Source organism: Salipiger sp. ABF4_146 (assembly GCF_056161345.1).
Genome location: NZ_JBSWYX010000006.1, coordinates 224,694 through 280,954, shown reverse-complemented (window position 1 = coordinate 280,954; position 56,261 = coordinate 224,694). Strand labels below are relative to the sequence as shown.

49 protein-coding genes and 4 pseudogenes (2 of these 53 cut by a window edge) are annotated in these 56,261 nt (G+C 65.7%); 31 read left to right on the top strand and 22 right to left on the bottom strand.

What is annotated here, in order from left to right:
• Positions 1–332 carry the beginning of an IclR family transcriptional regulator gene (locus tag ACXAJT_RS11260; protein WP_475235318.1) on the bottom strand. It extends 487 nt beyond the left edge of the window, so only the first 332 of its 819 coding nucleotides appear in the window; it begins with the start codon at positions 330–332; its stop codon lies off the left edge, out of view.
• A gap of 194 nt (positions 333–526) precedes the next feature.
• Here ACXAJT_RS11260 and ACXAJT_RS11255 point away from each other — a divergent pair, with 194 nt between their 5' ends.
• The 4 genes from ACXAJT_RS11255 to ACXAJT_RS11240 all read left to right on the top strand — a co-directional run bounded on the left by ACXAJT_RS11255 (position 527) and on the right by ACXAJT_RS11240 (position 4,182).
• Complete coding sequence (locus tag ACXAJT_RS11255) at positions 527–1,531, top strand: DctP family TRAP transporter solute-binding subunit (protein WP_475235316.1); 1,005 nt, start codon at positions 527–529, stop codon at positions 1,529–1,531.
• Between the two features lie 78 nt (positions 1,532–1,609).
• Entirely contained in the window at positions 1,610–2,098 is a 489-nt protein-coding gene (locus ACXAJT_RS11250; protein WP_475235314.1) for a TRAP transporter small permease, read from the top strand.
• A complete protein-coding gene (locus ACXAJT_RS11245) occupies positions 2,091–3,419 on the top strand; it encodes a TRAP transporter large permease (RefSeq protein ID WP_475235311.1) in 1,329 nt (442 codons plus the stop codon). The genes ACXAJT_RS11250 and ACXAJT_RS11245 overlap by 8 nt, the downstream gene beginning before the upstream one ends.
• Before the next feature lie 10 nt (positions 3,420–3,429).
• Positions 3,430–4,182, top strand: a complete 753-nt coding sequence (locus tag ACXAJT_RS11240; protein ID WP_475235309.1) for an SDR family NAD(P)-dependent oxidoreductase — start codon at positions 3,430–3,432, stop codon at positions 4,180–4,182.
• A gap of 359 nt (positions 4,183–4,541) precedes the next feature.
• On the opposite strand, the gene ACXAJT_RS11235 is transcribed toward ACXAJT_RS11240, so the two are convergent.
• On the bottom strand, positions 4,542–4,865 hold the full coding sequence (locus ACXAJT_RS11235) for a PRC-barrel domain-containing protein (RefSeq protein ID WP_475235308.1): 324 nt from the start codon (positions 4,863–4,865) through the stop codon (positions 4,542–4,544).
• A gap of 608 nt (positions 4,866–5,473) precedes the next feature.
• Between ACXAJT_RS11235 and ACXAJT_RS11230 the strand changes: the two genes are divergently transcribed.
• From ACXAJT_RS11230 to ACXAJT_RS11215, 4 genes and pseudogenes are all read left to right on the top strand, one after another.
• On the top strand, positions 5,474–5,644 hold the full coding sequence (locus ACXAJT_RS11230) for a hypothetical protein (RefSeq protein ID WP_475235305.1): 171 nt from the start codon (positions 5,474–5,476) through the stop codon (positions 5,642–5,644).
• 219 nt (positions 5,645–5,863) lie between these two features.
• A pseudogene (locus tag ACXAJT_RS11225) lies at positions 5,864–6,016 on the top strand (hypothetical protein); the annotation flags it as partial.
• A 149-nt stretch (positions 6,017–6,165) separates the two neighbouring features.
• Positions 6,166–7,089, top strand: coding sequence for a hypothetical protein (locus ACXAJT_RS11220; RefSeq protein WP_475235303.1), 924 nt, complete (start codon positions 6,166–6,168; stop codon positions 7,087–7,089).
• 77 nt (positions 7,090–7,166) lie between these two features.
• Entirely contained in the window at positions 7,167–8,150 is a 984-nt protein-coding gene (locus tag ACXAJT_RS11215) for a LysR family transcriptional regulator (protein WP_475235301.1), read from the top strand.
• Here ACXAJT_RS11215 and ACXAJT_RS11210 read toward each other — a convergent pair.
• Genes ACXAJT_RS11210 through ACXAJT_RS11185 form a run of 6 tightly spaced genes read right to left on the bottom strand, consistent with a single transcriptional unit; the run spans position 8,144 to position 13,670 of the window.
• On the bottom strand, positions 8,144–9,400 hold the full coding sequence (locus ACXAJT_RS11210; RefSeq protein ID WP_475235298.1) for a TRAP transporter large permease: 1,257 nt from the start codon (positions 9,398–9,400) through the stop codon (positions 8,144–8,146). The genes ACXAJT_RS11215 and ACXAJT_RS11210 overlap by 7 nt on opposite strands.
• A gap of 24 nt (positions 9,401–9,424) precedes the next feature.
• The gene (locus ACXAJT_RS11205; protein WP_475235295.1) at positions 9,425–9,976 is read right to left on the bottom strand and encodes a TRAP transporter small permease; all 552 of its coding nucleotides are present in this window, start codon (positions 9,974–9,976) and stop codon (positions 9,425–9,427) included.
• Entirely contained in the window at positions 9,973–10,932 is a 960-nt protein-coding gene (locus ACXAJT_RS11200) for a TRAP transporter substrate-binding protein (protein WP_475235294.1), read from the bottom strand. The genes ACXAJT_RS11205 and ACXAJT_RS11200 overlap by 4 nt, the downstream gene beginning before the upstream one ends.
• A 58-nt stretch (positions 10,933–10,990) precedes the next feature.
• Positions 10,991–11,746, bottom strand: coding sequence for an SDR family NAD(P)-dependent oxidoreductase (locus tag ACXAJT_RS11195; RefSeq protein WP_475235293.1), 756 nt, complete (start codon positions 11,744–11,746; stop codon positions 10,991–10,993).
• Positions 11,747–11,787: 41 nt separating this feature from the next.
• Positions 11,788–12,819 carry a transketolase family protein gene (locus tag ACXAJT_RS11190; protein WP_475235292.1) on the bottom strand — a complete coding sequence of 344 codons (1,032 nt, stop codon included), beginning with the start codon at positions 12,817–12,819 and terminating at the stop codon, positions 11,788–11,790.
• Positions 12,816–13,670 (bottom strand): transketolase, encoded by an 855-nt coding sequence (locus ACXAJT_RS11185; RefSeq protein WP_475235290.1) that lies wholly within the window; start codon positions 13,668–13,670, stop codon positions 12,816–12,818. Before ACXAJT_RS11185 ends, ACXAJT_RS11190 begins: the two co-directional genes overlap by 4 nt.
• Positions 13,671–13,838: 168 nt before the next feature.
• Here ACXAJT_RS11185 and ACXAJT_RS11180 point away from each other — a divergent pair, with 168 nt between their 5' ends.
• Positions 13,839–15,797, top strand: coding sequence for a transketolase family protein (locus tag ACXAJT_RS11180; RefSeq protein WP_475235289.1), 1,959 nt, complete (start codon positions 13,839–13,841; stop codon positions 15,795–15,797).
• A gap of 345 nt (positions 15,798–16,142) precedes the next feature.
• Here the strand turns inward: ACXAJT_RS11180 and ACXAJT_RS11175 are convergent, their stop codons facing one another.
• Together ACXAJT_RS11175 and ACXAJT_RS11170 are read right to left on the bottom strand one after the other, a co-directional pair.
• Positions 16,143–17,285 carry a Gfo/Idh/MocA family protein gene (locus ACXAJT_RS11175; RefSeq protein ID WP_475235287.1) on the bottom strand — a complete coding sequence of 381 codons (1,143 nt, stop codon included), beginning with the start codon at positions 17,283–17,285 and terminating at the stop codon, positions 16,143–16,145.
• Positions 17,286–17,303: 18 nt separating this feature from the next.
• Positions 17,304–18,029 (bottom strand): GntR family transcriptional regulator, encoded by a 726-nt coding sequence (locus ACXAJT_RS11170; RefSeq protein WP_475235285.1) that lies wholly within the window; start codon positions 18,027–18,029, stop codon positions 17,304–17,306.
• A 112-nt stretch (positions 18,030–18,141) separates the two neighbouring features.
• Between ACXAJT_RS11170 and ACXAJT_RS11165 the strand changes: the two genes are divergently transcribed.
• The 7 genes from ACXAJT_RS11165 to ACXAJT_RS11135 all read left to right on the top strand — a co-directional run bounded on the left by ACXAJT_RS11165 (position 18,142) and on the right by ACXAJT_RS11135 (position 24,853).
• The gene (locus ACXAJT_RS11165) at positions 18,142–19,296 is read left to right on the top strand and encodes an LLM class flavin-dependent oxidoreductase (RefSeq protein WP_475235283.1); all 1,155 of its coding nucleotides are present in this window, start codon (positions 18,142–18,144) and stop codon (positions 19,294–19,296) included.
• The gene (locus ACXAJT_RS11160; RefSeq protein ID WP_475235281.1) at positions 19,296–20,210 is read left to right on the top strand and encodes an aldo/keto reductase; all 915 of its coding nucleotides are present in this window, start codon (positions 19,296–19,298) and stop codon (positions 20,208–20,210) included. Before ACXAJT_RS11165 ends, ACXAJT_RS11160 begins: the two co-directional genes overlap by 1 nt.
• 5 nt (positions 20,211–20,215) lie before the next feature.
• Positions 20,216–20,716, top strand: a complete 501-nt coding sequence (locus ACXAJT_RS11155) for a flavin reductase family protein (protein WP_475235279.1) — start codon at positions 20,216–20,218, stop codon at positions 20,714–20,716.
• Between the two features lie 49 nt (positions 20,717–20,765).
• Complete coding sequence (locus ACXAJT_RS11150) at positions 20,766–21,353, top strand: TRAP transporter small permease (protein ID WP_475235277.1); 588 nt, start codon at positions 20,766–20,768, stop codon at positions 21,351–21,353.
• Position 21,354: 1 nt separating this feature from the next.
• The gene (locus tag ACXAJT_RS11145) at positions 21,355–22,644 is read left to right on the top strand and encodes a TRAP transporter large permease (RefSeq protein WP_475235275.1); all 1,290 of its coding nucleotides are present in this window, start codon (positions 21,355–21,357) and stop codon (positions 22,642–22,644) included.
• Between the two features lie 29 nt (positions 22,645–22,673).
• A complete protein-coding gene (locus ACXAJT_RS11140; RefSeq protein WP_475235273.1) occupies positions 22,674–23,732 on the top strand; it encodes a TRAP transporter substrate-binding protein in 1,059 nt (352 codons plus the stop codon).
• Positions 23,733–23,827: 95 nt separating this feature from the next.
• Positions 23,828–24,853, top strand: coding sequence for a YeiH family protein (locus ACXAJT_RS11135; RefSeq protein WP_475235272.1), 1,026 nt, complete (start codon positions 23,828–23,830; stop codon positions 24,851–24,853).
• Positions 24,854–24,954: 101 nt separating this feature from the next.
• Here ACXAJT_RS11135 and ACXAJT_RS11130 read toward each other — a convergent pair whose 3' ends face one another.
• From ACXAJT_RS11130 to ACXAJT_RS11080, 11 genes are all read right to left on the bottom strand, one after another.
• Complete coding sequence (locus tag ACXAJT_RS11130; RefSeq protein ID WP_475235270.1) at positions 24,955–25,785, bottom strand: SDR family oxidoreductase; 831 nt, start codon at positions 25,783–25,785, stop codon at positions 24,955–24,957.
• A gap of 173 nt (positions 25,786–25,958) precedes the next feature.
• Positions 25,959–27,749 carry an acyl-CoA dehydrogenase C-terminal domain-containing protein gene (locus ACXAJT_RS11125; RefSeq protein WP_475235268.1) on the bottom strand — a complete coding sequence of 597 codons (1,791 nt, stop codon included), beginning with the start codon at positions 27,747–27,749 and terminating at the stop codon, positions 25,959–25,961.
• A gap of 40 nt (positions 27,750–27,789) precedes the next feature.
• Positions 27,790–30,114 (bottom strand): 3-hydroxyacyl-CoA dehydrogenase NAD-binding domain-containing protein, encoded by a 2,325-nt coding sequence (locus ACXAJT_RS11120; RefSeq protein ID WP_475235267.1) that lies wholly within the window; start codon positions 30,112–30,114, stop codon positions 27,790–27,792.
• Complete coding sequence (locus ACXAJT_RS11115) at positions 30,114–31,250, bottom strand: thiolase family protein (RefSeq protein WP_475235265.1); 1,137 nt, start codon at positions 31,248–31,250, stop codon at positions 30,114–30,116. The genes ACXAJT_RS11120 and ACXAJT_RS11115 overlap by 1 nt, the downstream gene beginning before the upstream one ends.
• Before the next feature lie 64 nt (positions 31,251–31,314).
• Entirely contained in the window at positions 31,315–31,713 is a 399-nt protein-coding gene (locus tag ACXAJT_RS11110; RefSeq protein ID WP_475235263.1) for a MerR family transcriptional regulator, read from the bottom strand.
• Between the two features lie 120 nt (positions 31,714–31,833).
• The gene (locus ACXAJT_RS11105) at positions 31,834–33,507 is read right to left on the bottom strand and encodes a long-chain-fatty-acid--CoA ligase (protein ID WP_475235359.1); all 1,674 of its coding nucleotides are present in this window, start codon (positions 33,505–33,507) and stop codon (positions 31,834–31,836) included.
• A gap of 235 nt (positions 33,508–33,742) precedes the next feature.
• Complete coding sequence (locus ACXAJT_RS11100) at positions 33,743–35,020, bottom strand: OmpP1/FadL family transporter (protein ID WP_475235262.1); 1,278 nt, start codon at positions 35,018–35,020, stop codon at positions 33,743–33,745.
• Between the two features lie 575 nt (positions 35,021–35,595).
• Positions 35,596–36,648 carry a 2,3-butanediol dehydrogenase gene (locus ACXAJT_RS11095; RefSeq protein ID WP_475235260.1) on the bottom strand — a complete coding sequence of 351 codons (1,053 nt, stop codon included), beginning with the start codon at positions 36,646–36,648 and terminating at the stop codon, positions 35,596–35,598.
• A gap of 66 nt (positions 36,649–36,714) precedes the next feature.
• Positions 36,715–38,514 carry an NAD(P)/FAD-dependent oxidoreductase gene (locus ACXAJT_RS11090; protein WP_475235259.1) on the bottom strand — a complete coding sequence of 600 codons (1,800 nt, stop codon included), beginning with the start codon at positions 38,512–38,514 and terminating at the stop codon, positions 36,715–36,717.
• 139 nt (positions 38,515–38,653) lie between these two features.
• On the bottom strand, positions 38,654–40,384 hold the full coding sequence (locus tag ACXAJT_RS11085) for a sigma-54-dependent Fis family transcriptional regulator (protein WP_475235258.1): 1,731 nt from the start codon (positions 40,382–40,384) through the stop codon (positions 38,654–38,656).
• Positions 40,385–40,659: 275 nt separating this feature from the next.
• Positions 40,660–41,109 (bottom strand): MarR family winged helix-turn-helix transcriptional regulator, encoded by a 450-nt coding sequence (locus tag ACXAJT_RS11080; protein WP_475235257.1) that lies wholly within the window; start codon positions 41,107–41,109, stop codon positions 40,660–40,662.
• An 86-nt stretch (positions 41,110–41,195) separates the two neighbouring features.
• Between ACXAJT_RS11080 and hmgA the strand changes: the two genes are divergently transcribed.
• The 15 genes and pseudogenes from hmgA to ACXAJT_RS11005 all read left to right on the top strand — a co-directional run bounded on the left by hmgA (position 41,196) and on the right by ACXAJT_RS11005 (position 55,115).
• On the top strand, positions 41,196–42,563 hold the full coding sequence (gene hmgA / locus ACXAJT_RS11075) for a homogentisate 1,2-dioxygenase (RefSeq protein WP_475235256.1): 1,368 nt from the start codon (positions 41,196–41,198) through the stop codon (positions 42,561–42,563).
• A 108-nt stretch (positions 42,564–42,671) separates the two neighbouring features.
• Positions 42,672–43,931 (top strand): fumarylacetoacetase, encoded by a 1,260-nt coding sequence (gene fahA, locus ACXAJT_RS11070; RefSeq protein ID WP_475235254.1) that lies wholly within the window; start codon positions 42,672–42,674, stop codon positions 43,929–43,931.
• A 17-nt stretch (positions 43,932–43,948) separates the two neighbouring features.
• The gene (locus ACXAJT_RS11065; RefSeq protein ID WP_475235251.1) at positions 43,949–44,923 is read left to right on the top strand and encodes an MBL fold metallo-hydrolase; all 975 of its coding nucleotides are present in this window, start codon (positions 43,949–43,951) and stop codon (positions 44,921–44,923) included.
• A gap of 93 nt (positions 44,924–45,016) precedes the next feature.
• A complete protein-coding gene (locus tag ACXAJT_RS11060) occupies positions 45,017–46,627 on the top strand; it encodes an FAD-dependent oxidoreductase (RefSeq protein WP_475235249.1) in 1,611 nt (536 codons plus the stop codon).
• On the top strand, positions 46,627–46,821 hold the full coding sequence (locus tag ACXAJT_RS11055; RefSeq protein WP_475235248.1) for a DUF2783 domain-containing protein: 195 nt from the start codon (positions 46,627–46,629) through the stop codon (positions 46,819–46,821). The genes ACXAJT_RS11060 and ACXAJT_RS11055 overlap by 1 nt, the downstream gene beginning before the upstream one ends.
• Positions 46,814–47,449 carry a maleylacetoacetate isomerase gene (gene maiA, locus ACXAJT_RS11050; RefSeq protein ID WP_475235247.1) on the top strand — a complete coding sequence of 212 codons (636 nt, stop codon included), beginning with the start codon at positions 46,814–46,816 and terminating at the stop codon, positions 47,447–47,449. Before ACXAJT_RS11055 ends, maiA begins: the two co-directional genes overlap by 8 nt.
• Before the next feature lie 65 nt (positions 47,450–47,514).
• Positions 47,515–48,555 (top strand): TRAP transporter substrate-binding protein, encoded by a 1,041-nt coding sequence (locus ACXAJT_RS11045; protein ID WP_475235246.1) that lies wholly within the window; start codon positions 47,515–47,517, stop codon positions 48,553–48,555.
• Complete coding sequence (locus ACXAJT_RS11040) at positions 48,552–49,007, top strand: TRAP transporter small permease (protein WP_475235244.1); 456 nt, start codon at positions 48,552–48,554, stop codon at positions 49,005–49,007. The genes ACXAJT_RS11045 and ACXAJT_RS11040 overlap by 4 nt, the downstream gene beginning before the upstream one ends.
• On the top strand, positions 49,000–50,307 hold the full coding sequence (locus tag ACXAJT_RS11035) for a TRAP transporter large permease (RefSeq protein ID WP_475235242.1): 1,308 nt from the start codon (positions 49,000–49,002) through the stop codon (positions 50,305–50,307). Before ACXAJT_RS11040 ends, ACXAJT_RS11035 begins: the two co-directional genes overlap by 8 nt.
• Entirely contained in the window at positions 50,295–50,807 is a 513-nt protein-coding gene (locus ACXAJT_RS11030) for a MarR family transcriptional regulator (protein ID WP_475235241.1), read from the top strand. The genes ACXAJT_RS11035 and ACXAJT_RS11030 overlap by 13 nt, the downstream gene beginning before the upstream one ends.
• A gap of 588 nt (positions 50,808–51,395) precedes the next feature.
• Positions 51,396–51,800, top strand: a complete 405-nt coding sequence (locus ACXAJT_RS11025) for a YitT family protein (protein WP_475235357.1) — start codon at positions 51,396–51,398, stop codon at positions 51,798–51,800.
• A gap of 357 nt (positions 51,801–52,157) precedes the next feature.
• Positions 52,158–52,313: pseudogene (locus ACXAJT_RS11020) on the top strand (helix-turn-helix domain-containing protein); the annotation flags it as partial.
• Positions 52,240–53,440 (top strand): annotated as a pseudogene (locus ACXAJT_RS11015) (ISNCY family transposase); the annotation flags it as partial. The pseudogenes ACXAJT_RS11020 and ACXAJT_RS11015, both read left to right, overlap by 74 nt.
• 98 nt (positions 53,441–53,538) lie before the next feature.
• Positions 53,539–53,811, top strand: coding sequence for a hypothetical protein (locus tag ACXAJT_RS11010; RefSeq protein WP_206895879.1), 273 nt, complete (start codon positions 53,539–53,541; stop codon positions 53,809–53,811).
• Positions 53,812–54,012: 201 nt separating this feature from the next.
• Positions 54,013–55,115 (top strand): annotated as a pseudogene (locus ACXAJT_RS11005) (IS30 family transposase).
• A 364-nt stretch (positions 55,116–55,479) separates the two neighbouring features.
• Here the strand turns inward: ACXAJT_RS11005 and ACXAJT_RS11000 are convergent.
• On the bottom strand, positions 55,480–56,261 hold the 3' portion of the coding sequence (locus ACXAJT_RS11000) for a 2-hydroxyacid dehydrogenase (RefSeq protein ID WP_475235239.1). It continues 139 nt past the right edge of the window; 782 of the gene's 921 nt are visible here — the last part of the coding sequence; its start codon lies off the right edge, out of view; its stop codon occupies positions 55,480–55,482.

The following is a 56,261-nucleotide window of genomic DNA, read 5'->3' as shown; positions in this document are numbered from 1 at the left end:
TCCCCGGTGTCCTGCGCCAGCCGCGCGAGGGTCTCGAACGACAGTTCCAGCAGCCCGTGCCGATGCGCCGCGAAGGTCCCGAGAATGTAGGATTCCTCGCCGAGAAAATAGCGCCGGCTGTCCGCGTTCTGCTCGACCATCCCGTTGCGGATCAGCGCCAGCATCAGCCGCCGCACGGTCGCTTTGTTGAGCCCCGAGTCGGCCACCAGCTCGCCAAGGCTCGCGCCCTCAAGCGGGCGCCGCCCGACCATGCCGAGCAGCGCCAGCGCGCGGTCGACGCTCTGGCTGCCGGCCAACGTGCCGGGGCTGCTGTCTGGCTGTGATTGTTCCATATTATGGACCGATGAGGTCCACCTCCTCCTGCGGGACTTCGGAAAGTTGCCCTGCAATATTTTGTGCCTTTCGCAATATTGCAAGTTCTTCTTGCTCGTGGCAATGAAGCTGTTCCATGATATGGATCGCATCGCGGGGCAGGGAGGCCGCGCGAGGCGAGGGCCGGTGCCGGTCCTGGACTTGGGAGGACAGAATGACTTTTGCGAAACTGGGCAGCACTGCCCTGGCAACCGTGCTTGCGGGCGCGATGATGGTCGGCGCCGCTGCCGCCGAGACCCTGCGCCTGTCGCACAACACCGGTGACACCACCACGTGGCAGAAGGGCGCCGACAAGTTCGCCGAACTGCTCTCGGAGGCGACCGATGGTGATCTGACCGTGCGCGTCTTCCCCAACGCCCAGCTGGCTGGCGGCGATCAGATGCGTCAGGCCGAGATGGTTGGCCGCGGTGCGCTCGATCTGGTGGTGACCTCGGCGATCAACGTGACCCCGCTGGTGCCGCAGATGGCGGCCTTCTCGCTGCCCTATCTCTATGCCGATTACGATCAGGTCGACGCCACCACCCAAGGCGCGCCGGGCGAGCAGCTTGCCGCGATCCTCGCCGAGAAGGGCATCATCGTTCTGGCGTGGGGCGAGAACGGCTTCCGCGAAGTGACCAACAACACCCGCCCGGTGAAGAGCCCTGAGGACATGAAGGGCCTCAACATGCGCGTCGCCGGCCCGATGTACATCGACGTGATGAACGCGCTCGGCGCGAACCCGCAGCAGATGCAATGGGGCGAGACCCTGACCGCGCTGCAGCAGGGCGTGGTCGACGGGCAGGAAAATCCGATCGGCGCGGTGATCATCCCGCAGCAGGTCTACGAGGTGCAGAAGTACCTGACGACGTGGCACTATTCCTACGATCCGATCTTCATCGGCATCAGCCAGAAGAAATGGGACAGCTATGACGCCGAGACGCAGGACAAGCTGAAGACCGCGGCGACCGAGGCGATGACCTACCAGCGCGAGATCAGCCGCGAGGCCACCGCCACCGGCATCGAGTTCCTGCGGGAGCAGGGCATGGAGGTCTACGAGCCGTCGGCCGACGAGCTTGCCGCCTTCAAGGAGGCCACCCAGCCCGCCTTCGACGAATGGGCCGAAAAGGTCGGTCCCGAGCTGGTGCAGAGCTTCCAGACCGCGATCGACGGCGCGAAGTAACCCCGAAAATACGCGTGTCCCCGCGGGGACACGCCTTTCGCCCGTCTGACCCGTGCCTGCTGATCCAACGGAGGGGCAATGGCCTTCATCCTGCGCGAGGCCGAGAAGATCATCTGCGCGGTGCTCTTCCTGGCCATGACCTTTCTCGGCTTTGCCAATGTGGTGGTGCGCTACGGCACGCATTACTCGCTGGCCGCCACCGAAGAGTTGCTGACCAACGGCTTTTTGCTGCTGACCATCTTTGGCGCCGCGATCGCCGCGCGCCGCGGTGAACATCTGGCGGTGGGTCTGCTGCACGACCTGCTGCCGCGCCCGGCGCGGCGGGTGGTCTTTGTGCTGTCTGTGCTGGCCTCGGCGCTGCTGCTGGTGCTCTCGGCGTGGTTTTCGTGGCAGGCGATGACCAACATGATGAGCAACGGCATGCGCTCTTATGGGCTGCAGATCCCCGCGTGGTACTATCAGGCCGCCGTGCCCTTCGGCTTCGCGCTGGTGCTGATCCGCTACCTGCAGCACGCTTGGGTGGTCTGGCGCACCGGCGAAGACGACGAGGTCATCCCCGATGTATGATCTGATCCCCGGCCTGCCCGCCGGCACCGAAATGGTGATCTTGTTCTTCGTGCTGCTGGCGCTGCGCGTGCCGGTGGCCTTCTCGCTTGGCCTGTCGGCGATCTACGCCATGTGGCAGATCGGCTTCGGCCTTGAACTGGCGGGCGATCTTATCGCCACGGGCATCACCAAGTTCTCGCTGCTGGCCATTCCGTTCTTCATTCTTGCGGGCACCTTGATGGGCTCGCTGGGCATCGCCGAGCGGATGATCCGTTTCTTCCGCGTGCTGATCGGCGGCACCCCCGGAGGCATGGGCGTGGTCGGCACCACCGTGTGCCTGTTCTGGGGCGCGGTGAGCGGCTCCGGTCCGGCCTCGGTTGCCGCCATCGGTCCGATGATCATCAAGGGCATGGAAGAGGACGGCTACCCCAAGGCCTATGCCGCCGGCCTCGTCTGCACCGGCGCGGCGCTGTCGATCGTCATCCCGCCGTCGATCGGGCTGGTGATCTATGGGGTGATCGCCGAGACCTCGATCTCTAACCTCTTCCTCGCCGCCATCCTGCCCGGCCTTTTCATGGGCGGGATGATGCTGCTGACGCTGCCCTTCGCGAAGCCGAAAGCAGGGCGTGCCGCCTCGCTGGAGCGGCTGAGCCCGACGCCGCATGCCGACAAAGCCTACGCAGCGCGGCTTTGGCTGTCGTTCAAAGAGAGCTTCTGGGGGCTGATGACCCCGGTGGTCATCTTGGGCGGCATCTATTCGGGCATCTTCACCCCCACCGAGGCGGCGCTGGTCGCCACGGTCTACGCGCTGCTGGTTGGCGGGCTGATCTACCGCACGCTGACCCTTGCGGGGCTCTACAAATCGCTCTCGGACGCCGCCGCCTCTTCGGCCACGGTGATGCTGGTGGTCGCCTATGCCAGCCTCTTTGGCTGGGTGGTGACGGTGGAGGACCTTGTCGGCAGCTATTCCGGCGCGCTGCTTGGCCTGTCGGGCAACGAGGCGGTGATCCTGCTGGTCATCATGTTGATCCTGCTGATCGCCGGCATGTTCATGGATGCAGTGACGGTGATGTTCATCTGCCTTCCGATCTTCTTGCCGGTGGTGCGTGAGCTTGGGTGGGACCCGGTGTGGTTCGGCGTGCTGGTCATGGTCAACCTCGCCATCGGCCTGATCACCCCGCCGGTCGGCATCAACCTCTACGTCGCCGCCAATGTCACCCGCCTGCCCATTGAGCGCGTCGCCCGCGGCGCGCTGCCCTTCCTGCTGGTCTGCGCGATCGGGCTGGCGGTGATCGGCGCCTTCCCGCAACTCTCTCTCGGCCTGCTCGGGCCTGCCAACTGAGGACCTTCTCATGACCCAGAAGACAGCGATTGTCACCGGCGCCGCCCGCGGCATCGGTCTTGCGACCACCAAGCAGTTCCTCGCCGAGGGCCGCAAGGTGGCGATGATCGACCGCGACGCCGAAGCGCTGATGACCGAGGCCGGACACCTCGAGAATGTGTTGCCGGTGGTCTGCGACGTCTCGCAGCCCGAGCAGGTGGCGGCGATGATCGACGAGGTGGCGACGAAATTCGGCCGCATCGACGCGCTGGTGAACAACGCCGGGGTGGCCGATTTCGGACCTATCGAGGAGACCAGTTTCGAACGCTGGCGCACCGTCATGGCGACCAACCTCGACGGCGTGTTCCTGTGCTCGCAGGCCGCGATCCCTGAACTGCGAAAGACCTCGGGCGCCATCGTCAATATCGCCTCGATCTCTGGCCTGCGCGCGTCCACGCTGCGGGTGGCCTATGGCACCTCCAAGGCCGGGGTGATCCAGCTGACGCAGCAGCAAGCGGCGGAACTGGGCGAATATGGCATCCGCGCCAACTGCGTGGCCCCCGGCCCAGTGCGCACCAAGCTGGCCATGGCGGTGCACAGTCAGGAGATCATCGACGCCTATCACGACGCGATCCCGCTCAACCGCTATGGATCGGAGGACGAAATCGCCTCGGTGATCGTGTTCCTGTGCTCGGACAAGGCAAGCTACGTGACCGGCCAGACCATCGCCTCGGATGGCGGCTTCCAGTCGACAGGCGTGGGGCTGCCGGCATTGAGGACCTGACCGCCGGGCGGCCTCGGGCGCGGGGCCGCGCCTGCGGTGATGAACCTTGCCGCGATGACCGCTGCCTACGGGCTGTTCGCCGCGCCGAACATCGCCTGCCTCACGGTCAGTGTGCCAGACCGTGGCGCCAAATTCTGCGACCGCGGGCGGTCTTTCGGTGCTGCGTATCCTGCGCGTCCTACATCTGCTGCGGATGACCGCGAGGCCCATCCCTCCGCCGAAGCGCCGGGGCGCGCAGCTGCGCGCACGGCGAAGGCCGCTCCATACCGGTCGCAAGCGGTGGTGTGGCAGGCACAAACGAAGAAGCGACGCGCCATCGGCGCGCCGCTTGCATTGGACCTACGGGCGTAAGCGCCGGATCAGTCGTCCCACTCGGGCAGTTCTTCCATCTCTTCCTCGGTCATCGAGGTCGAGAAGTCGCCGTCTTCATAGGTAAGCTCATCGAGCGAAATCACGATGTCCTCGTCGCCGATATCGAGGATGCCGCCGACTTCGACCACGGCTGCGACGGGCGCGCCGGACTCGTCAACCAGCAGCTCTTCGATCTCACCGATCTTGTCGCCATCTGCGTTGACAACGTCGGCGTCATCGATGCTTTTCAGGGAGGAAATATCCATCGTCTGGGCGGATGCGGCGCCTGCCACGAGGATCAGCGAAAGGGCGGACAGGGTGATGTGACGCATAAGGCCTCCAGTGTCTTTGGTTTGCTCACACCCAATGCCCGGGGCGCCATGATGTTCCATCTCAAATCAGAAACTTGCCCAAAATCTAAAGAGATAGGAAAGCGGACAGGGGGTGATATGCCCGCGTGCTGCAATGCTGCGGCAGGCGCGGCTGTACCGCGTCCTGCCTCTCACGCGCTGATCGCTCGACTCGCCGCGGTGGCGGCCGCCACGCCCGAGGGCTCGGATCGGCGCACAGGTCAATGCAGCGCACCGGCCGTGGTGAACATGGCGCCTCGGCGCGCTCTGGGGAAAGCTGGTAAATAGGCGATGTGCGGGACGGCAGTCAGTCAGGCCCACCGGTTCGCCGCGTGGTCATCGTTGATGGTGCGTCTGCTTGCAGGACATTCCGTGCCAAGGCGATGCTATGGGACAGGTGGCACCAGCGTGGTGCGTATGTGTCGCACGGGCACCACGCAGAGAGGTGTTGGTTGCGTTCCCGTTTCGTGCTATGGAGCATTTCCGCTGGCCGCTTTGCCAGCATCCCACACATGCAAGATGCTTCGCAGGACGGTGTTTTTGTCCCGTTGCGAAGCTTTGCTTGGGCGAAAGATAGGGAGACTACGCATATGGGCATTTTTACCCGCGAACAGGCATTGGCAATCGAGAAACTTCTTGAGTGCGGCATGTCCGATTTTGACATTGCCCGGAAAGTCTCGGGCCGGGGCGAGGACCCAGAACTTTTCATTGATGCCGTGGGCACCGTGCGCGAACGCCGCCAAGCGTCGACCAACCTCTGAGACTTACATTACTTATGCTCAATAGCCCGCCAGGCGTCACCTGGCGGGCTTTTTTGTGCCTGCGAAGCGCCCGGCGTCAGCGCCCTTGGGGTATTTGAACTGAATTCGGAAAGGTGGGTTTCTGGCTCATCGTAACCACCAAGGAGCGCAGATGGGACAAAAACCCGGAACACAAACGCCTTCCGCCGAGGGGGGGGGCGAAGGACATGCGTCGGCGCTGAACGGATGGAACGGGTATATTCCGTTTCCGCGAACTTCTGGACCCTGTGCGCACGTCAGGCGATGGACGCGCCTGCACCTGCGCCTGTACCGGGCGACGGGACGCACAGGATCACGCGCGCTGCCGAAGACGCTGTGACGGCCGCGATATAATGGGCGGGGAAACAGTGTGTTTCCGGTTGCGGCTCGCGATCTTTGTCGGGAATAAGGCAAGACCTGCTAAAACTTGCCAAGTTTCCAGTGCGCCGCGTCCGGCGCGCATCTTTTGTCGATGAACCAGTGACCGTTTTCAGGAGCCGATGATGCCCGAGCAGATCAAGACATTTACCTACCAAGTTGACGGGCTCTCCTACACCGCAACGCTCTATGAGCAAGACGGTGCGGTCTTCGCCGATATCGAGGTGCTCGAAGGCGCGATGGACGTGAATGCCGTTTACTTCGGCGACGACGACTTCTCCGGCCAGAGCGAGAACCTTGGCCGCGCGCTCAATATGAACGGCGCACGGCATGATGGTGACAAGGTCCAGTGGGACGGCGCGGCCGCGCTCAGTGAGCCCGGTCTTGGCCCGGATGGAGAAGACAAGGACACATATATTTCCGCTGGCGATACCTTGACCGTCGAACTGGATATCGAGTCGCTTGACGAGGTCGACATCTTTGGCATCCGCGCGACCTCTACGACGACGAAGGCAGGCTCGATCAAGGCGGTTTCCGGTGATCCGGAGGAGCCCGAGGATCCGGAAGAGCCCGAACAGCCCGAGGACCCGGAAGAGCCGACCTTCGACAAGGTGCTGTTCGCGACAGAGCTTTCAGAGTCTGGCGAGGTTTTGGACGGGGTCGGTATCGCGGCGGAGCCTTCGGATGGTGTCGTTCATGCGCTGCCCGAAGGCACCGAGCCGACGTTCGAGAATTACCTGACCTACTACGAGCAAGAGGTTGACGGCTACGACATCGCCTCGATTTCAGAATTGAAATTCTACACGCTGCACGAGGACGGGTATCCGGTCGAGCAATTCAGCATTGTCGCGCCGGAGGATGGGTTCCAAGACGCCGATGACGTGCTCGCCGCCTATGACGAAGTGATCTCTTCCGGCGCGCTTGAGGACCTCGACGCGCCTGAGGACAGCGCGGTGGATCTGGTCATGGCGCTGAACATGGATGACGAAGACTTGGAAGAGCCGGTGGAGGATGACGCGGCGTTCGAGGATGACCTCGAGCCGATTTGACCCTCGTGTCGCGCACCTCTGATTTGCCGCCTTGTTCCGCGATAGCAGAGCCCGGAGTTTGTCGATAGGCTCCGGGCATGCGCGACATAAACCTCAAGGCCACCGAGTATTTTGAAGCCGTTGCCCGGCTCGGCACCGTCACCAAGGCGGCCGAGGAACTTGGCGTGTCACCCTCGGCGGTGAGCCAGCAGATCCGGCTGCTTGAAGAGCAGTTCGGGGTCCGGCTGTTCCGGCGCGAGAAACGTCGGCTGAGCCTCACCTTGGATGGTGACCGGCTCTTTCAGACAACGACACAGGCCTTCAGCGCGCTGCGCAACGCGCGCCGCGCCATTGGCCGGCAGCACGACATTCGCAGCCTCACCGTGCGGGTGAGCCCGAGCTTTGGCGTGCGCTGGCTGGGGCCGCGGATCGCGGGCTTTGCGGCGGTCAATCCCGACTGGGCGATCCGGGTCGATGCCACGCCAGACTTCTCGGCCTTCGAGACCGAGGCGATCGATTGTGACCTGCGCTACGGGCTCGGCGGTTGGGCCGGGCTGTCGGTCGACTGTGTCATGCACGATCTGGTGCTGCCGCTGTGCAGCCCCGCCTACCTCGAGGGTCTGAAAGAAATGGCGGAGGACACCCCGGGACGGCTGGCCGAGGCGCGGCTGATCGACAGCGTGAAAGCGCTCTACCGTTGGGATATCTGGCTTGCGGCGCAGCGCATCGAGCTGCCGGCGCTGACCTATCCGTTCCGTTTCGACCGCTCGTCCATGTCGATCGAGATGGCGAAACGCGGCGGCGGGGTGGCGCTCGACAGCGCGCTGCTGTGCCTTGGTGATATCCGCAATGGCGACCTTGTGCCGCTTGCCCCGGAACTGCCGGTGATCGAGTTCGCCGCCTATTGGTTCGCCTGTCCGCGCCAGCACCTGAACCGGCGCATCGTCAAGCGGTTCGCCCATTGGATCGCCGAGGAGGCCAGCGCCCATGCCGAGGATGGGCGCCGCGTGCTCGAAGCGGCTGGCTGCCATATCCGGCGCGAGCCGGGGCCGGGGCTGATCGCGGGGCAGCAGGCTCAGTAGATGGTCAACGCCGGCACGAAAGAGACCAGCAGCAGCACCGCCAGCGCCACCGCGTAGAAGGGCAGCAGCGCCTTGACCACCGCGCCGATGCCGACCTGCGCGATGGCGGCGGAGATGAACAAAGTCGTGCCGACCGGCGGCGTGTAGAGCCCGATCGACAGGTTCAGTACCATCACGAGGCCCAGCTGCACCGGGTCCATGCCGATCGCCTGCGCGATGGTGACGAAGATCGGCCCCAGCAGCAGCACCGCCGCCGGCAGATCGAGGAACGCCCCGACCACCAGCATGACGAGGTTCAGCGCAAGGATGATCAGCCACGGCTGGCGGATGGTCTCGGCGACCCAGGCGGCCAACTCCTGCGGCACGCGCTCGGCGGTCAGCACCCATTGGATCGTCGAGGAGGCCATGATGATGATCATCACCGCACCGGTCATCACCGCGGCATCGACGCAGGCCTGCCAGATGCCGCCCCAGGTCAGATCGCGATAGAGCAGCCCGCTGACCAGCAGCGCGTAAGCCACCGCCATGACGCTGACCTCGGTGGGGGTGGCGATGCCAAAGCGCAGCGTGCCGATGACGAAGATCGGCATCAGCAGCGCCGGGATGGCCATGAAAAGCTCGCTTCGGAAGGCCGCGAAGCCGCCGGCGAGCGGCGAGCGCGGCAGGTCGCGGCGGTTGGCGACGATCCAGATCATCGCGAACATGCCGAGCCCCAGCATCACCCCGGGCAGGATGCCCGCGATGAACAGATCGATGATCGACGTGCTCGACACCAGCCCGTAGAGGATCAGCGGGATCGACGGCGGGATCAGCACCGAGACGGTCGAGGAGGCCGAGTTGATCGCCGCGGCGAAGCCGCCGGGATAGCCCTGCGCCTTCTGCACCGGGATCAGCGCGTTGCCGAGCGCCGAGGCATCGGCCACCGCCGAGCCCGAGACGCCGCCGAACATCACCGAGCCGATGATAGAGACCTGTCCCATCCCGCCTTTCATGTGCCCGACGAATAGCCGCGCGATGTTCACCAGAAAGACGCCGAACCGGCCCGACATCATCAGGTTCCCGGCGAGGATGAAGAACGGGATCGCCAGCATAGGGAAGCTCTGCGTCGGCGTGTAGAGCCTCTGGACCATGACCGCGAGCGGTTTGCCGTCGAGCCAGAGCGCCGCCGCGACCCCGCCGAGCATGGCGTGGGCCACCGGTACCGACAGGGCCAGCAAGGCAAAGAAGATCCAGATGAGCGGCGCGGTCATGTGGCGGGCCTCCTTTCGCGGAGTTCAACTGAAGCCGGAGATGTCGGCAGGGTCGACGGATTTGCCGGCCAGCACCGAGAGCAATTCCAGCGCGGCGATCACCGCCATGCCGGCAAAGGCGTAGATCAGGCTCGAATAGCCCCAGACCTGCTTGATGCCGAGCGTGGCGAGGGTCTGGAAGGTCGAGGCCTTGAGGATCGGCGGGCTCGAGGTGAGCACCGAGATGCAGATCACCAGCACTGCGGCATGAACCGCGAGGATGATGACGCGGCGGGCGCCAAGGCTCAGCACGTCGGGCAGGATGGTGATGGCGATATTGACGCCGCGGGCGGCGGCGATCACCACGCCCGCGGCCACCAGCCACGGCAGCAGCAGCGCATGGATCTCATAGGCCCAGGCGATGCCTTCCCCCACCGTGTAGCGCAGGACGACGTTGAGCAGCAGCAGCACGAACATGAAGGCAAGGCACGCCACGGCAATCACCCGACCGCTCCAGTCAAGCAGGTGGATGCTGGCCCCGGAAACGGTGAGGACGAGGCCCGAAGGCCCCTGTCCAATCCGCGACGCGGCGCTCATTCCAGCCCGGCTGCGGACTTCAGCGCCGCCACAAGGTCCGGGTAATCCTCGGCGTAGTCGTCGTAGACCGAGGCGGTCGCCTCTTGGAACGCGGCCTTGTCGGCCTCGGCGAAGGTGGCGCCTTCCTCTTCCATGATCGGGCGCAGTGTCTCGTCGCTTTCCAGCACCATCTGGCGCTGCATCTCGCCGGCTTCGGCGGTGGCGTCGAGCGCGCATTGCTGCGCCTCCTCGCTCAGCCCCGACCACCACGACAGCCCGGCGACCACCGGGGTGGATTCATACTTGTGACCGGTCATGGTGACGTAGGGCGTGATTTCGTGCAGCTTGGCCGAGTGGATGTTGACCAGCGGGTTCTCCTGCCCCTCGAACACCCCCGATTGCAGCGCCGTCGGCAATTCCGACCACGCCAACGGCGCCGGGTTGGCGCCGAGCGCCTCAAAGATCGCCAGCGTCATCGGATCGGGCGGGGTGCGGATCTTCATGCCCTGCACGTCCTCGGGCGCGGTGACGTGCTTGCCGGTGTGGGTGATGTTGCGGATGCCATTGTCCCAGAACCCGAGCACCTTCAGCCCCGAGCTCTGCGCGCGCGCGTCGATCATCTCGCCGACCTCGCCGTCGAGCACCGACCAGGCAGTCGGCAGGTCCTCGAAGAGAAAGGGCAGGCCGAGCAGGCCGACCTCGGGCACCACCTGGCTCATGGCGCCCTGGCTGTTGGCCGAGACCTGGATGACTCCGGCCGCGGCAGAGGTCAGCATCTCGGCGTCGTCGCCCATCGTCGCTGCGGGGGCGTGGTTGACCTCTTCACCGGAGCAGGCGGCGTATAGCTCGGCCCATCTTTCGGCTGCGATATAGCGCGGGTTGCCAGGGTTCGAGCCATGGGCAAAGATCACCTCTGCCGAAGCCGCGCCGGTGAGCGCCGTGGTGGCGACGATTGTCGCAAGAATGGTCGTTTTCATAGTTTCCTCCCTCTCGAAAACGAAGTTGGGCCCGTCTCCCCTCGGGCCGTAGGTTGGTTTAATGGATCAGCGAACCTCCGTTCACGTCGACCTCGGTGCCGGTGCAATAGGCCGACAGGTCGGAGGCCAGAAACAGCGCGCAGCCGGCAACGTCCGACGCTTCGCCGGCGCGGCCCATCGGGATGCCGGCCAGCACTTCGGCGCGCATCTCGTCGGTCAGCTTTCCGGCGGTGATGTCGGTGGCGATAAAGCCCGGGCAGATCGCGTTGGCGCGCACCCCGTCCGGGGCCAGTTCGCGCGCCATTGCCTTGGTCAGCCCCAGCACGCCGGCCTTGGCCGCCGAGTAGTGCGGCCCGCCAAAGATGCCGCCGCCGCGCTGTGCCGAAACCGACGACAGGTTGACGATGGAGCCCGCGCCTTGCGCCCGCATGGCCGGGATCACCGCCTGGCTCATGTAGAGCGTGCCGCGTAGGCTGACGTCGGTGACCGCATCGTAGTTCTCGGGGCCGATCTCCATGAGTTTCAGCGGTTGCGTGATCCCCGCGTTGTTGACCAGAATGTCGATGCGCCCGAGCGTGTCGGTCACGCGCTTCGCCACCCCCGCGCAGGCGGCCTTGTCGGTGACGTTGCCCTCAAGCCCGATATGGCTCGTGCCTAGCAGGTCCGCCGCGGCGGCCTCGGCGGCGGCAAGGTCGAGATCGGTGATCACCACCGTTGCCCCATGCTCGGCAAAAAGCTGTGCGGTGGCCTTGCCCAGCCCGCGTGGGCTGGCCGCACCGGTGATAATCGCGATCTTGCCGTCCAGCAATCCCATTGGTGTCTTCTCCTCCCTCGTCTGGCGTCCGGCCCGCGGGCTCAGAGCCAGCTCTTGACCTGCTCGACGACCCGCTTGGTCGAGAGCCCATACATGTCGTGCAGCGTCGGCAGCGCGCCGGCCTCCAGAAATTCGTCTGGCAGGCCGATCATCCGGAACGGCGCGCTGACCCCGGCCAGCATCAACGTCCGCGCCACGGCCTCGCCCAGCCCACCGTTCACCGAGTGGTTTTCGGCGGTGACCACCAGACGCCCGCCCTTGCGCGCCTCGGCCACGATGGTGTCTACGTCGAGCGGCTTGATCGTCGGCACGTGCAGCACACCAAGGCCGATGCCGTCGGCCTCCAGCGCCTCGGCGGCATCGAGCGCGCGCATGGTCATGATCCCCGAGGAGATCACCAGCGCATCGCCGCCATCGCGGATCAGCTGTGCCTTGCCCAGTTCGAACCGGTAGCCCGGTTTATGCCGGCTCAGCACGCTGGGCACCTTGCCGCGCAGCAGGCGGGCGTAGACCGGGCCGTCGTGGGCCAGCATCGCCGGCACCATCCCGGCAACGTCGCAGGCATCGCAGGGATCGATCAGCACCATGTTCGGCAGGCCGCGGAAGATCGCGAGATCCTCAAAGGCCTGATGGCTCGGGCCGTATCCGGTGGTGAGGCCGGGCAGGGCGCAGGCGATCTTCACTGGAAGGTTCTCTTCGGCGATGGCCATGGCGATGAAGTCATAGGCCCGGCGCGCGGCGAAGACGGCGTAGGTGGTGGCGACGGGCACGCAGCCTTCGCGCGCCATGCCAGAGGCTGCCGACATCAGAAGCTGCTCGGCCATGCCCATCTGGTAAAAGCGGCCCGGCATCGCCTGCGCAAAGACATGCAGGTCGGTGTATTTCGCCAAATCCGCCGAGAGGCCGACGATGCGCGCATCGCGCTGCGCCGCCTCGACCAAGGCGTGACCGAATGGGGCCGAGACGGTGTCGTACCCCTCTGCCGCCAGCGAGGCGATCATTGCCGAGGTCGCGGCCTTTTGCGCGGGGGGCGTGCGGCGCTCGTACTTGCGGGCCATCGAGTCCAAGGTCATGCGGGGCGTCCCTCTTCCAGCTTGTCGAGCGCCTTGGCCCATTCGTCCGGCTCCACCCGCACGAAGTGGGTGATCTCGCGCGCCTCAAGGAAATCCACGCCCTTGCACATGGTGGTGTTGCAGATGATCACCCGCGGCTTCGGCTCGGCCAGATTGCGCGCGGTATCGAAGGCGGCGACCAGCGCGCCGAGGTCATTGCCGTCGACCTCCTGCGCGTGCCAGCCGAAGGCTTCCCATTTCGGGGCCTCGGCCCCCACGGCGAGCGCGTCTCGGGTCGGTCCGTCGGCCTGCTGGTTGTTGAAATCGACGACGCAGATCAGGTTGTCGAGTTTCCATTGGACCGCCGACATCACCGCCTCCCAGGTCGAGCCTTCGCCGAGTTCGCCATCAGACATCAGGTTGTAGACGAAGGCCGGGTTCAGCTTGCGCTTCAGCCCCAGCGCCATGCCCACGGCGATCCCCAGCCCATGCCCCAGCGAGCCGCCGGTGATCTCCATGCCGGGGGTATAGGAGGCCATGCCAGACATCGGCAGGCGGGAGTCGTCCATGCCGTAGGTTTCAAGCTCCTCTTCGGGCAGAATCCCGGCCTCCATCAGCGCAGCGTAAAGTGCGATGGCGTAGTGCCCGATGGACAGCAGAAACCTGTCGCGGCCCTCCCACTCGGGGTCCTCGGGCCGGTAGTCGAGCGCGTGGAAATAGGCCGTCGCAAGAACGTCCGAGATCCCCAGCGCCTGGCCGATATAGCCCTGACCCTGCACCTCGCCCATCAGCAGGGCCTTGCGGCGGATGTTCCAGGCGCGCAATTCCAAGGGCACGTTGGACAACGCGCCGGTTGATGGCTGGACGCTCATGCTCTCCTCCCGATGATCGTCTGATCCCAGAGGTAGCATGCCGGGGCGCGTTCGCAGATTTCGAAATCTGCAATAGCTTGTTAGATTTTCTAAACATACTTGCGGACGATTGCTCGTCTAGCCTCACGCGGGCCGCGCGCTCCACGCGCGGTGCTTGGGAGGACAACTATGGCCGATATCCAGTCGATGGCGCATGCCATCCGGTTTCTTGCGATCGACGCGATCCTGAACGCGGGGGAGGGGCATCAGGGGGTGCCGCTCGGCATGGCCGAGATCGCGGCGACGCTCTATGCCCGCAAGCTGAAGGTCGATCCTGCCGATCCGCTCTGGCCGGACCGCGACCGGGTGGTGCTGTCGAATGGCCATGGCTCGATGCTGCTTTATGCGCTGCTGCACCTGTCGGGCTTTGAGGCGGTGACGACCGAAGCCCTGCGCAGCTTCCGGCGGCTCGGGTCGGTCTGCGCCGGGCATCCCGAGATCGAGCAGCACGCGGGGATCGAGATCACCACCGGGCTGCTTGGGCAGGGCATTGCCAGTGCCGTCGGGATGGCCGTCGCCGAGGCACGGCTTGCGGCGCGCTTCGGCCCCGATTTGGTCGACCACCGCACCTGGGCCTTCGTCGGCGATGGCTGCTTGCAGGAGGGCATCGGGCAGGAGGCGATTTCTCTGGCCGGGCACCTGCGGCTCGGCAAGCTGACCTTCCTCTGGGACGACAATCACATCACCGATGACGGCGACACCGCGCTGTCGATAAGCGAGGATGTTCCCGCTCGTTTCGCCGCCGCCGGCTGGCATGTGCAGAGGCTGGACGGCCACGACATCGACGCGATCTCGGAGGCCCTGGACGCCGCTTGCACCGACCCGCGCCCGTCGCTGCTTGCCTGCCGTACGCGCATTGCCCGCGGCCTGCCACGGCTCGAAGCCACCCGCGGCGGCCATAGCGCGCCGCTGACAGAGCAGGACGCGCAGGAGGCGCGGGCGGCGCTTGGCTGGACCGCACCGCCGTTCGAGGTGCCTTCGGCGGTCTTGGGCGACTGGCACGCCGCGATGCGCCGGGGCGCCGCGGCGCGGGCCGACTGGCAGGCCCGGCTGTCAGGGGCGGACGCGCGCGCCGAGTTCGAGCGCTGGACCTCGGGCGCGCTTCCCGCCGACTGGCCGGAGACCTCTGCCGCGATCCGCGACACTGCGCTTCAAGGTGACCCGCGCCCGACCATCACCGCGTCCGGAGAGACCTGCGACGCGCTTGGCACAACGCTGCCCGAGCTTATGGTGCTCTGCGCTGACCTCGAGGCCCCGACCAACCACAAGCGCGGGCGCACCGCCTTTACCGCCGATGAGCGCGGCGGAAGCTATGTGCATTGCGGCGTACGTGAGCACCTGATGGGCGCGATGATCGGCGGCATCGCCGCGCACGGCGGGCTGCGTCCGGTCAACGTCACCTATCTGGCCTTCGCGGACTACGAGCGCCCGGCGATGCGCATGGCGGCGCTGATGCGGCTGCCCGGGGTTTTCGTGTTCAGCCACGATTCCATCGGTGTCGGCAGCAACGGTCCGACCCATCAGCCGGTGGAGATCCTCGCAAGCTTCCGCGCCATGCCCAATATGCGGGTGTTTCGCCCCGCCGATGCAGTGGAGACCGCCGAGGCCTGGCAGATCGCACTGGAGACCAAGGATGGTCCGAGCCTGCTGGCCCTGTCCAAACAGGCCGCCGCCCCGCTGCGGCGCGAGGCGGGCGAAAACCTCAGCCGCCGCGGCGCCTATCTGTTGTCTCCGACCTATGCCGACCGCGACCTGACGATCCTCGCCACGGGCACCGAGGTCGCGCTCGCCATGGCCGCGCGGACGCAACTCGCCGCAGAAGGGATACGCGCGGCCGTGGTGTCGATGCCCTGCTGGGAACTCTTCGAAACGCAGCCCGAGACCTATCGCGCCGAAGTGCTGGGCACGGCGCCGCGCATCGGCGTCGAGGCGGCGCTCGAGTTCGGCTGGCAGACATGGCTGCGCCCCGGCGACGCTTTCATCGGCATGACGGGCTTTGGCGCCTCGGACCGCGCCGAGCGCCTCTTTGAGCACTTCGGGATCACCGTCGAAAGCATCGTCGCGGCCGGCAAGACTTTGGCCAAGTGAACGGGCGCTACAGGGGTGTCGCGGGCGCCCTGCTGCAGGCGACCCTCCGTCCAGCGCTCGGGCACCGCTGCTTGTCGGACCAGCAGCGCCTGTCCGGCGTGGCCTGCGGTTCGAGAAGATCAGTCATCGCCGCGCCGAAACAGCTATGCAAACCGTCGCCCCAGATGATGCAACCCTCCGAAGGCCGGTCGGTGCGGAAGCTGTTCGGTTGGAGGATGCGGTCGCGGTCGAACATCGCCGAGGCGGTGACGAGACGGCCCATCGCGTTTCGCGGGAACGCCGCAAGGTGATACTTGCTGGCTTGGGGTGATCGGAGGGCACTCCTGTGCCCTCCTGCGCCGCAAGTCAGGTGTTGCCCATCAGTTCGCTGATCTCAACCGCGCGCCCCTCGGTCATCGAACGCTGTGCGGCAAGCCCCATGAGCACCGCCCATTTGCCATCCTGCAAGGAGACCTCAGGCGCCGGTCGCTCGCCGCGCACCAGTTCGAGGAAGCCGCGATGCTGGTAGAAGGTCGAGCCGTTGTGGTCGCCGGCCTCCAAAATGGTCGGATCGACGGGGATCTCGCGCACCTCCGGCCCCTTTGGCTCGCGCGGCGAGACGATCACCTGCGGCACCGGCGCAGCGCCCAGATGCGCCGGCCAGAAGCGGCCCGGCCCCGGCACCAGCGCCTCGATCTTGCCCTTCGGGCCAACCGCCGAGATTTCTTCTTGGTAGCGCGAGCCCTCGGCGAACATGCATAGCTCGAGCATGGCACGGGCGCCGCTCTCGAACTCGACCATCACGTAGCCATGGTCGAAAATGTCGGGCGTCTCGCCGGCGTAGGCCTCGTCGAGATGGTTCGCCGCCTGTCCCCCCATGGCCATCACGCGCACCGGGTCGGACTTCAGCGTGAGCCGCATGAGATCAAAGAAATGGCAGCATTTCTCGACGAACGTGCCGCCGGTGTAACGGTTGAAGCGGTTCCAGTCGCCGACCTTTTCGAGAAACGGGAAGCGGTGCTCGCGGATGGTCAGCATCCTGACGCCGCCGGTGGCTGTTTCGGCCTCTTCCAGCAGTTTGGCGACGGGCGGCATATAGCGGTATTCCATCGCCACCCAGACCGGCGCGGGGTAGCTCTTGGCAAAGGCGTCGATCGCAGCGGCATGGTCCGGGTCGGTGAACAGCGGCTTTTCCACCAGCACGGGCAGGGGGCGTTTGTGGGCGATTTGCTGCAGCTGTTCCACATGGCGAAAGTTCGGGCTGGCGATCAGCAGGCAATCGATCTCGGCCACATCCAGCAGCGCCTCGATGCTGTCCACGAACTGAGCCCTCGGGGCGAACTGCCGGGCATGGGCGCGCATCTCGGCATCGGGCTCGAAGATTGCGCCGATGGCGGTGTTTTCCAGCAGCGCGATGTTGCGCAGATGCTCTTGTCCCATCATGCCGCAGCCGATGATGCCATAGGTGATGGTCCGGGTCTCGCTGCGCGCGAGGGTCTGGGTCGTCATTGGGAATTCCTCCTCCCTTCATATGAGGCGCTGGACGTAGAGCGCCTTTGTCGTGTCGTACCAAGTGCGTGAGAACTCGACCGCCTCGCTGCCCTGCGCCCAGGACAGGCGCTCGATGTACGCGGTGGTGGTGCCGGGGTGCAGCGGAAAGGCCTCGGGCGCCCAATCCGGCACCTGCCCGATGCCCACGCGGTCCTCGGCGCGGGTGATCCAAAGCTGCAGGGCGCGCTTGTAGGTGAGGTAAAGCGAATCCTGCACCATCTCGCGCGGCACCTTTCCGGCGCCGCCGTCGAGCCAGATTTCCTCGACGGCGATGATCACATCGTCGAGGTAGCGCAGGCGGCGGAAGCGCGTGCCGTGGTCAGATGTGCCATATTTGGGTTGCTGGGGGTCCTTGCGAACATAGTCGGCCGAAAGGATGTCGGCAGTGGGCAGGCCGCCGCCGCCCTGCGCCAGTTCAAGCCGGAACATGGAGTAGACCGAATCGACCTCGCCGCCGGCGCGGATGTAGTTGCCAGACCCTTGAAGGCGCTCCAGAAGGCCCTTTTTTTCCAGCTCCAGAAGGGCCTTGCGGAGCGTTCTTACAGTCGTGCCATGGGCTTTGGCGAACTCGCGTTCGGGCGGCAGCTTTTGCCCGTCGACCAGCCGACCGGCGGCGATATCGCGGATCACCAGCTCGCTGATCTGCATGTAGATCGGCAGCGCATCGGGCCTGTGAGCCGAATTCCTGTTTTTTTCCTGCATGTTTCCGCCTCCCCTTGCGGATGCCGCGCGCGAAAAAATTGATACACCATTGATCTACATCAAAGACGCGGGTAGTGAAAGGGAAAGTTCGGAGGTTTTCAGGGAGGAAAACATGACGGTCGTACCCGTTACATCCGCCGATCTCGACGCCGTCGAGGTGGCCTGGTTCTCGGCGCTCTGCTCGGATGACTACCAGTTCCTCGGGGTGCCAGACGGCGATCTGCGCTCGTCTTGGGATCATTGCTCGGAGATTGTGAAGACCGCCGAGGCGCAGGGCTTTGGCAACATCCTGTGCCCCTCGTCCTATCAGGTCGGGCAGGACACGCTGAGCTTCGTGGCGGGCTGTGCGCCGATCACCGAGAGCATCAACCTGCTGGCCGCCGTGCGCTGCGGCGAGATGCAGCCGATCATGCTGGCGCGCACCATCGCGACGCTCGATCACATGCTGCAGGGGCGGCTGACGGTGAACATCATCTCGTCCGACTTCCCCGGCGAGAAGGCGGAAAGCCAGTACCGCTACCAGCGCTCGCGCGAGGTGGTCGAAATTCTCAAGCAGGCGTGGAACCGCGACGAGATCAACTACGAGGGCGAGGTCTATAACTTCACCGGCCTCACCACCGATCCCGCCAAACCCTATCAGCAGGGCGGGCCGATGCTCTACTTCGGCGGCTACTCGCCGGCCGCGCTCGACCTCTGCGGCCAGCATTGCGACGTCTACCTGATGTGGCCCGAAAAGACCGAGGACATCGCAGACCGGATGAAGGCCGCCAATGCCGCCGCCGAACAGTACGGCCGGACGCTGGACTACGGCTTCCGCAGCCACGTTATCGTCCGCGACACCGAGGCCGAGGCCAAAGAATACGCGCGCTACATCGCCAGCAAGCTCGATGACGAACTGGGGCAGGCGATCCGCGAGCGGGCTCTGGACGCCGGCAGCCTCGGCGTCAGCCATCAGGCGCGCAACCGCGATCTGGCCGACCTTGAGGGCTACATCGAGCCGAACCTCTGGACCGGCATCGGCCGGGCGCGCTCGGGATGCGGCGCGGCCATCGTCGGCTCGACCGATCAGGTGCTCAGCAAGCTCGAGGAGTTGCAGAAGATGGGCATCCGCGCCTTCGTGCTCTCGGGCTACCCGCACGTCGAGGAGGCCGAGCATTTCGGCTCGCGCGTGCTGCCGCAGCTCAAGACCTGCCAGTTGAACCAGGCCTGGGGCCGGGTTCCGCAAAACCTTCCGCAGACGCCTCTTGGCGCAGGAGATCGCCGCTGATGGACACCCTCAACGACTTCACTCTCGACCGCGTGACCATGACCGAGGGTCTCAGCTTCTCGCGGCTGGTCTACGGCATGTGGCGCATCGGCGACGACGCCGACACCTCGGCGGCTCACGTGCGCGCCAAGATCGACGCCTGCCTCGCGCAAGGCATCACCACGCTGGACCAGGCCGACATCTACGGCGATTACACCGCCGAGGCGGTGCTGGGGCAGGCGTTCAAGGCGGACCCGGCGCTGCGCCAGAAGGTCGAACTGGTCACCAAATGCGACATCGTCGCGCCCTGCGGCAAATACGCGGACGTGGCCTGCAAACACTACGACACCTCGAAGGCACATCTTGAGGCGTCGGTCGAGAACTCGCTGCGCGATCTCGGCACCGACTACATCGATCTGCTGCTGATCCACCGTCCCGATCCGCTGATGGACCACGAAGAGACCGGCGCGGCGCTCGACGCTTTGGTGAAGGCGGGCAAGATCCGCGCCGCGGGCGTGTCGAACTTCCGGCCGTGGGACGTCGAGTTGCTGCAGAGCGCGATGCAGAGCCCGCTGGTCACCAATCAGATCGAGATCTCGCTGGCGAGGGTCGACCCGTTCACCGATGGCGATCTGGCGTTCCACCAGCGCCGCCGCGATCCGGTTATGGCCTGGTCGCCTCTGGGCGGCGGTAGCCTGATGACCGGCGAGAGCGATCTGGCCCGCCGCATGGACGCGATGGCCGCCGAGTTCGGCGTGGACCGTGCCGCCGTCGCCATCGCCTTTTTGCTGCGCCACCCCGCGACGATCCTGCCGGTGCTGGGCACCAACTCGCTGGAGCGCATCGCGAAGATCTCGGATGCGCGCAAGGTCGCGCTGAGCCGGGTACAATGGTTCCAACTCTACGAGGCGGCACTGGGCCGCGAGGTGGCCTGATGCAGATGGCGCAGCCCCACAGTTTCGTGCCCGATCCGGGCAACGGTCGGGCGCTGCGCGATGCTTTCGGGCTGTTCGCCACGGGGGTGACCATCGTCACCGCCTGCGGCCCCGAGGGCTGCGCCGCGATCACCGCCAACAGTTTCTCGTCGGTTTCGATGGATCCGCCGCTGGTGCTCTGGTCGCCGGCGCGCAGTTCCAGCCGCTTCGACCTGTTCGCCGGTGCCGAGCACTACGCGATCCATGTGCTTGAAGCGGGCCAGCAGGATCTGGCTTGGGCGGTGGCCAAGGATGGCGCGGCGCTGGCCGGGGCCGGGCTGGCGCAGACCGCCGAGGGCGTGCCGGTGCTGGAGCGCTGCCTTGCGCGCTTCGACTGCCGCCGTCACGCGGTGCACGACGCCGGCGATCACGCGATCGTCGTGGGCGAGGTCTTGCGCGCCACCATGCAACAAGGTGATCCGCTGGCCTTCTTTGGCGGGCGGGTCGCGCGGCTCGATATCAACTGACGGCACGCCGCCGCCTTGGAGGAGGGCGCGGCATGACGGGGAGGAGAGAATGGTGCTACTCGACGGGCTGATCAGGCCACTGTCCTGGGTCAACGATCACGTGCTGAAGCTGGGGCGCGGCATCGGGGTCGTGGCCATCGGCGTAATGGTTGCGGTCACGATGGTGCAGGTGTTCTGCCGCTACGTGCTGGGCAATGCGCTGCCGTGGCCGGACGAGGCGGCGCGCTTTTGTATGCTGTGGATGACCGGGCTGATGGCGCCGACCGCCTTCCGCCGTGGCGGTTTCGTCGCGATCGACATACTGCCCTCGATGCTGCCGCGCCGTGCGGCCAGCCTTCTCAATCTCCTGCTGCTGGCGATCAGCCTCATGGTTCTGGCCTTAGCGCTGCAGATCGGCTGGAAAGAGGTCTCCGGGCTTGGCGGGCGTTTCGCCTCGGCTTCGCTCTACGTGCCGATCGCATTCGATCTCAGCGAATGGCACCGGGTGCCGCGCAGCTGGATGATGGCCTCGATCCTCGTCGGCATGGGCTTGCTGGTGCTGGTCAACATCGAGCTGATCCTGCGCAACCTCGCCGAGCTTTGCTCGGTTCGCGACCTGCCCACGATCCCGCAGGCCAACACGCAAGGGGCCGAATGACATGCTGATCTGGTTTCTTCCGCTGTTCCTTGTGTTCCTGATGATCGGCCTGCCGGTGTTCTTTGGTCTTCTGGCTGCACCCGGCATCCTGCTGTTCCTGAACGGGCAGGAGCGCGATCTGACGCTGCTCTATCGCAATCTCTACAACGGCATGGACAGCTTCCCGCTGATGGCGATCCCGTTCTTCATGCTGGCGGGCGAGATCATGAACCGCGGCGGTATCACCCATCGCCTCGTCGAGTTCAGCCAAGCCTTCATGGGCCACCTTCGCGGCGGTCTGGCACATGTGAACGTGATGTCCTCGATGCTCTTTGCCGGGCTCTCGGGCTCGGCGGTGGCGGACACCTCGGCGCTCGGCTCGATGCTGATCCCGGCGATGGAGAAACAGGGCTACACCCGCCGTTTCGCCGCCGCGATCACCGCCGCAAGCTCGGTGATCGGGCCGATCATCCCGCCCTCGGGCATCATGATCATCTATGCCTACGTCATGGGCGAGAGCGTCGCGGCACTGTTCCTTGCCGGGCTGGTGCCGGGCGCGATGGTGGGGATCGGGCTGATGCTGCTGATCAAGGTCTTGGCCAACCGCTATGACTTCCCCGTGGCGTCCCGCAAATACAGCTGGGGCGAGCGGGGCGAGGCGAGCCTGAAGGCGTTTTTCCCGCTGCTGACGCCGGTGATCATTTTGGGCGGTATTCTGGCGGGGGTCTTTACGCCCACGGAAGCGGCTGCGGTGGCGGTGTTCTACGCGCTCTTCATCAGCCTTTTCGTGCTGAAGACCCTGCGCTTTGCCGAACTGCCCGACGTGCTGGGCCGCGCCGGTCTGACCTCGGCGGTGGTGCTTCTGCTGGTCGGCGCGGCGATGGCGTTCAAGACCGTGGTTTCGCTGTCACATGCGCCGCAACAGATGGCCGACTTCATCCTGACGCTGACCGAGAACCCGTTGCTGCTGCTGTTCCTGATCAACCTGCTGCTGTTCGCGGTGGGCATGTTCCTCGACGCGGGGCCGGCGATCATCATCTTGGGGCCGATCCTTGGCCCGGTGTTCACCGGCATGGGCATCGACTCGGTGCATTTCGCCATCATCATGTGCGTGAACCTGACCGTCGGGCTGGCCACGCCGCCTATGGGGCTGGTGCTCTTCGTCGCCTCTGCCGTCTCGGGCGAGCGGGTGACGACCATCGCCCGCGCCATCCTGCCATTCCTCGCGGTCGAGATCGCGGTGATCTTCCTGATCACCTATTTCCCCGCGATTTCCATGACGATCCCGCGGCTGACCGGGTTCGCAAACTAGAAAAATCCAGAGCTATCAGGGAGGATACCATGCTCAGGAAGACAAAGACGCTGGCGGCGACGCTGGCCATGACGGTGGCGCTTGCCATCCCGGCGATGGCGCAGGACTACACGATCCGTGCCGTCGCCAACTCCAATGAGAACGACGAAGACTACGATGGTCTGGAGGTCTTCAAGTCCTACGTCGAGAGCGCCTCGAACGGGGCCATCGCGGTCGAGATCTATATGGGCACGCAGCTCTGTTCCAATGGCGCGGAATGCCTGCAGGGCGTCGCCGACGGGTCGATCGACGTCTATATCTCGACCTCGGGTGGCGCGGCTGGCCTCTTCCCCTACGTGCAGGTGCTGGATCTGCCCTACGTCATGCAAGATGACCGAGTGGCCGAGCGGGTGCTGTCTGGCGAGTTTACCCGCACCATGCGATCGATGGCGCTGGAGGATTCCGGCGGGATGATCCGCCTGATGACCATCGGCAACACCGGTGGCTGGCGCAACTTTGCCAACACGCAAAAGCGCGTGCAGACGCCCGCTGACCTCGAGGGCATGAAGATCCGCACCGTGGTCGCCGATCTGCCGCAGGAACTGGTGCGCGCCGTCGGCGCCGCGCCGACGCCGATCCCGTGGCCCGAGCTCTTCACCTCGCTGCAGACCGGCGTGGTCGAAGGCACCAAGAACGGCATCACCGACATCATGTCGATGAAGTTCCCAGAGGCCGGGTTGCAGTACGTCACGCTTGACGGGCACGCCTACATGGGCGCGCTGTGGTGGATGTCGAACGAGACCTTCATGGCGCTGCCCGAAGATATGCGCCGCGTGGTGGTCGATGGGTTCTATCAGTTGCAGCAGGCGACCTTCGCTTCGCCGAAGCGCAAGTCGATCCCGGCCTATCAGGACTTCGTCGAAGGCGGCGGTGATCTCTACGTGCCGACGCCAGAAGAGAAGCAGGCCTTCGCCGACGCCGCTCAGCCGGTCTATGAGTGGTTCACCGCCAATGTCGAAGGCGGCGAAGAGATTTTCACCGCCATGCAGAGCGCGGTGCAGTCTGCGACCGACGAACTTGACGCCGAGCGCGCGAGCGACATCGAGTAAATCCTAGCGGGCGCGTGTCTTTAAGGGGCGCGCCCGGTTCGGCCGGGCCTTCGGGCCCGGCCCAATACGATCTTAAAAGATACCGAGGACAGGACATGAGCGCCCTTACCGCCACCCTTTCGGACCCCCGCCGCATGGTTGCCCGCGCAAAGATCCTCGCTCCGGGCACGGCGCTGGCGATCGTTCTGGCGATGGCGGCGCAGTTCTTGTCGAACCACTACGGCGCGCCGGTGATGCTGATGGCGATCCTGCTGGGCATTCCGTTCCATTTCCTGTCCGAACACGAGAACACCGGTCCCGGCATAACCTTCGCCGCCAAAGGGCTGCTGCGCATCGGCGTGGCGCTGCTTGGCCTGCGGGTCTCGCTCGACATGGTGCGGCAGATCGGCTGGGGCTTTGTCTTGGTCATTGCGCTGTGCATCGCGGCGGTGATCCTCGGTTCGATCCTCGTTGCGCGCCTTGTGGGCAAGGACCGCGCCTTCGGCTTTCTGACCGGCGGGTCTGTGGCGATCTGCGGCGCCTCGGCGGCGATGGCGATCTCGTCGATCCTGCCGCAACGCGAGACCGCCGAGCGCGACCTGTCGTTCACCGTGATCTCTGTCACCGCCTTTTCGACGCTGGCGATGATCGTCTATCCGATCTTCGCCGAAGCCTTGGGGCTCGACCAGCACCTGACCGGCCTCTTTCTCGGCGGCACGATCCATGACGTCGCGCAGGTGGTGGGGGCGGGCTACTCGGTTTCCGACGAGACCGGGGACATTGCCACTGTGGTGAAGCTGATCCGGGTCACCATGCTGGCGCCGGTGGTGTTGATCGGGGCGCTTGCCCTGCGCAGGCACGCGCCGGCGAGCGAAGCGCGCCCGCCGTTGCTGCCCGCCTTCGTCGCTGCCTTCCTCGTGCTGGCGGCGCTGAATTCCTTCCACCTTGTGCCAGAGGCGGTGACTGCCCCCGCCTCGACGCTGTCGCGCGCCCTGCTGGTGACCGCAGTGGCGGCCGTGGGCATGAAGACCTCGCTGGCCAAGCTCGCCGATGTCGGGGGCACCGCCATCGCAATGCTGGCGGTGCAGTCAGCCGTGCTGGCCGCGCTGGTCTTGGCCCCGCTCTTGATGGGGCTGGTCTGAGCCGTGGCTGTCGCTCCGGCGCCGTCTTGGGGGCGGGCATTCCGGCCACCGCGAAGGCGTGGGCGTTGGAGCCAGGGCAGGCAGGGCCTCAGCGCTTGCGGTCAGCTTTCCGAGGCGACGAAGAGGTCGGGCAGCAGCGGCTCGGAGGGGTCGACGGCATAGCCCGAGAAATCCGCGACGCCCTGCGCGCGCAGGACCTCCTCGTCGATGAAGAAATTGCCGCTGCAGGACCTCGCGGGACGGGTCAGGATCGCATGGGCGGCATCGGCAACGATCTGTGGCGTCCGGCAGTTCTTTGACTGGACCGCGCCGCCAAGCATGGCAAGCGCCGCGGTGTCGATGACAGTGCGGGGCCAGAGCGCGTTGGCGGCGATGCCGAAGCTGCGGAACTCCTCGGCCCAGCCGAGCACGCACAGGCTCATCCCCATCTTCGAGATCGTGTAGGCCACATGCGGGCCGTACCAGGCCGGATCGAGCGAGGGCGGCGGCGAGAGCGTCAGCACATGCGGGTTCGCGGCGTTCTTCAGCGCCGGCAGGCAGGCGCGGGTGACCGCGAAGGTGCCGCGCATGTTGACCTGCATCATCAGGTCGAACCGTTTCATCTCGGTGTCGGGGGTGGGCGTCAGGGAGATCGCGCTGGCGTTGTTGACCACGATGTCGATGCCGCCGAAATGATCCTCGGCCTTGCGCGCGGCCTCGGCCACCGCCGCGTCGTCGCGGATGTCGAGCTGCAGCGGCAGGGCGCGCCCGCCGTGCGCCTCGACCTCCGCCGCGGCCTCCTCGATGGTGCCGGGCAGGCGGGGATGCGGCGTGACCGTCTTGGCCGCCAGCACCACGTTGGCGCCGTCACGCGCGGCGCGCAGCGCGATGGCCCGGCCGATGCCGCGGCTGCCGCCGCTGATGAAGAGTGTCTTGCCGCTCAAGGTGTCCATTTCGCTCACTCCCTTTCGCCCCGTCTCTCAATGGAGGTCATTCTTGCGCCGCTCGGCCCATCAGGCAAAGCCGTGCTGCCGATTTCCTGCGCGCTGCCCGGTGACCGCTGCGCAGGGTCTGAGTGAGACGCGGGAAGGGGGGCCGTCGTCCCTTCCCGCGGTCGGCTCTCCGCTCAGAAAGCCGCCTCGTCCAGCGCCATAAGGCTCTGGCTGCCGGCCATGATCTGGGACAGCAACGCGCCGGTCTGAGGCAGCACCCGTTCCATGTAGAACCGCGCCGTCACCTGCTTGGCGGCATAGAAGCCGTCGGCATCGCCGGTTTCCCGGCTCTTGGTCATCGCGGTCTCGGCCATTCGGGCCCAGAGATAACCAAGCGCCGTCAGGCCGAACAGCCGCATATAGTCTGTCGCCGCCGCCCCGGCCTCGTCCGGGTTGGCAAGCCCCCTCTGGGCAACGGTGCCGGTTGCGGTCTGCAAGCGGCCGAAGGCCTTGGCGAGCGGCGCGATGTAGGGTGCCATCTCGGGGTTCTCGGCGTGGCCTTCGATGTACTCCGCCACCGGGTGGAAGAACCGCCGCAGGTACCGCCCGCCGTTTGCTCCCAGCTTGCGCCCAACGAGGTCGAGCGCCTGAATGCCGTTGGTGCCCTCGTAGATCTGCGTAATGCGGGCATCGCGGACGTATTGCTCCATGCCGTGCTCGCGGATGTAGCCATGCCCGCCCAGCACCTGCATCCCGAGGTTGGCATTCTCGAAGCCGAGGTCGGTGAACAGTGCCTTCACGATCGGCGTCATCAGTGCCACGAAATCCTCGGAGGCCTTGCGCACCTCCGGCTCGGGGTGATGGGTGGATTTGTCGAGTTCCTTGGCCACCCAGACCGCCATCGCCCGGCAACCCTCGGTCGTGGCGCGCTGCAGCAGCAGCATCCGGCGCACGTCAGGATGCACGATGATCGGATCGGCGGGCTTGTCGGGGGCCTTGGTGCCGGTGAGCGAGCGGCCCTGCAGGCGCTCGCGGGCATAGGCGACGGAGCCCTGATAGGCGGCCTCGGCCAGTCCCAGCCCCTGACCGCCCACGGCGAGCCGTTCGTTGTTCATCATGGTGAACATCGCCTGCAGGCCCTTGTGCGGCGCGCCGACGAGCCAGCCCTGCGCGCCGTCGAAGTTCATCACGCAGGTCGACGAGGCCTTGATCCCCATCTTATGCTCGATGCCGGAGCACATCACGCCGTTGCGCTGTCCCGGGGTGCCCTCGGGGGTGGGCAAGAACTTCGGCACAAGAAAGAGGCTGATCCCGCGCGAGCCCTTGGGGGCACCCGGCAGCCGCGCCAGCACGAGGTGGATGATGTTCTCGGTCAGGTCATGCTCGCCGGCGGAGATGAAGATCTTGGTGCCGGTGATGCGGAAGCTGCCATCCTCCTGCGGCTCGGCCTTGGTGCGCAGAAGCCCCAGATCGGTGCCGCAATGCGGCTCGGTCAGGCACATGGTGCCCGACCATGTGCCATCGACCAGCTTTGGCAGGTAGGCCTGCTTCAGTTCGTCCGGGCCGTGGCTGTGCAGCGCCAGATAGGCGCCGTGCGACAGGCCGGGATACATGCCGAACGACAGGTTCGCCGAGCAGATCATCTCGGTCACCAGCACGTCGGCGGCAGCGGGCAGACCCTGCCCGCCATAGGCCGGGTCGCAAGTGATCGCCGTCCAGCCGCCCTCGCGGAACTGGCGGTAGGCCTCGGGGAAGCCGGCGGGGGTGCGGACGATGCCGTTTTCGAGTTGGCAGCCTTCCTCGTCGCCGGAACGGTTGATCGGCTGCAGCACCTCGGCGCAGATCTTGCCGGCCTCTTCGAGGATCGGGTCGATCAGGTCGGCGGTGAACTCCTCGAACCCCGGCAGATCCGCCAGATCTTCGCAGCCCAGCAGCTCGTGGTAGACAAAGCGCATGTCGCGCAGGGGGGGCGTGTAATTGGCCATCGTCGTGACCTCCCTGTTCTTTGCGGCCCAAGGCCGGGGTTCAGTTGCGCAGCGGCTTGCCGGTCATCAGCATGGTCTCGATACGGTCGAGCGTGCCGGGCCGCCTGACCAGCGTGAAGAACCGGTCCCGCTCGAGTTTCAGCAGGTCCGCTTCGGTGAGGGTGTCGATGGGATCCGTGTCGCCGCCCGACAGCACTTCGGCCAGCGCGCCCGAGACGATCTCGTCGTAGGGCGTGGCCTTGCCCATCTTGCGGAATTGCTGCACCGCCATCTCCATCGCGACGAGGCCGGACGGGCCGGGCAGCGTGTAGTCCCGCGGCTCGGGCGGCGCGTAGCCCTCGACCATCGCCAGCGCGCGGGCCTTGGCATCGGCCAGCAGCCGGGCGCGGTTCATGGTGATGCCGTCCTCGGGGCGCAGGAACAGCAGCTCCTTGGCCTCGGCGGCGGATTTCGCCACGGTCGCGGTGCTGAGGATCTCGAAGACCTTCGAGGGCACCGGCATCGGCCCCTTCGGCAGACGCCCGAAGCGCTGCCAGCGGTGCAGCATCTCTGTGCAGCCGCCCCAGCCGGGGATCAGCCCCACGCCGACCTCGACAAGGCCGATGTAGCTTTCGGCATGGGCCTGAACCGCATCGCAATGCAGCAGCACCTCGCAGCCACCGCCAAGCGCCATCCCCGAGGGTGCGCCGATGACGGGGAAGGGGGCGTTGCGCATGTTCTGGAAGGTCTGCTGCCCAAAGGACACCAAGCCCTCGATCTGGTCCCACGCCGCGATGTTGGCGGCAAAGAAGGCAAGGCCGAGATTGGCGCCGACCGAGAAGTTGGTGCCCTCATTATGGATCACCAGCGCCTTATACTCGGCCTCCACCAGCTTCAGCGTCTTCGCCAAAAGCGCCATGATCTGGTCGTCCATCGAGTTCATCTTGGAGGTGAACTCGAAGCACAGTACGCCGTCGCCAATGTCCCAGACCGCGGCGGAGCCGTTCTTCAGCACCGGACCCGCGCCGCGCTTGATGTCGGAAAGCAGCAGCACACCCTCGGGGCGCGTCACCGGATGATATGCGCCGTCGAGGCCCAACTGTTCGAGCTTGCCCTCTTCGACGCGGTAGAAGCTGCGGCCACGGGCCAGATCAAGGATCGGCGGCACCGCCTCGCCCTCGGCCTCGAACCGCTCGGCCAGCCAATCGGGGCCGATCTTGTCCATCAGCGCGAAGGGGCCCTCTTTCCAGCCGTAGCCAAGGCACATGGCCTCGTCGATGTCGGCAATGCTGTCGGCCACCTCGCCGGCGAGCCCGGCGGCGTAGCGCAGCGTCGCGCCCATCACCGCGGCGGCATACCGTCCCTCGTCGCTGTCATGCGCCATGAGCGCGCGCGGACTGCGCCCGGCCTCGTCCATCGCGTCGGACCGGGGTTTGCGGGCGGTGGCGTAGCGTCCGCTCGAAAGGTCGACCGCCTCTTTCACCTTGTTGCCGCCCTCGCGGTTCAAGCGGTAGAAGCCGCCCTTGCCCTTGCGGCCCGTGTAGCCCTCGGAGATCATCTTCTGCACGATCGGCAGCGGACGGTTGGCGGTGTGGAATGCGTCACTCTGCGGCAGCGCGGCGGCGAGGCTCGCATTCACATGCGGCATGAGGTCGAGACCCACCAAATCCAGCAGCCCGAAGACGCCGGTCTTGGGAATGCCGAAGGGCTTGCCGATCAGCGCGTCGGCCTGCTCTACCGGGATGCCGCGCTCGGCCGCCTCGATCACCGCTGTCTGCAGCCAGTAGACGCCAAGCCGGTTGCCAATGAAGCTCGGTGTGTCCTTCGCCCGGATCACCGTCTTGCCGAGCCGCCGATCGGCGAACGCGGTGATCACCTCGGCGGCCTCCGCGCGGGTGGCCGATCCGGTGACCAATTCCATCAGCCGCATATAGCGGGGCGGGTTGAAGAAATGCGTGATCAGGAAGTCCTGCGCAAAGCGCTCGGGCAAGCCGCCGACCAGCGTCGCCAGCGGAATGGTCGAGGTGTTGGACGACACGATGCTGCCGGGCTTCCGCGCGCCCTCGATCTTGCGATAAAGGGCCTGCTTGATGTCGAGGCGCTCGATCACCGCCTCGACGATCCAGTCGGCCTCGGCGAGACGCGCCAGGTCGTCTTCGAGGTTGCCGGTTTCGATCAGGCGCGCCGCCTTGCGGCCCATGAGGGGCGCGGGATCGGCCTTCTGCATCCGCGCCACGGCAGCCTCGGCCAGCGCGTTCCGGTTCGCCGCGCCCTCGGGCACGATGTCGAGCAACAGCACCTTGGTGCCGGAGTTGGCGACGTGGGCGGCAATCGCCGCGCCCATGACGCCGGCGCCGATGACGGCGACTTTTTCGATACCGGCCATCATGCGGCCTCCAGGATGGTGGCGATGCCCTGACCGCCGCCGATGCACTGCGTGGCCAGAGCATAGCGGCCACCCTCGCGCTTCAGCAGGCTCGCCGCTTTGCCAACGATCCGCGCGCCGGTGGCACCGAGCGGATGGCCGAGCGCGATGGCGCCGCCATCGAGGTTGACCCGCGCCGGATCGAGGTCGAGATCGCGGATGCAGGCAATGGACTGGCTGGCGAAGGCCTCGTTGAGTTCGATGACGTCAAGATCCCCGGCGGACAGCTGGGCGCGCTGCAGTGCCGCGCGCGTGGCGGCAACCGGACCGATGCCCATCACATCGGGCGCGCAGCCCTTCACGGCAACGGATTTCACATAGGCCAGCACCGGCAGCCCGGCCTTCTGGGCATAGGTTTCGGAGCAGACGAGGACCGCCGCGCAACCATCGGTCAGCGGCGAGGAGGTCCCCGCGGTCACCACGCCCTCGGCATCGAAGGCAGGCTTGAGATCGGCCAGACCCTCCAGCGTGGTTTCCGGTCGCAGGCAGCCGTCGGTCTCGACCACGCCGTCACGCCCGGCAATGGGCACGATCTCATCGGCAAACAGACCCTTCTGCTGGGCCGCGGCGGCCTTCTCTTGCGAGCGCAGGGCAAACTCTTCCTGCTCGGCACGCGAGATCTGCCAGCGACGTGCGACGTTCTCGGCGGTCTCGCCCATGCCCATGTAGGCCTCGGGATGGCTGCGGGCGAAGTCTGGATGGGGCATCGGGTTGAAGCCCATCATTGGCACCCGGCTCATGTTCTCGACGCCGGCACAGACGAAGGCGTCTCCGGCCCCCATGGCGATCGACCCTGCGGCAACATGGACCGAGGTCATCGACGAGCCGCAGAAGCGGTTGATCGTGGCGGCGCCCACCGACTGCGGCAGCCCGCTCATCAGCCCGACAAGGCGGGCAAGGTTCAGGCCCTGCTCTCCTTCGGGGAAGGCGCAGCCAAGAAGCAGATCCTCAATCGCGTCCGGATCGATTTCCGAACGGTCGACCAGCGCGCGGACAACCTGTGCGGTCAGACCATCGGGCCGGACCTTGGCCAAAGCGCCCTTGCGGGCAAGGGTGAAAGGCGAGCGCATGTAGCCCGCGACGACGATGCGTGTCATCGGTAACTCTCCAGAGTTGCATGAGGAATGTGGTGTGCCCAACCCCTGCGGGTTTCGCGGGCGTTCAGGAATTCCGCGCGGCAGCCTTTTCGTGGCGCTCTAGCGCGTCGAGCGACATTTGCTCGATCTCGCGCAGTTCCTTGAGCGTCACACGCAGCGTCTCTAGCTGTTCGTCGAGGTCTTGGATGCGTTGACGGACCTTGCACAGCAGTGCATCTATCTGCTCGCGCTGGGTCGGATCTGCGTCGTAGAGATCGAGATATTCGCGGATATCTTTCAGCGTAAAGCCAAGCCGCTTGCCGCGCAGGATCAGGATCAGCCGACCGCGATCCCGGGCGGTGTAAATCCGATTGGTGCCAACCCGCTGCGGCAGCACGAGGCCCTGTTCCTCGTAGAAGCGGATGGTGCGCGGCGTTACGCCAAGGTCTTTGGACAGTTCCGAGATCGAGTAGAGCTTGTCCATTTGAAACCTGTCGCAGCAAACGGTTGGGCAAAAGCACTGCACGCAACCCACCATGGTGTGTACCATCGAGGACCGAGCCTTGGGTAGGACTTTCCGAGCGCGTCATGCCGTTTACGTTGTTCATGATGCCACCGCGCCCCCAGATTGGGCGGTTTCGGCGCGCAGACGCTCGGTTTCGATAAGCTCCTTCTTCGAAAGCTTGCCAACAAGCGTCTTGGGCAGGCTCTGACAGATCTCGATCTGCTTGGGCATCTCGATTGGCGAGAGATATTCCTTGAGGAAGCCGTGGAGTTCGTCGTCTGCCGCGTCGAGCGGCGTCTTCAGCACGACGAAGGCCTTGGGCGCGCTGCCGCGATACTCGTCCGGCACGCCGATCACCACCGCCTCGGCCACCGCCGGATGCTGGTAGAGCGCTTCCTCGATGGCGCGAGGATAGACGTTGTAGCCGCTGCAGAGGATCATGTCTTTGATGCGGTCGACGATGAAGTAAAAGCCATCTTCATCGAAATACCCCACATCTCCGGTGCGGAGCGCGCCTTCGATGAACGTATCGCGCGTGGCCTCGGGCCTGTTCCAATAGCCCGGCATGACCTGCGGGCCACGCACGCAAAGCTCGCCCTTCTCATGCGGTCCGCAGATACGGGTTGGATCGTCAAGATCGCGGATTTCCACCTGCGTGTCCGCCAGCGGCTTGCCGATGGACCCATCGCGCGCGCTGCCGTCAAACGGGTTGCAGCAGACCACCGGCGAGCTTTCGGAGAGGCCATAGCCTTCGCTGAGGCGACAACCGCTCAGCGTTTCGAACCTGCGACGCACTTCGCCGGGCAGCGGGGCGCCCCCCGAGATGCAGCAGCGTAGCGAGGATAGGGTTGCAGAGCGTTCTTCCAGAGCATGGTTGATCGCGGTGTAGATGGTCGGCACGCCGGGAAACAGCGTCGGTCGCTCGCGCTCGATCACCTTGATCGTGTCGTTGATGTCGAAGCGTGGCACCAGAATGATCTCGGCAGCGATGCGCACGGCGAGGTTCATCGCCACCGTCATGCCGAAGACATGGAAAAGCGGCAGCACTGCAAGCACGCGCTCCTCGCCAATCTTGGGGTCCGGGAGTCGCTGATAGATCTGCTCGGCATTGGCAACGATATTGGCGTGGGTGAGCATCGCGCCCTTCGACAGACCCGTTGTCCCGCCGGTATATTGCAGCGTTGCCAGATCGGTCTCGGGGGTGATCGGCGCCGGGCGGCTCAGCGGGCGCATACTGCGGATCAGCTGCCGGAACGGGATGTGCCGGTCATCCTTGGGCACCCGCGCGAGGTCCCGGCGCTTCAACAGCGGAAACAACAGTCCCTTGAGCCGCGGCAGCATCTCGGCCATCGGGCAGATGACCAACCGCGTCAGCGACCCGCGCCCCAACTGCGCCGCCACTTTGGGGTAGATTGCGGCCAGATCGGTGGTAACCATGAGCGTGACGCCAGAGTCCTCGACCTGATGCTGCAACTCCCGTGGCGCGTAGAGCGGGTTGAAGTTCACCACCGTCCCGCCGGCCTTCAGCACCGCGAAATAGCAGATGACGAACGCCGGCACGTTCGGCAGGCAAAGCCCGACGCGGACACCGTTGGTGACGCCCTGTTCGCGAAAGCCCGCTGCGGCGCGGTCGACGAGCGTTCCAAGTTCGCGATAGCTGTAGCGGCGCCCGAGAAAATGCATGGCAGGACGGTCGCCATGCAAACGAACGGACTCGTCAAGCAGGGCGGGGATAGACCGGGCATAGTCGCCGGTATGCGTCTTGGCGTGCAAAGAGAAAGCAGGCGCGTCATCTGCCTTTGCGTTCGGCATCAGGTCGGTAGGCGCGATGGCATTTGGACACATGAGCATAGGCTCCGGGTACAGGGCGGCGGGTCCGGCGCTTTCGAAGCGCGGACTGCTGGGCATGCCTTGGGCGTCAAGACACGTCTCGTTCTTGTAGGTCGGCTGGCGCCTCCCGAGCCCCACACCGCGCCTATGGAGCGCGTGCGCGGGGCCCGGCGGTAGCTCAGAACCGGTAGGTCAGACTGGCACTCAGGATATCGGCATGGCCTTCATATCTGCCGTCAAGCGTTCCGACGTCCGTCGTTTCCTCGATATCTGCGTCGTCGAAGAAGATATGCGTGTAGCCGACGTTTATCACCCGATCAGGGGCGAACTCATAGCTATAGCCCAGCGATGCCCAGTAGCGGTCGGCATCCGGGATGCGGGCGGTCCTGTGCGTATCCGGCACCGGGCTCTGATCGAAGGCGACGCCAAAATGGATCGTATGGTTCTCGCGCGGCTTGTAATCGGCGCCCAAGGAGACGAACCAGGAATCGTGCCATTTTTCATCGGTGACGCTGTCGGGCCGGCCATCATCGAACTTCACGCGCAGTTCTTCGAAGGTCGACCAGTTGGTCCACGACACGTCTCCCATAACCGCCCATTGTGGATTGATCTCATGATAGCCGCCGATGGACACGATATCGGGCATCGTGACGTCGGCTTCGGCATCCGAACTGTTCAGCACCGGAACCATGCCCGCGACCGCATCGGGAACGCCGGAAATCTTGGCCGTGCCTTCAAGCGTGTATTTCGCTTGGGAGCGGTAGCTGAGACCCACCCGCGTCGAGGGCGAAACCTCGTAGAGCATTCCGAGCGTAAGGCCGTAGCCCCACCCGTCGCCAGTCAGTTCCGACTTCCCGTCGCCAAGACCGAGCGTGGTCAGATTGAGCGCGTTGGACAGGGTCGCTTCGGCATGGCCGATCTGAATGCCGGCCCCGAGCGATAGCCGGTCGGTGGCCTGCCACGCGATGCTCGGCGTCAGAACGAGGTTCTGAATCTCGCTGTCGATCGCGAAATATCGGCCCTTCCAGTCGTCGTCATACTTGGTGGACAGGCCGAAGGGCACGGTCAGTGAAAGACCCGCCTTGAGGGTCGGGCTGATGTCGAAAAGGCCGTAAAACGCCGGAACGAGCGTACCTTCGCCCGCGTTGCCGCCGCTGCCGCCGGAGTACTGCAAGCTGCCGACCCCGGCATCTCCCGAGAACCGGATCGTCGGCGCGACATAGTTCAGATCGGCCTGAGCCTGCGTCCCGGGGATACGCATCATCCCGGCGGGGTTGGTGTAGATGGTCGAAAGGTCCGTCGCCTTGGCGGTCGATCCGGAAAAGGCCGACCCCACGCCTTCGGCGCTCATTTCACGTAATTGGAACCCGGCAGCATGTGCCCGATCGCTCCATGGCAGTAACGCACATAGCGCTCCCGCCGCCACAATAGCGGAATGCTTCACGCATTCAGACATTGATCGCTCCTCCCTAAAAACGATCGGATTTCTGAAGTCCGTAGCCTTTGGTATCGGCGCATTACGAATGCGTCAACAGGTTTACGTTAACGACACCCTAGGTCACTTTGCGATGAGGGTCTTGTGGCCCTGCAGTCTTCGTGCGCACGAAGAACGGACTTCTGCGGCCATGTCGCGACGAGGTTCGGCGAGCGCATCATGTCACGAGGCTCCAAGCGTCAGACCGCCAAGACCCAACTCCGCATCGCGATCACGAGCCGCAGGTCGGCGCTCGGCAGGGCCGCAACCGTCGTCGTCGCCAGAAGCCAAAGGGAAACGGGAAGCGTCAGTCTGGAAGCCGATTATTGCAACGCACTCGGGAAACGCGCCCAGTTAGGACATGGTCCCACTGCGGGCGCTTGGTCCGAATGCAGCCAAACACCCGAGACATTGAACATGCGGGACCGCGCATTGTGGTCGGTCAATCAGCCCCATGAGCCAGAGCGGAGAGAACACGCGAAGCCTCTCCGATCTCGGCGCGGTAAAGTGTCGATGGAAGGTTGAGGCGGCTGTGCAGCCGCCTCCTGCGTCACGCATCACTCGGGCGCTTCGACCAGAATTTTCACGTGGGATTTTTCGGCCACCAGCGCCTCGAACCCCTCGCTGACGATATCGTCGATGGAGATCCGCTGGGTCACCAGCTTGTCGGCGCTGAAATAGCCCTGTGTCATCAGTTCCATGACCGCCGGATAGACATTGCGATAGGCGATGGTGCCTTGCAACTGGCGTTCCTTGAGGACCGCCGTGTTGGGATGGAACGACGCCTCGCCCTCCCAGATCGAGACGATCAGCGTCTGACCTTCGTGCCGGGTGGCGTCGATGCATTGCGGCAGCACCTGCGGCACGCCGGTGACCTCGAACGCCACATGCACGCCGCCCGTGGCCGCGCGGATCGCCGCGACGGCGTCGTCTGACATCGGGTCGATCGCGCTGGTTGCGCCGAGTTCCAGTGCCTTTTGCCGCCGGACTTCGGACGGTTCGACCACGTGAATTTGCGCCGCGCCGGCGACGCGCAGGGCCTCGACCACCAGCAGCCCGATCGGCCCGGCGCCAAAGACCGCTGCCGTGTCGCCCGCCTTGATTTTCGACAGGCGCACCGCGTGCAGCGCAACGGCAGCGGGCTCGACCAGCGCGCCCTGTTCCATCGACAGACCGTCCGGCATCTTGTGCACCATGCGGGCCGGGATCACCGAATGCGCGGCGAATCCGCCATGGCCGCCGGAGAGACCCACAAAGCCCAGCGACTCGCACAGGTTGTACTTGCCTTCGAGGCAGGCGGGGCAGGTGCCGCAGGCGAAGATCGGTTCGATCGCGACGCGATCGCCCGTCGCCAGCCCGCTGACCCCCGCGCCCAGTTCGGTCACCACGCCGCAGTATTCGTGCCCCATGGTGATCGGCGCTTGATCATGGCTCAGCGGATGGTCTTCCCCCACCGGCACAAAAATCGGCCCGGCCAGATACTCGTGCAGGTCGCTGCCGCAGATGCCGGTCCAAGCGACCTTGACCTTCACCTCGCCGGGGCCCGGCGACGGCTCGGGCACATCCTCGACACGGATATCTTTTACACCATGCCAACGTGCTGCTTTCATTTGTCTTTCTCCGATACTTGATAGGGATATGCGCCCGGCACGGGAGGCGGCCGGGCGCGAGATGCATCACGACAGGTGATGCACCTCCTGCAGGCCGTAGACGGGGGTGTCCAAACCCTCCATCCGGGCCTTCAGCTGCAGGGCGAGGTAAAGCGAGTAGTGCCGCGACTGGTGCAGATTGCCGCCGTGGAACCACAGGTTCTGCTGCTGCGTCGGCTTCCACATATTGCGCTGCTCGCCTTCCCAGGGGCCGGGATCCTTGGTGGTGTCCGATCCGAGCCCCCAGACCTTGCCGACCTTGTCAGCGACCTCTTGGCTGATCAGGTCGGCGGCCCAGCCGTTCATCGAGCCGTAGCCGGTGGCCATGACCACCAGATCGGCTTCGAGCCGCGTGCCGTCGGACAGCACCACCGCGGTTTCGTCGAAATGGTCGACTTGCCCCTTCACCAGCTTGACCTCGCCGTCGATGATCAACTGGCTGGCGCCGACGTCAATATAGTAGCCCGACCCCCGGCGCAGGTATTTCATGAACAGCCCCGAGCCGTCGTCGCCCCAGTCGAGATCGAAGCCCGCCTTCTCCAGCCCGGCATAGAACTCGGCATCGCGCTCACGCATCTGGTCGTAAAGCGGGATCTGGAATTCATGCATGATCTTGTAGGGCAGCGAGGCAAAGATCATGTCGGCCTTTTCGGTGGTCACGCCATTGGCCAGCGCCTCTTCCGAGTAGAGCGCGCCGAGGCCGATCTCCATCAGGCTGTCCGAGCGCACGATATGGGTCGACGATCGCTGCACCATGGTGACGTCGGCCTCGGCTTCCCAGAGCGCGGCGCAGATGTCATGCGCCGAGTTGTTGGATCCCACGACAACCACTTTCTTGCCGCTCCAAGCATCCGGCCCCTCGTGCTGTGAGGAGTGCTGGATGGTGCCCTTGAAGCTGTCCATGCCCGGAAATTGCGGCAGGTTCGGCTTGCCCGACATGCCGGTGGCCAGCACCAGTTGCGTCGGCTGCAGCACCACCTTCTCGCCGTCGCGGTCAACCTCCACCGTCCATGTGCCCGAGGCCTCGTCGAACTGCGCCGTCTCGACGGTCGAGCGGGTCCAGTAGTTGATCTCCATCACCTTGGTGTACATCTCGAGCCAGTCGCCGACCTTGTCCTTGGGGGTGAACACCGGCCAGTTGTCGGGAAACTTGATGTAGGGCAGGTGGTCGTACCAGATCGGATCATGCAGGCAGAGCGACTTGTACCGGCTGCGCCACTGGTCGCCGGGACGGTCGTGCTTGTCGAGCACGATGGTCGGCACGCCGAGCTGCCGCAGCCGCGCGCCGAGGGCAATCCCGCCCTGACCGCCGCCGACGATCACCGTATAGGGCTGGGTGTCGTAGCCGAGCGAGGCCTCCTCCGCCTCGCGCCGCTCCTTCCAACTGGTGCGGTTTTTCTGCGCGCCATGCTCGGCGCCCATGGGCCGACGCTGGCCGCGGTTCTCTTCGAACCCCTTGAGCTCCTGAAGCGCTGTGAGCAGCGTCCAGATCCGGTCGTCCTTGATCCGCATCAGGCCCCAGCCGCGTCCGGCGGCGGTTTCGAAGGTGAGCCACGCGGTGATCACCTCGCCCTCTTCGGTCGGCACTTCGCCCTGCTGAATCTGAAAGCTGCCGGGGCGGGTCTGTGCCAACTGCTGTTCGAGCATGTCGCTCACCCCTGCGGGGCCCTCCACCGTCTTCAGGTTCCAGCTGACCGAGACCAGATCGCGCCAGTAGCTGTCGGTCGCGAACAGATCGGCTGCCGCGGCGGTATCGCCCTCCTCCAGAGCGGCGTTGAGCCGGTCGAGCACCTCCTGCGTGCGGCTCACTGCGGTTGAATCGAGCATCGCGTCTCCTCCTCTGCGCGTTGTTCTGCGCAGAGTATCGAGGGAGGACGCCGCCGCGATCCATCGCGGCCTGTCTCTGATTGCCTGAAAAATGGGCGCTGCGCCGCGGCATGTTGCGCGCGCAACGCCGCGCAACATCTCAGCTTGGCGGTTGGAGTCCGGCTTTGCGCAGGCGCCGCAGGATGGTCGAGCGATTGACCCCAAGGCGGCGCGCGGCGCGTGCCATGTTCCAGCCGCAGGCCTCCATCACCTGCTCAAGCTGCTCCTCGGCATCCGGCGGCGCGGGCGGACTATCGACGGGCGCGGGCAGGTCGGGAAGGTCGATCACCCGCCCGTCACAGAGCGCGATGGCGACGTCGAGCACCTGCTCCAACTCGCGCAGGTTGCCGGGCCACGGACGGCCAAGCAGCGCCGCTCGCGCAGAGGGTGACAGCCGCATGTCCTCGGGTGCGCGCCGGTGCAGCACTCGGTCGAGCAGCCAGCCAAGATCGCGGCGCTGGCGCAGCGAGGGCAGCCGCAGGGTGGCGCCGGCCAGCCGGTGGAACAGCGGGCGGGACAGCGCCAGCGCGGCGGGATCGGCGCAGGTCGTCACGATCGGGCGCAGGCCCTGAGCGCCATCCACAATGGCGGTCAGCGATGGCGCCGTGGCGGCGGGCAGGTCCTCGATGCGGCGCAGGACAAGGGTGGTGGGGCCGGTCAGCGCGGCAGTGGCCTCTCGCAGCGCGTCGGGCGACAGTCCGGCGCAGTCGAGCGACAGGAACCCATTGGCCGTGCCGACCATGTGGATCGCGTGCGCCAGCTTGGTCTTGCCGGTGCCGGTGGCGCCGGTGATCAGCAACGGCACCGAGGTGCGCGCCAGCTTCGCCGCCTGTGCCAGCACCTGTGCCATCGCCGGGTCGTCTCCGGACAGACCGGCGAGCGGGCCGCCACGGCGGCTGCTACGCGGCGCGGTGCGCGGCGTCTGCGGTGCGATGGCGTGGCCGAACAGCGCTCCGCCGTCCCGCATCTCGATGATCCGCTCCTCTGTGGGGCGGTCGCGCATCAGGTCGGGCAGATCATCGACGCTCAGCCCCAGCACCTCGTCGATGCGCCGGCCGATCACCTCGTCGCCCTCGGGAAACAGCCGCCGCGCGGCGCGCGTGTAGCCGAGCACACGGCCCGCGCCATCAAGACGCACCGCCGCCTCGGGATCGACGTCGAGGAACTCGGGACTGGCCGAGAGGCGCAGCACCCAGTCGCGGCGGCTCTCGGCCATGAGGTTGGCCATCTCGACCCGCCGCGCGGCATTGGTCACAAGGCTCATGGCAAGGTTCTGGCTGCGTTTCGGCGCGGGCGAGCGCAGCAGCGAGATGTCGAGCACCGCCGCAAGACCGCCGAGACTGTCGAAGATCGGCGCGGCGGTGCAACTGAGCGTGGTGTGTGCATTGCCGAAGTGGTCGTCCTGATGCACCGTGACCGGCTCTTGCGTCACAATGCAGGCACCGACACCGCAGGTTCCGGCAAGGCTTTCGGACCAGTTCGAGCCTAGGTAGAGTCCGGCGGCCCGCAGGTCGTCGACGAACAGATCATCTCCGAAAAAGTCGACGCAGACTCCCTTGGCATCGGTGAGCAGCAGCACGTAGTTCTGCCCCGCAACCTGCCGGAACAGGCTTTGCAGGCTCGACCGTGCGGCGCCGATCATCCATTCGGCCTGCTTGCGATGATCGCGCAGTTCACTCTCGGTCACGATGTGCGCGGGGTCGCGGCGCATCGGATCCATGCCGTAAAGCTCGACGCACCTCCGCCAAGAGGCCGAGACGAACCCGTCCCGCCCGGTCTGCGAGCCGCCCAAGACCTGCTCGATCTCGTCGACATGTTGCTGGTCACGCATCGCTCCCCCTTTCCGACGCGCCGAGGGTAGCACAGAGCGCGTGGCGGGATAGCTCAGACTTTTGTTGGTTCGTGCGGCGGGTGGTTTTCTGCCCCGCGTGCGGCAGGGTATCCACTCTCACGCCTTTGCATATGTCTTCTGTGCGGCCCCGTCCCGGATGGGGTGCCACGCGCAAGCAGCTCTCAGTCGCCGCGCTCACCTCGTCTCGGTCGGGCAGAGACTGATGAACTTTGCCAGCCACGGGTCCCGCGGAACCATCTGCCATGCTCTCCCACCTATCCAGCTTGGCCCAGCCGCTTGAGCAGGTCCCGCAACTTGTGCGCGTCGCGTTTCCCGAGGCGCTGCTCAAGCGCGGCCTCGTAGTCCTGCGCCGCCCGCGACAGATGCCGGAAGGCCTCCTGGCCGGGCGGGCGCAATGACAGCCGTTCGCTGCGCCGATCATCCGCGCTGGTGACCCGCGAGAGGAACCGCTTCTCTTCCAGCGCTCTGACCGCGCGCGAGACCTTGGTCTTGTGGATAGAGGCGCTTTGCGAGATCTCCTTGGCGCTCATGTCACCGTGCCGGCCAAGGTGGAACAGCACCCGCCATTCGGTGCGCAGCATGCCGTAGCGGTCGCGGTACTTTCTTGAAAACACATCGCTCTGCGCCTCGGCAGCCTGGTTCAGCAGGTAAGGCGTGAAGTTGAAAAGCTCAAAAGAGTCATGGTGTTCGCTGTGCTGTGCCATTTTTTTGATCACGCTGAGAATCCCCCTTGTTAGTTACAAAAGTAACTAACAACATGTCATCAATACGTCGAGGGAGGACTTCGCAGATGAACGAGCTGAGCAAGATCTCGGGCCTGACGCGTGCGGCGGGGATCAGTGCGCTGCACGAGGGCTACATGCCCGGTTTCGGCAATGATTTCGAAACCGAGGCGCTGCCGGGCGCGCTGCCCGACGGGATGAACTCGCCGCAACGCTGCGCCTACGGGCTTTATGGCGAGCAGCTCTCTGGCACCGCCTTCACCGCGCCGAGCCACCAGAACGAGCGCACCTGGTGCTACCGCATCCGCCCGGCGGTGAAACATGTCGGCCGCTTCGCGAAGATCGACGTGCCCTATTGGCAGAGCGCGCCCAACGTCGATCCCGATGTGATCAGCCTCGGCCAATACCGCTGGGATCCGGTGCCGCATGCGCAGGAAAGCCTGACCTGGCTCACCGGCATGCGCACCATGACCACCGCGGGCGACGTCTACACGCAGGTCGGCATGGCCAGCCACATCTACCTGGTCACCGCCTCGATGGAAGACGAGTACTTCTTCTCTGCCGACAGCGAGCTTTTGGTGGTGCCGCAGGAGGGGCGGCTGCGCTTTTGCACCGAGCTTGGGGTGATCGACCTTGAGCCCAAGGAGATTGCCATCCTGCCGCGCGGGCTGGTCTACCGGGTCGAGCTGATCGACGGGCCGGCACGCGGCTTTGTCTGCGAGAACTACGGCCAGAAGTTCGACCTGCCGGGGCGCGGCCCGATCGGCGCCAATTGCATGGCCAACCGCCGCGACTTCAAGGCGCCGGTGGCGGCCTTCGAGGACCGCGAGGCCCGCAGTCGCGTGGTGATCAAGTGGCAGGGGCAGTTCCACGAGACCTGGATCGACCACTCGCCGCTCGACGTGGTGGCCTGGCATGGCAATTACGCGCCGGTGAAATACGATCTGCGCACCTATTGCCCGGTCGGCGCGATCCTCTTCGATCACCCCGACCCGTCGATCTTCACCGTGCTGACCGCGCCCTCGGGCGTTGAGGGCACCGCCAATATCGACTTCGTGCTGTTCCGCGAGCGCTGGATGGTGGCCGAGAACACCTTCCGCCCGCCGTGGTACCACAAGAACGTCATGTCCGAGATGATGGGCAATATCTACGGCGAATACGACGCCAAGCCGCAGGGCTTCGTGCCGGGCGGCATGAGCCTGCACAACATGATGCTGCCGCACGGGCCGGACAACGAGGCCTTCGAGAAGGCCAGCTTCGGCGAACTGACGCCGGGCAAGCTCGACGACACGATGAGCTTCATGTTCGAGACCCGCTTCCCGCAGCACCTGACGCGCTTTGCCGCGACCGAGGCGCCACTGCAGGACGATTACATCGATTGCTGGGACAGCCTGAAGAAGCGTTTCGACGGCACGCCCGAGGGCAACTGGGACTGAGCCGCCGCGTGCAAGGGGGAGGGGGCGCTGCCCCCTCTTGGCCTGCGGCCAATTCACCCCCGGCGTATTTCAAAAGAGAAGAAGGGCCGCGGCCCCGGAAGGAAGAGAATGAGCTTGATGCAGAGCTGGGTCGGCGGGGCGAATGCGCCCGGCTGCGATTTCCCGCTGAACAACCTGCCCTACGGGGTGTTCGATGATGGGAGCGCGCCGGGCGCCGGCCGCGGCCCGCGCATGGGTGTGGCGATCGGGGCGTTCGTGCTTGACGTGGGCGCGGTGGATCACGGGCTGGACCCGGCGCTTTTTGCCGCGCCGTCGTGGAACGCGGTGATGGCGGCGGGGCCGGAAGTCTGGGCGGCGCTGCGCGCGCGGCTGACCGAACTGCTGGGCGACGCGGCGCATCGCGCCGCCGTCGAGCCGCATCTGGTGCCGCTGGAGAGCGTGTCGCTGCTGATGCCCTTCACGGTCAGCGAATACACCGATTTCTACGCCGCCAAGAACCACGCGTTCAACGTCGGCTCGATGTTCCGAGGCCCCGAGAACGCGCTCCCGGCGAACTGGCTGTCGATCCCCATCGGCTACAACGGGCGGGCGTCTTCGGTGGTGGTCTCGGGCAGCGAGGTGCGCCGGCCCTGGGGGCAGCTGAAGCTGCCCGAGGCCGAGTTGCCGGTGTTCGAGCCCTGCCGCCGCTTCGATCTGGAGCTGGAGATGGGCGCGATCGTCGGCACGCCGTCGCAGGGCATGGTCTCGGTGGCGCAGGCGGATGAGATGATCTTCGGCTACGTGCTGCTCAACGACTGGTCGGCGCGCGACATCCAGGCCTGGGAGTACCAGCCGCTCGGACCGTTCCAGTCGAAGGCCACCGCCACCACGATCAGCCCGTGGATCGTCACCGCCGCGGCGCTGGCGCCGTTCCGCACCTCGACGCCGGAGCGCGAGCGCGAACTGCTGCCCTACCTGCGCGAGCCGGGGCCGATGCTCTACGACATCGATCTCGAGGTGGCGCTGACCCCCGAGGGCGGCGCGGAGAGCGTGATCTCGCGCACCAACTATGCCGAGATGTACTACTCCGCCGCGCAGCAGCTGTGCCACCACACCAGCAGCGGCTGCGCCATGCGCACGGGCGATCTGCTGGGCTCGGGAACAATCTCGGGTGCGACGCCCGGCAGCCGCGGCTCGCTGCTGGAGATGAGCTGGGGCGGCAAGGCGCCGGTCGAGCTGCCCGGCGGCGCGACGCGCAGCTTCCTCGAGGATGGCGACACTCTGACCCTGCGCGGCGCGGCGCAGGGCGACGGCTACCGCATCGGCTTCGGCGCAAGCACGGGCAAGGTTCTGCCCGCCGTGCCGCAGCCCGACTGGACAAAAGACTGAGGCAGGAGACCCCGACCATGACCGATACCCAGACCGCCACCAAAGCCAAGGCCTTTGCCTCGCAGGGCGACATGGAAGAGAAGACGATCAGCTTCACGCAAGTGGGCGAGGGGCTCTATGCCTTCACCGCCGAGGGCGACCCCAACACCGGCGTCATCATCGGCGACGAAAGCGTGATGATCGTCGAGGCGCAGGCTACCCCGCGGCTGGCGCGCAAGGTCATCGAGTGCGTGCGCTCGGTCACCGACAAGCCGATCAGCCATCTGGTGCTGACGCATTACCATGCGGTGCGGGTGCTTGGAGCCTCGGCCTATGGCGCGCGCGAGATCATCATGTCCGACACCGCCGCCGCCATGGTGGAGGAGCGCGGGCAGGAGGATTGGGACAGCGAGTTCGGCCGCTTCCCGCGGCTCTTCCAGGGCCATGAGGAAATCCCCGGCCTGACCCGCCCCACGACAACCTTCAGCGATCGGATGACTGTCTATCTCGGCAAGCGCCGGGTCGACATCATGCACCTTGGCCGCGCCCATACCGCCGGCGACGCGGTGATCTGGGTGCCCGACCAGGAGGTGATGTTCACCGGCGACATCGTCGAGTTCCACTCGGCCTGCTACTGCGGCGACGGTCACTTTAACGACTGGCCCGAGACGCTGGCCAATATCGCCGCCTTCGAGCCCAAGGCCATCGCGCCGGGCCGCGGCGATGCGCTGGTGGGCGCGGCGCAGGTGGCGCAGGCGCTGGAAAGCACCGCCGATTTCGTGCGCTCGACCTACAAGCCCGTCGCCCGTGTCGTGGCCCGCGGCGGCACGCTCAAGGAAGCCTGGGACGCGGTGCGCGCCGAGTGCGACCCGAAGTTCGCCGACTACGCGATCTACGAGCATTGCCTGCCGTTCAACGTCGGTCGCGCCTACGACGAGGCCCGCGGCATCGACACCCCCCGCGTCTGGACCGCCGAGCGCGATCAGCAGATGTGGGCCGACCTGCAGGGCTGAGCCGGTCCGGGGTCTGCCCGGAGCGCAAGCACCGCAGGATCATCGCGCGGCCCGGAGGAGGAACCCGGCCGCGCGCGACAGGGAGGAGAAAACATGCCCGCATACAGCTATGCCCCGCAGCCCTTTGTGCGCCCGCCGGAGCTTGACGGCGGCACAACCGGCGCGCCGGTCGCCATTGTCGGGGCTGGCCCGATTGGCCTTGCCATGGCGATCGACCTTGCGCTGCACGGCATCCGCTCGGTGGTGCTGGACGACAACAACGTGGTCTCGGTCGGCAGCCGCGCGATCTGCTGGGCCAAGCGGACGTTGGAGATCTTCGACCGGCTGGGCGTCGGCGAGCGGATGCTCGACAAGGGTGTGACATGGAAGGTCGGACGGCTGTTCCATGGCGACGAGGAGGTCTACAGCTTCGACCTGCTGCCCGAGGATGGGCACAAATACCCGGCCTTCATCAACCTTCAGCAGTATTACGTCGAGGAGTACCTGCTTGAGCGCGCCCGCGCGTTCCCCGATCTGATCGATATCCGTTTTCTGTCGAAGGTGGTGGATCATGCCGCCCGCGCGGATGGCGTGTCGCTGACGGTCGAGACGCCCGAGGGCGGCTATCAGTTGGAGGCAGAGTGGCTGCTGGCCTGCGACGGCGCAAAGTCGGCAACTCGCGAACGTATGGGGCTTGCCTTCGCCGGCCAGACCTTCGAGGAGCAGTTCCTCATCGCCGACATCGAGATGGACGAAAGCCCCTTCGCGCAGGGCACTGCAGAGCGCTGGTTCTGGTTCGACCCGACCTTCCATCCCGGCAAGTCGGCGCTGCTGCACCAGCAGCCCGACAATATCTACCGCATCGACCTGCAACTCGATCTGGGCGCGGATGCCAAGCTCGAGGCCAGCGAAAAGAAGGTTATTCCGCGGATCAAGGCGATCGTCGGCGACCGGCCGTTCCGGCTCGACTGGCTGTCGGTCTACAAGTTCCGCTGCATCAAGCTGGACCGGTTCGTGCATGGCCGGGTGGTCTTTGTCGGCGACAGCGCCCATGTGGTCAGCCCGTTCGGCGCGCGCGGCGGCAACGGCGGCATTCAGGACGTGGACAACCTTGGCTGGAAGCTGGCCGCTGTGCTGCGGGGCGAGGCCGAGGAGGCGCTGATCGAGAGCTACCACGAGGAGCGCAGCCACGGCTCGGCGGAGAACATCCTCAACTCCTCGCGCTCGACCAATTTCATGACACCGAAGACGGCAATCGAGGCGCTGTTCCGCCGCGAGACGCTGCGCATGGCGCATGACCAGCCCTTCGCCCGGCGGCTGATCAACTCGGGCCGCCTGTCGCTGCCCTGTTCGCTGGAAGGTTTTGCGCTGCAGACGCCGGGCGAGGGGCCGGTGCGCCCCGGTCAGCCGATGATCGATGCGCCGGTGGGCAACGGTTGGCTGCTGCCGCTGCTGCAGGGGGCGTTCACGTTGGTCGGGTTCGGCGAGATCGCGCTGCCGGATGTGGGCGTGCGGCGGGTCGGCATCGGTCAGCGCGGGCAGGACTATGCCACGCATGACGACCGCGGCGGTTATGCGCTGCAGCGCTACGGCACTGGTCTCGCCTATCTGGTGCGGCCCGACGGTCACGCGGCGGCGGTGTTCCATGGCGCGGTGCCGGAGGCCGATCTGAAAGAGGCGCTGGCCCGCGCCATGGGAAACACCTGCGAAAGGGAGATGGCCTGATGCGCGAGACCTTTGAGATGGGCCTCGGCGCCCGCGGCGACGAGGCCTACGAGGCGCTGATGGCCGCCCACGAGGGGCTGGACGAGGCGCAGAGCCATGCGCTCAACGTGCGCATCGTGCTGCTGCTGGCCAATCGCCTCGGCGACGTCGACGAACTGAAGAAAATCTTCAAGACGGCGCGCTCCTATGCCTGAGGCGGTGCTCTACGACTACTGGCGCTCGACCGCGAGTTGGCGGCTGCGCATCGCGTTGAACCTCGCGGGGCTCGACTGGCAGAGCCGCCCGGTCGATCTGCTGGCCGGGGATCATCGCGGCGCGGCGCATCTGGCGCGCAACCCGCAGGGGCTGGTGCCGGTGCTGGAGATCGACGGGCTGCGGCTGACGCAGAGCCTTGCGATCCTCGACTACCTCGAGGACACCGGGCGGCTGTCCCTGCGCCCCTCGGACCCGGCGCAGGCGGCGCGAATGCGGGGCATTGCGCAGGCCATTGCCTGCGACTTGCACCCGGTCTGCAACCTGCGCGTCGCGGCCCATGCCGCCGCGCTTACCGGACGGCAAGACACCCGCGCCGCGTGGATGCGCCATTTCATCCGCCCCGGGCTCGAGGCGCTCGAGGCGCTGCTGGATGACACGGGGCCCTATTGCATGGGCGCCGATCTGAGCCAAGCCGACCTGTGCCTGATCCCGCAACTCTACAACGCCGCACGCTGGGGCGTGGAGACGGACGACCTGCCGCGTATCACCCGCGTGGCGCAGGCCTGCGCCTGGCTGACTGCCTTCCGCCGCGCCGCGCCCGAGGCGATGCAGCCCGCCCCGGGCTGAAAGGTCACTGCAAAGTTCACCGGGTCCGGGCGGAGGAGCCCGCGGCCCCGTAAGGGAGGAAACCCATGACGTTCAAATCCAAATTGAAAAACACCGGCCTCGCAACCCTCGCCCTGCTGGCGATGTCGGGCGTGGCGCAGGCGGCAGACGTGCGGCTGGCGCTATCGAGCTGGCTGCCGCCGCGCCACCCGATCGTGGTCAACGCGATCAAGCCGTGGGCCGAGAAGGTCGAGGAGGTGACCGAGGGGCGGGTCTCGGTGCGCGTGCTCGGCAAGCCTCTGGGCAGCCCGCCGGCGCACTTCGACATGGCGCGCGACGGGGTGGCCGACATCACCTATGGGCTGCACAGCTTCACGCAGGACGATCGCTTCGCCGGCTCGCAGCTGGGACAGTTCTCGTTCCTCGGCGATGACGCGGTGGCCGCGTCGAAGGCGTTTTGGACCGTCTACACCGAGGATCTGAACGCGCGCGAGGAACACGCCGGCACGCATCTTCTGGGGCTGTTCATGCACGGGCCGGGCCTGCTGCACAACAATCAGCGCAAGATCGAGACCCCTGCCGATTTGGAGGGGCAGAAGATCCGCGTGCCCGGTGGCTACATCGCCGGGCTGACAGAGGATCTGGGCGCGACGCCGCTCTTCATGTCCTCGCCCGAGGTCTACGAGAAGCTTTCGCGCGGGGTGATCGACGGGGTCGCCTTCACCTACGAGGCGCTGACCGCCTTCAAGCTGACCGGCGACATCAAATACTCGATGACCGTGCCCGGCGGGCTCTACAACACCAGCTGGTTTCTGGTGATGGACGAGGACAAATGGACCGAGATCTCGCCCGAGGATCAGCAGGCGATCGATGCGATCTCCGGCGCGGCCTTCGCCGAGATGGTGGGGCAGGCGTGGAACGACGCCGACGACGCGGCGAAGGAAAAGATCGATGCAGCCGGGATCGAGCTTTACGCCGCCTCTGCGCCGGTGATCGAGGCGGTGAAGACCGCCGCCGCGCAGCATGAGACCGCATGGGCGGAAGGTCTGCCCGAGGGCGAGGACGGTGCCGCGGCGCTGGCGCGCTTCCGCGAGATGACCGGCGTCGACATGTCGGCCACGCAATGATCGCGCAGCGACTGGAAACACTCCTTCTGGGGCTGGCAGCGATTTTGCTGCTGGCCCTGATGGCGGTGACCGGGATCGACGTGGTGGGGCGCTATCTGCTCAACGCGCCGCTCTCGGGGGCCTTCGAGATGACCGAGCTTATACTCGGCGCGCTGGTCTTCGTGGCGCTGCCGCTGGTCAGCCGCGCCGGGGCACATGTCGAGGTCGACCTTCTGGTGGATGCGCTGCCGCGCCCGGTGAAGCGGGCTCTGGGGCTCTTCGCCGCCATGGTCTCGGCCTTGGTGCTGTGCTGGTTCGCATGGACCCTCTTCGGCCTTATGCTCGATCAGTGGCACGAGGGCGCGCGCTCGGTTTCGCTGGGCGTGCCGCTCGCCCCCTTTGCCGCGCTGGGGGGCGTCGCCTGCCTCGCCTCGGCGCTTTTCGGACTGCTGCGAGAATTTTCCCATGACTGAATCCGTAGTCGCCATCGTCATCCTGCTGGCGCTGGTCTTCGCCCGCGTGCCCATCGCCTTTGCCATGGCGCTGGTCGGCGGCGTCGGCTTCGCTTGGCTGCGCGGCTGGCAGCCCGCCGGGTCGATGGTCGGTGCCGCGGTCTTCGAGACCGGGCTGAGCTACTCGCTCTCGGTGGTGCCGCTGTTCATCTTCATGGGCAACGTGCTGGCCGGGTCTGGCATCGCGCAGGGGCTGTTTGCCGGGGCCGACCGGGTGTTCGGCCGGATGCGCGGCGGTCTGGCACTGGCGGCGGTGCTCTCCTGCGGCGGCTTTTCGGCGGTCTCGGGCTCGTCGCTGGCCACCGCCGCCACCATGAGTCGCGTCGCCATGCCTCCCATGCGCCGCTTCGGATATGCCGACAGCCTCGCCGCCGGCTCGATCGCCGCGGGGGGCACGCTGGGCATTCTCATTCCCCCCTCGGTGATCATGATCATCTATGGCCTGCTGACCGAGAGCGACATCGGCAAGCTGTTCATCGCCGGACTGCTGCCCGGGGCCATCGGTATCGTCTTCTACCTGATCGCGGTGATGATCGCGGTGCGCCTTGATCCCTCGCTCGCGCCCGAGGCGGGGTCCTCGCAGCCGATGAGCCGCCGCGACAAGCTGGGCGTGGCCGGGACGCTGGGGCTGTTCGTGTTCATCATGGTCGGCATCTACGGTGGCTTTTTCACGCCGATCGAGGCCGCGGGCATGGGGGCCATCGCCTCGCTGGCACTGGCGCTGGCGATGCGGGCGCTCGACTGGCGGGGCTTTGTCTCGGCCTGCCGTGAGACGGTGCTGGCCTCGGCGATGATCTTCGCGATCATCATCGGCGCCGAGATCTTCTCGGCCTTCGTCAATTTCGCCGGACTGCCCGCCGCGCTGGTCGACATGATCTATGATGCCGAGGTGAACCCTTGGACAGTGGTCTGGATCATGGTCGGCATCTACCTGCTGATGGGCTGCGTCTTTGAGAGCCTGTCGATGATCCTGCTGACCGTGCCGGTGTTCTACCCGATCATCGCACAGCTCGATTTCGGCAGCGGGCCGCTGGCCGATCCCGAGAACCTGCTGATCTGGTTCGCCGTCGTCGTCGTGGTGGTCACCGAGGTCAGCCTGATCACCCCGCCGGTGGGGATGAACGTCTTCGTGCTGCGCTCGGTGATGCCGGACATACCGCTTGCGACGATCTTCAAGGGCATCATCCCGTTCTGGCTGGCAGACCTCGTGCGGCTGGCGCTGCTGGTGCTGGTGCCGTGGATTTCGCTATGTCTGCTGTGAAAGCCATTTCGGAACGGAGCGATATGACCGATCATCCCAACCTTGCCAGCACCGACCGCTCGCTGCCCTTCGCCCTGATCCGGGCCCGCGAGACCATGCTGCGCGAGCTGCGCCCGATGCTGGCCGAGGCCGGTGTCACCGAGCCGCAGTGGCGCATCCTGCGCGTGCTCATCGAAAGTGGCCCCTGCTCGGTGCAGGGGCTGGCCAAGGCCGCTTGTCTGCAGCCTGCCTCGGTCTCGCGCATCCTGCAGTCGATGGTCGAGCGCGCGTTGGTCGAAAGGGCACAGGACCGCGCGAACCGCCGCCGGCAGGTGGTCTCGGTAACGGGCGAGGGCCGGGCCCTGGTGGCAAGGTTCACCCCGGTGTCACGCGGGATCACCGACGCCTTTGCCGAGCGCTTCGGCACCGAGCGCTACGAGCGACTGGTCATTCTGCTTGATGCCTTCATATCGGAGTGTGACGCGCCTTTGACCGACGGCCCTTTGACCAATGAGATGTGATCTTGCTCTGCCCCCCGACGCTGGGCCCCGGAACAGGAGTTTCGGGGCTGCTTTCACGATGTCGGGCGGGTGAGGTCATCGCAACCGGGGCGGTGTATTTGATCGCACCAAGGCGTCTGTCTTCTTTGTCGCGCCTACGCCATGATCCCGATCCTTTTGCGCGCCGCGGCACGGTTCATGAACCCGTGCGCGCTCAGGCATCCGGTCCGGAGCGTGCTGTTGAAGGCGGCGTTGCTGTGTTAATCTGCGACAGGTCGAAGTGTCCCGCACCTTTGTTCCGGCTTCGGGCAATGGCCGCGATGTCGGCGGTCTGATGGTCCGGGCCTCGTGACATGACCGGCGTCCCAAAGGCCTTGAGACAGGTCTTTCGCGCCGCAAACCGACGTCGACCGCGATATCCCGCCCATCGTTTCCAGAGTGCCGGGCCAAATGACAAGTGAAGGGCGGCGCGCAGGCCCTCATCGCGGCCAGTTGCGGCAGGTCAGTCGTCCTTTCGGGCGCGCCCAGTGATGATGTCCCGAGAGGTGGTGTAGCTCACCGCGGGTCTCGCGCTTTCGAGCGCGCCGAGCTGGTCAGCCTGCCGTTCTTCTGGCTGTCCTGGGTCCAGCCAGGACCAAGTTTCACCCTACGCACCATCGCCGCCGTGCTGAGGATCTCCGCAACCTCTCCGATGCTCGGGTCGCTGATCCGCTTCGAGGCGCTGCCGCTTGTGCAGGCAGCCGTGCTCGCAGGCTCCTGCTGCGCCGTCGGGGGATCGCGCTGTCTCGACATGGCGCCTCTGCTGGCGGCCTCGGCATCCTTGCGCTGATCGTCGGGGAAAGGACTTGCTTCCGCACCGGTTGGTTCCAGATTTGTTTCGACTTGGTGGTTTTCACTCTCTCGCTTCTGGTCCTGCCGCTCGAAAGCGTCCTGATCTCTTGCGCCGCCGCCGTGGTCCTCAACTTTATCATCGCCTGGAATTTCCATATTTCGCAGGCGGCTCCCGCCGCATAAAGCGCGCGCGAGACCGCTCAACGCGAGGAAGATCGCGCGCTGCCGGATTACGGACCGCGTTCGGCGCGCCGCCCGCCGCCGGTTTCGTGGAGACGAAGACAAGATCGTAACCATGTCTCTGGAACGGGCATGGAGGAGGTAAAGCTGCAGCAGGCAGAGCCTCGCGAAACGCCGCCGAAGACGGATGCTGAAAAGTACCGCAGACCGCTCGAGAGCCGCGTTGCGAAGTTTCCAGCGGCAAGTACGGATATTACATAATGACGATTATAGGAGCATCTCCTGTAAGCGGGGCACATTCTAAACTGCGTTGCGACAACTCCCCTATCTTGCTGGAAAGCAAGGAGAACGGATGATGGCGCACACACAAAATTGGACCTTCGTGAACGGTGCAGTATCGAAGACATGCTGCACGCAAAGCTGCCGGTCAGCAGGATTGCCGCGGAACTTGGCCGTCACAGGTCCAGCGTCTGCCGAGAGATCAAGCGCAGTGGCTTTGTCACTGACGCTGATCCGTGAGCGCTACGCCGACTTCGGGCCCACGTTCGCAGCCGAGAAGCTGGAGGAAGACCATGGCCTGAAGGTGTCGCGGGAGACCTTGCGCAAATGGATGCAGGATGCCGGCATCTGGCTGTCCACTGCCCGGCAGGGCATCACGGCACGTGATGTCCCCAGAGGGGCGCAAGCAGCGCAGAGCGTTTCACCAGCCGCGCCGGCGCCGGGACTGCTATGGCGAGCTCGTGCAGATAGACGGCTCTGATCACGCCTGGTTCGAGGAACACGGTCCGGCCTGCACGTTGCTGGCCTTTGTCGACGACGCCACCAGCACGCTGATGCACCTGGAGTTTGTAGCCTCTGAGAGCACCTTCAGCTATTTCGGCGCGCTCGAGCGGTATCTCGCGGCGCACGGCCGGCCCGTGGCCTTTTATTCCGACAAGCACTCGGTGTTCCGTGTCGCCAAGCAAGGAGCGAAGTCGGGCCATGGCATGACCCAGTTCGGTCGGGCGCTGAACGATCTGAACATCGAGATCCTCTGTGCAAACAGCAGCCAGGCAAAGGGCCGCGTCGAGCGCGCGAACCGTACCCTACAGGATCGGCTGGTGAAGGAACTACGGCTGGCGGGCGTCTGCGACATGGCAGCCGGCAACGCGATCCTGCCAAGGTTCTTGGCGCGCCATAATGCGAAGTTCGCCAAGGCGCCGCTACGGGCCGACAACCTGCACCGGTCCCTGAACATGGAACCGGAACGTCTGCGAGAGATCCTGTGCTTCCGCGATGAGCGCTATGTCACCAGGCAATTGGCCTTCTCCTATGAGCGGCAGCGCATCATCCTTGCGGAGAACGACATCACGCGCGCACTGCCTGGCAAGTATGTCGACACCTACGAGTTCCCCGATGGCCGGTTCGAAGTCCGCTGGAAAGGCGTGTCGCTGCCCTACTCCGTGTTCGACAAAGACCAGCGTGTCAGCCATGCCGCGATCACCGAGAACAAGCATCTGAGCGCGGTGCTGGAATACATCAAGGCCGAGCAGGACAAGGCGCCTCCGAAGAAGCGGCGGGCCGGCAAGCAGCGGACCCGCTACGAGCCGACAGGTCGCCGCAACGACGGCTGGAACTCGCTGGCAGCGCGCCAGGCAAAGGCGCGGGCCGCAGCCCCCCCCGGAATGACGCTGTCGCCGCGTCGCCGCGATGCTAGCCTCCGCCGCGAGCGCGTGAGTGAGCGAATGAGCGAGGCAGGCACATGGCAGGCAATACAGAGCCGGAGATCATCTTCTCGAACCTGACGCAGGACGTGGTGATCGACGGCCACCGCTTCACCGTGGAGATTTACCGAACCTCAGACGATCCTTCGTGGATCCTGTCAGTGGAGAACGCCTTCGGGACGCTGACGATCTTGGACAACCCTCCATATTTCGCCGACGGCCTTGCCTGGCGCGCCTTCGAGAAGCTCCTCGACGAGCAAGGTTTCCGTGCCTTCTACAGCGCAAAGGAGCGCCGCAAGCTCCGGCTCTGAACGCATGGCCGATCAGGGCTGCAATATGTGGGGTCTTCGCCCTGCCCGGCCATGCTTCTCCACCCTCGGTGAGACATTTCTGGTTTGCGCAGCCGAGGACATTTCAACTTGGTTGCAACATGCTGTTGTAGCGGGAGCGCGCTACCCTCAAGTGCGACTCCCATTAGAAAACAGATGGTTATCTAATGGAGAGAGTCGGTCATGGGAGCGGTGTACGCGCAACTGAGCGTCAAGGAACGTGTCCAGATCGAACGCTGCAAGCTGGCAAAGGTCCCCGTCCGGGAGATGGCGTGCGTGCTGCAGCGCTCGAAAGCCACCATTTACCGCGAGATCAAGCGGAACTGGTTCAGCGATGAGTGCCTGCCGGGCTATGATGGCGACTATGGCGCCGCTGCGCATCGGCAGGCCACCGATCGGCGCGCCCGCCAGCGCAAGCTGATCCGGCATCCGCAGCTTCGAAATCAGGTCGTCGAGCGGATCAAGAACGGCCCCCTCTCGGCAGCATGCTGCGCATGCGCCTGCCGGTCGACGGGACCCCCGAGCAGATCGGCAACCGGTTGATCCACGAAGGTGCGACGCTCCGGGTCTGCCAGGAGACCATCTACCGGTACATCTCCTCGAAGGAAGGCATGGCGCAGGAGCTCTGGTGGTACCTGCCCGAGCACCGCAGGGCCCGCCGGCCACGTCGCGCCCGCAAGCGCCGCGCGCCAAAATTCGACTGTGATGTCAGTATCCTGTTCTGCCCGGACGACGTGGCGCACCGCAGGGAATTCGGCCATTGGGAGGGAGATTTGATGCTGTTCAAACAATCGCTTGGCCAGACAACGTCACCACTCTTGTCGAACGCGTCAGCCGCTTCACCGTGCTGCTGAAGAACGCCAACAGGCGCACGAAACCGGTCATGCATTGCCCGGCAGGCAATTGCGAAGCAATCTGCCGAGAGGGACAAGATCGTGAAAGCAGTGCGGGATCTGTCCATGTCGGGCCGCAGGTCGATCACCTTCGACCGCGGCACGGAATTCGTGTCATGGCCGCACCTGCAAGTTCAGCTCGGAACCCAAACGTGGTTCTGGGACCCCTCCTCGCCCTGGCAGAAAGGCACTGCCCTGAACACCAACCGCCGGTTCCGCCGCTGGCTTCCAAGGCAGCGTGACATCCCGGCCATGACGGAGCTCGAGCTGAAGCAGCTCTGCGACCAGCTCAACAACACGCCCCGCAAATGCCTCGGCTGGAGGACCCCGGCCGAGGTCTTCCGCGAAAAGATGATGGAGGAAATCGGCCGCCGCTCTTACCGTCGCAGGTAATGGGAGTCGCGCCGCAAGTAGCGCACACACCCTCAGTTCAAAGCTGCCGCCCTGCATGGGCTCAAGGCTGGCTGTCCACCGCAGAGATGCTCCGGGCCGCTCACCCGTGAAGCGACAAAAATCTAGGGGTCAAGAAGATAGCCCGGTTCGATGACAGCGTGAGGGCAAAGCAGCGATGTTCTCGTCTTTCGTACTGCATCAGCCCTCGCTTATGTGTGAAATCCCAGAAGGTTGTTCACCCTCGCGGGGTTCGGGTGCCATCGCCAAACTCCAGCTCGGGACCCGCAAGGATGAACACCCCGCATCAGAATGCTCGCCGCACTGTCTATGCTCGAGAACAGATCGCCGTCCGCCACGCCGCCCCTCAGCGGGGCGTGGCAAAGAACGTGAGCAGGTTCTCAAGCGCCAGCCGCGCCATCGCGTCGCGGGTTTCCTGCGTGCCCGAGGCGTGGTGGGGGTAGCAGGTCACATTGGCCAGCCGGATCAGCCGCGGGTCGGGTGTCGGCTCGTTTTCGAAGACATCGAGACCCGCCGCGCCCAGCTGTCCCGAGGTGAGCGCCGCGACGAGCGCGTCCTCATCCACCACCGAGCCGCGACCGACGTTGACCAGCACGCCCTCCGGACCAAGCGCCTCCAGCACCGCCCCTCCGACAAGATGCCGTGTCGCGGCGCCGCCGGGCAGGCAGATGACCAGTTCATCGGACCAGCGTGCAAGATCGGTCAGCTCGCCGAAATACCGGTGCGCGACGCCGGGCTTCGGGTTTCGCGCGATATAGCCGATTTCTTTGCGGAACCCTGCCGCGCGGCGCGCCACCGCTTGCCCGATGCGGCCAAGGCCGACGATACCGATACGGCCTCCGCTGAAGCTGCGCTGCAACGCATACTCGCCGGCCTCCCAGCCACCGCCCGTGACGTGGGCATGGGCGCGCGGCAGGTCGCGCCGCGCTGCCAGCAGCAGCATCAGCGCGGTGTCGGCAACGTCGTCTTCCAGCGCGGGCGAGACGGTCTCCATGCGGATGCCGCGCCGTGCCAGCTCGGCGGTGTCGATACCCTCGTGCCCGGCGGAAGCGCAGGAGATGAATTCCAGCCCCGGCAGACGTGCCAGAAGCGCCGCGTCGACAGTCTCGCCGCCGTCGGTCACCACAG

What these genes read in the sequence shown, in the direction of transcription:
- ACXAJT_RS11255 (WP_475235316.1), top strand. Translation starts at nt 527, where the DNA reads ATGACTTTTGCGAAACTGGGCAGCACTGCCCTGGCAACCGTGCTTGCG.
- ACXAJT_RS11250 (WP_475235314.1), top strand. Translation starts at nt 1,610, where the DNA reads ATGGCCTTCATCCTGCGCGAGGCCGAGAAGATCATCTGCGCGGTGCTC.
- ACXAJT_RS11245 (WP_475235311.1), top strand. Translation starts at nt 2,091, where the DNA reads ATGTATGATCTGATCCCCGGCCTGCCCGCCGGCACCGAAATGGTGATC.
- ACXAJT_RS11240 (WP_475235309.1), top strand. Translation starts at nt 3,430, where the DNA reads ATGACCCAGAAGACAGCGATTGTCACCGGCGCCGCCCGCGGCATCGGT.
- ACXAJT_RS11235 (WP_475235308.1), bottom strand. Translation starts at nt 4,865, where the DNA reads ATGCGTCACATCACCCTGTCCGCCCTTTCGCTGATCCTCGTGGCAGGC.
- ACXAJT_RS11230 (WP_475235305.1), top strand. Translation starts at nt 5,474, where the DNA reads ATGGGCATTTTTACCCGCGAACAGGCATTGGCAATCGAGAAACTTCTT.
- ACXAJT_RS11220 (WP_475235303.1), top strand. Translation starts at nt 6,166, where the DNA reads ATGCCCGAGCAGATCAAGACATTTACCTACCAAGTTGACGGGCTCTCC.
- ACXAJT_RS11215 (WP_475235301.1), top strand. Translation starts at nt 7,167, where the DNA reads ATGCGCGACATAAACCTCAAGGCCACCGAGTATTTTGAAGCCGTTGCC.
- ACXAJT_RS11210 (WP_475235298.1), bottom strand. Translation starts at nt 9,400, where the DNA reads ATGACCGCGCCGCTCATCTGGATCTTCTTTGCCTTGCTGGCCCTGTCG.
- ACXAJT_RS11205 (WP_475235295.1), bottom strand. Translation starts at nt 9,976, where the DNA reads ATGAGCGCCGCGTCGCGGATTGGACAGGGGCCTTCGGGCCTCGTCCTC.
- ACXAJT_RS11200 (WP_475235294.1), bottom strand. Translation starts at nt 10,932, where the DNA reads ATGAAAACGACCATTCTTGCGACAATCGTCGCCACCACGGCGCTCACC.
- ACXAJT_RS11195 (WP_475235293.1), bottom strand. Translation starts at nt 11,746, where the DNA reads ATGGGATTGCTGGACGGCAAGATCGCGATTATCACCGGTGCGGCCAGC.
- ACXAJT_RS11190 (WP_475235292.1), bottom strand. Translation starts at nt 12,819, where the DNA reads ATGACCTTGGACTCGATGGCCCGCAAGTACGAGCGCCGCACGCCCCCC.
- ACXAJT_RS11185 (WP_475235290.1), bottom strand. Translation starts at nt 13,670, where the DNA reads ATGAGCGTCCAGCCATCAACCGGCGCGTTGTCCAACGTGCCCTTGGAA.
- ACXAJT_RS11180 (WP_475235289.1), top strand. Translation starts at nt 13,839, where the DNA reads ATGGCCGATATCCAGTCGATGGCGCATGCCATCCGGTTTCTTGCGATC.
- ACXAJT_RS11175 (WP_475235287.1), bottom strand. Translation starts at nt 17,285, where the DNA reads ATGACGACCCAGACCCTCGCGCGCAGCGAGACCCGGACCATCACCTAT.
- ACXAJT_RS11170 (WP_475235285.1), bottom strand. Translation starts at nt 18,029, where the DNA reads ATGCAGGAAAAAAACAGGAATTCGGCTCACAGGCCCGATGCGCTGCCG.
- ACXAJT_RS11165 (WP_475235283.1), top strand. Translation starts at nt 18,142, where the DNA reads ATGACGGTCGTACCCGTTACATCCGCCGATCTCGACGCCGTCGAGGTG.
- ACXAJT_RS11160 (WP_475235281.1), top strand. Translation starts at nt 19,296, where the DNA reads ATGGACACCCTCAACGACTTCACTCTCGACCGCGTGACCATGACCGAG.
- ACXAJT_RS11155 (WP_475235279.1), top strand. Translation starts at nt 20,216, where the DNA reads ATGGCGCAGCCCCACAGTTTCGTGCCCGATCCGGGCAACGGTCGGGCG.
- ACXAJT_RS11150 (WP_475235277.1), top strand. Translation starts at nt 20,766, where the DNA reads ATGGTGCTACTCGACGGGCTGATCAGGCCACTGTCCTGGGTCAACGAT.
- ACXAJT_RS11145 (WP_475235275.1), top strand. Translation starts at nt 21,355, where the DNA reads ATGCTGATCTGGTTTCTTCCGCTGTTCCTTGTGTTCCTGATGATCGGC.
- ACXAJT_RS11140 (WP_475235273.1), top strand. Translation starts at nt 22,674, where the DNA reads ATGCTCAGGAAGACAAAGACGCTGGCGGCGACGCTGGCCATGACGGTG.
- ACXAJT_RS11135 (WP_475235272.1), top strand. Translation starts at nt 23,828, where the DNA reads ATGAGCGCCCTTACCGCCACCCTTTCGGACCCCCGCCGCATGGTTGCC.
- ACXAJT_RS11130 (WP_475235270.1), bottom strand. Translation starts at nt 25,785, where the DNA reads ATGGACACCTTGAGCGGCAAGACACTCTTCATCAGCGGCGGCAGCCGC.
- ACXAJT_RS11125 (WP_475235268.1), bottom strand. Translation starts at nt 27,749, where the DNA reads ATGGCCAATTACACGCCCCCCCTGCGCGACATGCGCTTTGTCTACCAC.
- ACXAJT_RS11120 (WP_475235267.1), bottom strand. Translation starts at nt 30,114, where the DNA reads ATGGCCGGTATCGAAAAAGTCGCCGTCATCGGCGCCGGCGTCATGGGC.
- ACXAJT_RS11115 (WP_475235265.1), bottom strand. Translation starts at nt 31,250, where the DNA reads ATGACACGCATCGTCGTCGCGGGCTACATGCGCTCGCCTTTCACCCTT.
- ACXAJT_RS11110 (WP_475235263.1), bottom strand. Translation starts at nt 31,713, where the DNA reads ATGGACAAGCTCTACTCGATCTCGGAACTGTCCAAAGACCTTGGCGTA.
- ACXAJT_RS11100 (WP_475235262.1), bottom strand. Translation starts at nt 35,020, where the DNA reads ATGTCTGAATGCGTGAAGCATTCCGCTATTGTGGCGGCGGGAGCGCTA.
- ACXAJT_RS11095 (WP_475235260.1), bottom strand. Translation starts at nt 36,648, where the DNA reads ATGAAAGCAGCACGTTGGCATGGTGTAAAAGATATCCGTGTCGAGGAT.
- ACXAJT_RS11090 (WP_475235259.1), bottom strand. Translation starts at nt 38,514, where the DNA reads ATGCTCGATTCAACCGCAGTGAGCCGCACGCAGGAGGTGCTCGACCGG.
- ACXAJT_RS11085 (WP_475235258.1), bottom strand. Translation starts at nt 40,384, where the DNA reads ATGCGTGACCAGCAACATGTCGACGAGATCGAGCAGGTCTTGGGCGGC.
- ACXAJT_RS11080 (WP_475235257.1), bottom strand. Translation starts at nt 41,109, where the DNA reads ATGGCACAGCACAGCGAACACCATGACTCTTTTGAGCTTTTCAACTTC.
- hmgA (WP_475235256.1), top strand. Translation starts at nt 41,196, where the DNA reads ATGAACGAGCTGAGCAAGATCTCGGGCCTGACGCGTGCGGCGGGGATC.
- fahA (WP_475235254.1), top strand. Translation starts at nt 42,672, where the DNA reads ATGAGCTTGATGCAGAGCTGGGTCGGCGGGGCGAATGCGCCCGGCTGC.
- ACXAJT_RS11065 (WP_475235251.1), top strand. Translation starts at nt 43,949, where the DNA reads ATGACCGATACCCAGACCGCCACCAAAGCCAAGGCCTTTGCCTCGCAG.
- ACXAJT_RS11060 (WP_475235249.1), top strand. Translation starts at nt 45,017, where the DNA reads ATGCCCGCATACAGCTATGCCCCGCAGCCCTTTGTGCGCCCGCCGGAG.
- ACXAJT_RS11055 (WP_475235248.1), top strand. Translation starts at nt 46,627, where the DNA reads ATGCGCGAGACCTTTGAGATGGGCCTCGGCGCCCGCGGCGACGAGGCC.
- maiA (WP_475235247.1), top strand. Translation starts at nt 46,814, where the DNA reads ATGCCTGAGGCGGTGCTCTACGACTACTGGCGCTCGACCGCGAGTTGG.
- ACXAJT_RS11045 (WP_475235246.1), top strand. Translation starts at nt 47,515, where the DNA reads ATGACGTTCAAATCCAAATTGAAAAACACCGGCCTCGCAACCCTCGCC.
- ACXAJT_RS11040 (WP_475235244.1), top strand. Translation starts at nt 48,552, where the DNA reads ATGATCGCGCAGCGACTGGAAACACTCCTTCTGGGGCTGGCAGCGATT.
- ACXAJT_RS11035 (WP_475235242.1), top strand. Translation starts at nt 49,000, where the DNA reads ATGACTGAATCCGTAGTCGCCATCGTCATCCTGCTGGCGCTGGTCTTC.
- ACXAJT_RS11030 (WP_475235241.1), top strand. Translation starts at nt 50,295, where the DNA reads ATGTCTGCTGTGAAAGCCATTTCGGAACGGAGCGATATGACCGATCAT.
- ACXAJT_RS11010 (WP_206895879.1), top strand. Translation starts at nt 53,539, where the DNA reads ATGGCAGGCAATACAGAGCCGGAGATCATCTTCTCGAACCTGACGCAG.